This is a genomic window from Amycolatopsis sp. NPDC089917 (assembly GCF_040684635.1).
Lineage (GTDB): Bacteria > Actinomycetota > Actinomycetes > Mycobacteriales > Pseudonocardiaceae > Amycolatopsis.
Genome location: NZ_JBFBGL010000055.1, coordinates 1 through 56,073, shown reverse-complemented (window position 1 = coordinate 56,073; position 56,073 = coordinate 1). Strand labels below are relative to the sequence as shown.

Sequence of the window (56,073 nt, the reverse complement as noted above, 5' to 3'; positions counted from 1 at the left end):
TTGAGGGGTAAGGCAAAGGTGTCCCTGCCCGGGTGTCAAGTCCGTGAAGGCCTCCTTGAGGGACCCAGGGTCCCTCAAGGAGGCCTTCACGGAACGTCAACGACCGCCGAGCCGGGGCAGGGTCAAGGTGGTCACCGCCGTGGTGACCCAGCCCAGCAGGTCGCCGAGCGGGATGGTGGACAGCTTCTCCGGCCATTCCTCCGCCAGCGCGTGCAGGACCAGGTGACCGTCGTGCGCCTCGACCGCGGTGAGCCGGATCCCTTGGGGGAGTCCGGGCATCGGCAGCACGATCGGCTTGAGCCGCGACGGCGGGCCGAACCGGCGTCGTCCGATGTGGACGGACATCGGCCGGAGCACGACGGCGTCGTCCTCCACAGTGGACTCCAGCGCCAGGTGTCCCCAGCGCGGGCGCTTCTCCCAACGAATGTGGAAATGCCCGTCGTCGCCGGGGGTCACGATGATGCCCGGCCGGACCTCGGCCACGCGTTCCTGCAGGACTTCGGGTGCCACCCGGATCGCCATCTTCACCTGTTCGGGGATGGCCGCCGGGGACGGGAGCGAGCGGAGACGGACGTTCGACGCCAGGACGGTGATGCGCCTCAGCGGGGTTTCCGGCCAGTCGACATCCTCGACGACGATGCGGACGTCGCCGATCCGGCCGGTGGCGGCGAGGCTGAGACTGTCGGCCTGGTAGTCGAGCCCGGTCAGGGTGAGCCCGACGTCGTGGCCGTCCACTCTGGCGGTCAGCCGTCGCCCCACCAGCTGTTCGGTCACGGTCTTCAGCACCGCGGCCGGGGTGACGGGCACGTTGGGCAGCAGCGCCCGCCCGGCGGCGGCCAGGCCGAACAGCTCGGGAAGGGGGTTCAGCTCGAACCATCTGCCTTCGCTCATCCGACCAGTGTCGCCGAACGGGACGCCGGATGCCGCCGCAGGGGGTCAGCGGGCCGCGAAACGGGCGATCACGCCCGCCACGATCACCCAGAACGCGGCGGCCAGGCCGTAGTCGAGGATGACCGCGAGATTCGGATCACTCACCGGGAAAAGCCCCGGCCAGAACAACGCCAGCGGTACGGCCAGCGCCTTGATGAAGATGAAGAAACCGTTGCCCGCGTTGGCTCCCGCGAGCACCATGACCATGTACAGCAACTCGATGAAAGCGAACAGGGCGCCGATGCCGGTGATGACCCGCACGGCGGTGTTGCTCCTACTGGTGGTTCGCCATCTGGACATGGCGGCAAAGTTCCCGGATTCCGCCGTGGCAAACGTTTCAACGGCGAAGTTGCGCCGATTGGCCGTACCCGCGTACTCCTCGTAGGACGTCGGTGACGGTCAGGAACCGCCGGGGTGATGAGCCGTGCTTTCGCGCAGGACGACGTGGCCGCGGACCCGTTCGATCCGCGCCCGGCCGGCGCGTTCCGGCAGCATCGCCAGCTCCAGCACGCGCTCGCCGAGGTCTTCCAGCGGCAGCGCCACTGTGGTCAGTGGCGGGGTCAGGTCGCGGATCGTCGGGATGTCGTCGAATCCGGCGAGCGAGACGTCGCCGGGCACTCCGATGCCGTGGTCGCGCAGCGCCGCGAGCGCGCCCGCGGCCATGACGTCGGTCGAGGCGAAGACGCAGGTGGCGCGCAGGCCGCGGTCGATGAGCTGGTGGGCGGCCTCGTAACCGCCGTCGCGGGTGAAGGGAGCTTCGATGATGTCTTCGCGCTCCACGGCGACTCCGGCGTCGGCGAGAGCGCCGAGGAAGCCGCCGACGCGGTCGACGACCGTCGTGAGCAGCGGGGGACCGGACAGGACGGCGAACCGGCGGTGCCCGAGTCCGAGCAGGGCGCGCGCCAGGTCGGCCGCGCCTTCCCGGTTCTCCGGCAGGACCGCGTCGGCCCGCAGGCCGCGATGCCTGCTGATCACCGCGACCCGTCCGCCGTTCGCGCGGTAGCGGTCCAACTCCTGACGCAGTCCCGCCTGACGCGCCCGGTCCTCGAAGCCGGAGCCGATCAGCAACATCGCGCACACGCGGTGTCCGCGCATCATCGAGGTGTAGGCGACTTCGCGGTCCGGGTCGCGGAACGTGCTGCCGAGGACCACCTGGAGATCGTGGCGGTTCGCCGCGCGCATCACGCCGCGCGCGATGCCGGCGAAGTACGGATCGCCGACGTCGTGGCAGATCACCCCGACCGTGCGGCTGGACGAACGGGCGAGCGCCTGCGCGTGCGCGTTGGGGGAGTAGGCCAGCCTCTCGGCCGCCTGAACCACCCGGTCGCGCAGGGCCGGGCCGACACTCGCGGTGCCGTTGAGCACCCTGGACGCGGTCGCGAGTGAGACCCCGGCCGCCTTCGCGACGTCGCCGAGAGTGCTCTGGGCCCGTTGGACCATTCGTGCTCCTCCCCCTTGACCCCTGTGGCCTGCGGATTCTACGGTACGCCGGAAAGCGCTTTCAGAAAGCGTTTTCACCCTGGGGGTCGGTGCGGGAGGTTCGATGAAGATCACTCGCCGGAACACGGCGGCCGAAGGCCTGCTCGAACGGACATGGCGGCCGGTGGCCCTGCTCGCCGTGCTGGTGCTTCTCTGGCAGCTGGTGACGGACACCACCGGGCTCATCGAGCCGTACCTGGTGCCCTCGCCTGCGGCCACCTTGGACGTCCTGATCGGTCAGTGGCCGTATCTGTGGCAGCACACCTGGGTCACCACCTACGAGACGGTGCTGGGTTTCGTCCTCGCCGCGCTCGTCGGTGTCCTCACCGCGGTGGCGCTGGTGTCGTCGGCCACCGTGGAGCGGACCGTCTATCCGGTCCTGTTGTTCGCGCAGGTCATCCCGAAGATCGCGATCGCGCCGCTGTTCGTGGTGTGGCTCGGGTTCGGGCTGGAACCGAAGATCCTCGTCGCCGTGCTGATCGCGTTCTTCCCGGTGGTGATCTCGATGGTCACCGGGCTGAAATCGGTCGATCCGGAGATGCTGCAGCTCGCGTCGGTGATGGGCGGCGGTCCGCTCAAGACGTTCTGGAAGATCCGGTTCCCCGCCTCGCTGCCGCAGCTTTTCGCGGGTCTCAAGGTCGCCGTGACGCTGGCCGTCACCGGCGCGGTGGTCGGCGAGTTCGTCGGCGCCAACGAGGGGCTCGGCTATCTGATCCTGCAGGCCAACGGAAACCTCGACACACCGATGCTGTTCGCCGGGCTGATCGTGATGTCCGTCGTCGGCGTCGTCCTGTTCGTGCTGCTCGAAATCGCCGAACGCCTCGTGCTCCCGTGGCACGCGAGCCGCCGGGCCGAGGCCGTCACCACCACCATCTAGCAAGGGGTTGCGATGAGGAAACCAGCGATACTCGCCGTCCTGCTCGCCGCGACCCTGGTGATCGCCGGCTGCGGGACAGGTTCGGACACCAAAGCGGTGACCCTGACCCTCAACTGGTACCCGTACGGCGAACACGCGCCGTTCTATTACGGCGTCAAACAAGGGATCTTCGCCAAACACGGGATCGATCTGAAGATCCAAGCGGGACAGGGCTCCGGTAAGACCGTGCAGGCCGCCGCCGCGAACCAGACGGATTTCGGCTGGGCCGACACGTCCGCGCTGGCCGTCGCCGTCGAACAGGGTTTCGCGGTGAAGAGCGTCGGCGTCTTCCTGCAGACGACTCCCGCGTCGGTCCAGTTCTTCCAGGAAAAGAACATCACCAAGCCGCAGGACCTCAAGGGGCGCAAGGTCGCCACCACCGCCGGTGACGCGCTGACGAAGACGTTCCCCGCTTTCCTCAAGCAGAACGGGATGGCCGAGAACGACGTCCAGATCCAGAACATCGATCCGGCGGGCAAGATGGCCGCGGTCCTGTCCGGCCGCGTCGACGTCCTGCTCGGATTCGCTTCCGATCAGGGACCGACGATCCAGGAGAAGGCCGGGAAGCCGGTGTCCTACCTGCGGTTCTCCGAGTTCGGGCTGAACTACTACAGCAACGGCCTGATCACCTCGGGGAGCACGCTCACCAAGGATCCGGACCTGGTGAAGCGCATGGTCGCCGCCACGGCGGAGGCCTGGTCGGCCGCCGAGAAGGAGCCGCAGGCCGCCGTCGACACCATGAAGGGGGCATCGCAGCAGCTGCCGTCGCCCGCTGTGCTGCTGGAGCAGTTCAAGACCACGGTGACGTTGCTGCACACCGACGCGACCAAGGGTTCCGGGCCGGGCGTGAACTCCGCCGCGGACTGGAAGTCGACGATCGACACGTTCCTGCGGACCGGCGTGATCACCGAGGCGCGGGAACCGGGCGCGTACTGGGAAGAAAGCGTGGCACCCAAGGGATGACTGTGACACTCAGGACGGCCGCGGTCGAACTCGACTCCGCCGCCGTGCGCTTCCGGTCCAAGAAAATCGACGTCACGGCGATCAGCGAGGTCTCGCTGTCGATCGAGCCCGGCGAGTTCGTCTCGATCGTGGGGCCGTCCGGCTGCGGGAAGTCGACGCTGCTGAAGCTCGTTTCCGGCCTGCTGAAACCGTCTTCGGGCGCGGTGCGGCTGCTCGGCGAACCGGTCACCGGGCCGCGGCACGACATCGGCTACGTGTTCCAGCGCGCGGCCTTGCTGGAATGGCGTTCGGTCCGGCGCAACATCCTGCTGCAGGCGGAGATGCGCGGGATGGACGCGGCCGAGGCGGCCCGCCGGGCCGGCGAACTCATCGCCATGACCGGACTCGCCGGCTTCGAGGACGCGTTGCCCCACGAACTCTCCGGCGGGATGCAGCAGCGAGTCGCGTTGTGCCGGGCGCTGCTGCACCGGCCGCGGGTGCTGCTGATGGACGAGCCGTTCGGCGCGCTGGACGCGCTCACCCGCGAGCAGATGAACGTCGAACTGCGGCGGATCTGGCGGGAACCGGGCACCACTGTCCTGCTCGTGACGCATTCCATCGCCGAGGCGGTCTACCTGGCCAACCGGGTGGTGGTGATGACCGCGCGGCCGGGAGCGGTGCGCGAACTCATCCCGGTGGAGCTGCCGGAGGAACGGGAGTACTCGGAGACGTTGGCGCGGCCCGAATTCAGCGCGGCCACCGCACACATCCGGCGGTTGCTCGGCTAGCCGGCCGGTCGATCTTCCCAGGGGGCGGCCCGCCATTGCCAGCCAGCACGGGAGGGCCGCCCGGGAAGTCCCGTCCGGTCCGTCGCCCACAGCAACGCCGTCCAAGGGTCGACGTCGTCGGCGTCGACCTCCGGGAACATCCGCGCGAGCACTCGCGAGCAGACGTCGCGCGGCGGATCGAGGGTGACGCCGAGGCCCCTGGCCATGTCCTCGCCGTGGACCAGGGCCTCGACGCAGCCCATACCGGCGAAGCCTTCGAGGTCGGCGTGGCCACTCGGGTGGAACGCGAGGACGTCCGGGGACGTCGTGCGGAGGACGGCGCCCAGGATGCGGCCGCCGACCGTGACGAACTCCAGCAGCTCCGACGGCGTCGCGGTCTTCTCGGCGACGGCTTCGAAGCAGACGAACCGTGACGTCGACGGCCGAGCGATCAGCAACCCGGCGTAGGAAATGAGGCAGTCGCCGAGGTGTTCGGCCGTCCGCCAGGCGTTCAGCTCGCCGGTGGCCGGCGCCTGCGACCAGTCACGTCCCGACGCCTGACTCAGCACGCTGGTCACGCTCAGGATCGCGGTGTCGAGGTCGTCGGGCGTGACTGTCATCGTGGCATCAGCTCAAAGGTGTCGGAAACGCGACCGGACCGCGGCGGCCGTTCTTCCCGACCGCGCGGACACCGAAGAACACGTTGTCCTTCGACAGATCCACTTTAGCCTCGGTCTTGTCGCCGACTCCGATCGAGTGTGTCCAGTCGGCTTCCGTCGTCTCGCGCCAGACGACCTCGTACCCGGCGAGATCCGGGTCGGATCCACGCCGCCACACCAGATCCGTGTCGTTCGTCAGCTGGTTCGTCCGGATCCGGACGTCCTCCGGGGCTCCGGGCGCGGTCGCCAGCGACCACAGCGTGGCGGCGTTCACCCGCGCGACCCGGGCGATGAACGGGAAGTCGCAGAACTCCGGCAGGTCGCCGAACTGCTTGCCGTTCTCCACCCGGACGTCCTGGTGCTGGTGCGCGTAGTCCTCGTGCGGCTCGGTGAACCGCGCTGCCGGATATCCCTGCTCCAGGAACGGGATGTGGTCGCCGCCTCGGAGATAGCGGTCGCGCCGGTAGATCACCCGCACGGACATGCCGGTCGCGTCGTTCTCCGCGACCGAGCGCACGAACCGGGCCAGCTGGCGGGACGGCGAATCGTTCTCACCGCCGACCGAGCGCCGGATCTCCGCCTGTGCCGGGGTTTCCGACGTCGGCACGCCCTCGGCGAACAAGCGGATCGTGCGCGGGTCACGCGTCCCGTCGTCCGCCCGGCTCGATCCGACGATGTCGTTGGTGAACATCGCCTGCACGTTCGTGCCCGCCGTTTTGAACCGCGTGGCCATGTGCCGCGCCCCGAAGAGGCCCTGCTCCTCGCCCGCGACCGCGGCGAACACGATGGTCGCGCCCGGGCGGCGGGTGGCCATCACCCGGGCGAGTTCCATCGCGACGGCCACTCCGGAGGCGTCGTCGTCGGCGCCGGGAGCGTCCTTTGTCGCGTCGAGCGGATCGGAACACCGCGAGTCGTAGTGGCCCGACACGACGTAGACCCGCTCCGGTGTGGTGGAGCCGCGCAAGGTGGCGACGACGTTGGTGATCGTGGTGGCGACGGGGATCCGGGGCGGAGCGGGCTGTTGCACGTACGACTGCAGCTCGATCGTCATCCGGCCGCCCGAACGCTCCGCGGATTCCCTCATCTCCGCGAAGATCCAGTCGCGAGCCGCCCCGATTCCCCGGACGGGGTCGGTCTGCGAGGACAACGTGTGTCGCGTCCCGAAGGCCGCGAGCCTGCGTACGGTCGCCTCGATTCGGTGTTCGTCGATTTCCCGGAGAATCGCGCGCAGCTCCGCGTCAGGCCGTTGTGGCGAGAGGGTTTCGCCGGGACCTCGATCACCTGGTTGCCGGGCGCCCGCCGGGACTCCGGTGAGGGCGGTGGATCCGAGAGCGACTGCCGAGAGGGCAGCCGAAGACAGTACAGCCGACGTGGACAGGAAAACTCTTCTGGACCTTTCCTCAGCCATTCTTCGTTCCTACGCGTCCGGTCTTCGGGCGTCTACCCGCGAAAAGGATGAGCGCGATGGGTGGTGGATCAGGGAGTATCACCGGGTGATCTTCGGGAAAAGGACCTCCGTGGCCGACGCACTCCAGGAAACGCTGGAGAGCCGGGGCAGTCGTGCCGATGTGCTCGTCGAGGTGCTTCTGCGCGTCGACAAATCCGGCGACGCCACCGAGATCGCGGCCGCGTTCGAAGTGATCACCGAAAACGCGGCGCTCGTCGCGACCCTTGACGAGTACTGGCGTCATCAGCGGGTTCTGGGTGACGCCGCCCGGCGGCTGAAGGCAGGTAAGGCCGGGCCGCTGGCGATCGTCCTCGCCGCTTCGCACGGCGATGGCCGGATCCGAGAGCTCGCGGTCACGGCGCTGGTGGAGAAACCTGATCCGACGATCCTTCCTTTCTTGCTCCTGCGCATGACGGATTGGGTGTCGCCGGTCAGCGACCTCGCTCGCATGGGTGTCGTCCGGCTTCTGCACGACGCCCCGGCGACCTACTTGCAGGCGGCCGCCGAAACGATGCTCCACCTCGGGCGTCGCTACCGCGGCGGCTTCGGGGTGCAACAGTTGTACGCGGCCGCTTACGACGCTCCCGCACGGGTGCTCGACCAGTTGCTCCAATCCGTGAACCTCGCTGTGCGCAGGTTCGTGTTCGAGGTGCGGACCCGGAGGGGCGACTTCAAACTCGACGAACTCACCCGGCTCGCTTTGAGGAACTTCGACAAGAGCCTCCGTGCGCGCGCTGGTGGAGCCGCGGCCCGCGAGGCCGTTTGGACCGGTCGCGTGGACGTCTTGCGCAAGCTGGCGGCCTGCCGGCACGACGAGGTACGGATCAGCGCGTTGACCGGGCTCGCCCGGCTCGGGCACCTGGAGGAGATCGTCACGCTGCTCGACGATCGCTCTTCGCTGATCCGCGCGCTGGCCAGGGATGCCGCTCGTCGTACGGGTACGGACGCCGTCGCTTGGTACCGGTCCGCGGTCGCCGGTGGGCAGCCTTCGCTCGGTGCCATCGCCGGGCTCGCGGAGTCGGGGCGGGCCGAGGACGGACCGTCGCTGCATCCGCTGCTGAAGCATCCGCTGGCTCGCATTCGGGCTCAAGCCGTTGGGGCGCTTCGGATTCTGGACGCCGTCCCGGTCGAGCTGGTGGAGCCCATGGTCGAGGATCCCTCGCGACGGGTGGTTCGAGCTGCTTTGAAGGCCTTGAAGACGCGGAAATGATGGCGACACGGGCGAGTTCGTCGGGATCGCACTTGCGGGCGGCGGCAGCGGTGCTCAAGGCGAAGGTGTGTCCTCCTCGGGCTCCGTGCGAGGTTCGTGGAGCGGCTCCGGCGACGTCTCGTAGGTGTGGCCACTCGGCGTGGTGATGATCATGCCGCCGTTGCCGGTGGGTTCGGCCGACCAGCCGGGTTCCTCGCGAAGCAGGTTGTGTCCCTTGCAGTGCAGGTGGCAGTTGTGATGGTTGGTCTCGCCGTCGCGGGCCCAGGAGACGATGTGGTCGATTTCGCAGAACTGTCCGGGCCGGTGGCAGCCCGGCTGGGTGCACTCGCGATCCCTCGCCATGATCAGCCGTGCCAACGAGGCGGGTGACCGATATTTGCCGGGGCCCGCTTCGAGTACCTGGCCGTTGGCGGGATTGGTGATCAGCCGCGACCAGGTCGACTCGGGGTCGGAAGCGATCTCGCGGACCAGCCAGTCGGGGACGGGGCCGTAGCCCGCGAGGATCGCGGGGTCCTTGCGGGCGCCGATGAGGGTCAAGAAGTCGACATAGACCTGGATGTGCGCCCGCGGTTTGCCGTGGCCGTCCTCGGCCAAGAGCCGTTCGGCGAACACGTCCGCGCGATGCTGGTCGAGAGTGCGGGACTTGTCCTTGTTCCGCCGGGCTTTCGCGGCCCGGCTCATCGACGCGTAGATGGAACTTGCCAGTTCGGTGGGAAGGTAGCCGGACAGGGTGGACATGGTTTCGTCCTTGTGCTCCAACGAGATGTGCCGTTGGGCGCGTTTCCTGGTGGCTCGTTCGTGATAGCCGGCATAGTCGAACTTCTGGACGGCGTAGCTCACCGAACTCCGGATCGCGGCGGGATCACGGCCGGCGAGACGTCCGGCCATCCAGGCGTCCACCTGGGCGGCGATCTCGTCCGGCACCTCGCGGGTCAGTTGGCTGACCTTCGAGGCCTTGTACAGGTCGATGTCGCCGCGCTCCAGCGCCGCCAGCGTGTTCGGCAGGCGGGCCACCAGGGCGCAGGACGTTTCGACGAGCAGGTGGGCGTGATTGCGGGTGACCGAGAAGCGCAAGGCGACCTCCTCGGTCACCGATCTTCGCGAACCGGCGAGAGCGGCGAAGTCGGCTAACGCTCGCACCTGACGGCTTTGTGTCCGACGAAGCGAAATCTCTTCGTCGAACGCGGTGTCAAGAAAGCGAGCGGCTTTCGGGTTGTAAACGAGAGATGTGGTCATGCCCATGATCATACTCGAACGCACGTTCGAACTCGACCAAGAATTTAAGCGGAGAGTGAACGGTCCGGTGATGAAAGTGAGCAACGCTGAGTCGGGTCTTGAAGGCTCCCGCTCAAGCGAGGCAACGACGATGCGGTCAGCTGGGTTGGCTGAGCGAAGTGTGAGTCAGCAGGATGCCGCCGTTGACGATGTTGTGATCGCGCCCGCCGTCGAGTGAGGCGAAGGCGTTCCTCTGTCTCGTGTAAGCCTGGAACCGAGCTGTTCGCCGGGCACGTGACAAGGATGCCGCGTAAGCGGTTCGAGCAAAGTGTCAAGGCTCGGGAATCCTGCCTGTCCGCAGTGGGCGCGGCGGGGTGAGATGAGGCCCCGCCGCGGCGTGATCGTCGAGATTCAGTGCGCGTCAGAGGGGCGACGGCCGAGGCGGATCGCCGAGACGAGAAAGAACAACCCGCCAAGAGCGGCGTATCCGGCCAGATTGACCAGCGACGCGCTCGGCTGCGTGGCTTGCAGGATGAAGGATGTCCCGGCGACTGTGGAAATGGCGCCGCTGGCGATCATCGCGCCTTGACCGCCCAGCTTGCGGCGGCTGATACCGACGGCGAGCTGGACTAGACCCGAGACGATCGCCCAGGCTCCCCATATGCGCAGGACCGCCGGGATGCCGGAGCCGGCGGCGAGCGCGAGACCGATGCCCGCGATCCCGCTGGTCGCGATGTTCACGTACAGGCCCGGCGTGTTCCCTGATGAGCGAAGGTCGATGAAGGCGGCGACAACGTCGAACAGCGGGTACAGCACGAGCAGCGCGACACTGATCGGCCCGAGCTTCGACGCGCTGGTGAACAACAGGCCGGCCCAAACGAGGGCGAAGCCGAAGCGAACGAAGTACAGGCGTCGCAGAGTGGGCGCGAGGGTGGGCGCGGCGACGGCTTGGCTGCTCACGAGAGCTCCTTGGATTGTGGAGAGGAGAACGTTCGGTCTACTTGGACACTGGCAGGTCGCCGTCGCCGCGTCAAGACCGAACGTTCTATCCCGTAAGATGCTGGTAATGACGAACGTCCGCGGCCAAGCCTCCGAAGCGCGGTCCAAGCTGCTCGCCACGGCGACCAGGCTCTTCTACACGGAGGGCATCCACTCCGTCGGCATCGACCGGATCGTGGTCGAGGCGAAGGTGACCCGCGCGACCCTGTACCGGCACTTCCCCGGCAAGGACGACCTGATCGTCTACTACCTGCAGGAAGCCGATCATGCCTTCCGCGGTCAGGTGGACGCCATCCTGGCCCGGAAGGCGGCGGCGCTCGACACCCTCCGGGCGATCGCCGAAGCCATCGCGGAGGGCATCCGGTCGCCCGGCTTCCGCGGCTGCGCCTTCCTCAACGCCGCCGCCGAGTACCCGGACCCGGCCCACCCCGTGCACAAAGCGGTCCTCGCGCACCGCGAATGGTTCTCGCGCGTGATCACCGAAGTGCTGGCCCAGGCCGGAGGGACACCGGCCGAACCCGCCGCCCGGTGTTTCGTCCTGATGCGGGACGGAGCGATGGCCACCGGCTGCCTGTCCGACCCTGAACCGATCTGCGAAACCTTCCTTCAGGGCGTCGAAGACCTGCTACAGTTTCACGTCACTGTCAGCCGACGAGGGCCTCGATGATTTGCCGGGTGGTCTGCGCGGCGACGCGCGGATTGACGGCGGCGTAGGAAACATAGGCGTTCAAGCCTGTCGCCAGTGCCCAGCCGCGCCCGCGAGTCCAGGTGGCGTCGTCCACCCCGAGTGCGGCACGGAAGGTGGCCCGGGTTTCCGCCGACATGAGGGTGAAGGCGATGACCAGGTCACAAGCCGGGCCGGAACGAGCAGGCGCAGCGGCGACGCGGCCCACCGCGGGAACTGTGTGTCGACCAGACGCCTCGCCAGCGCGGCGTCGATCACCGGGGTTTTCTCGATGGTCAAGAGCAGCTCCCATGAATAGGCGGCATCAGGGTTCCATGGCCCCGGAACCTGATCAACCGGGTATTTCGCTGGCGGATCAAGGCCGCGCCGGGGTCCAATCAGGGCGTGAACGGCGACTTCGCGCCACCCTCGGACCTGGCTGACCGCGTCAGCCGGGTGTGGCGACGTGAGGGGGAACTGCCGCCCGCCCTGCCGCAACCGGCCGTGGACCTGCTGGTGTTCGCGGACGGTTCGCTGTGGTTGACCGGACCGGAGACCGAGGCCAGGACCGGGAACCTGACCGAACCCTTGACGGGCGTGCGGTTGCGGCCGGGGACGTGTGCCTCGGTACTGGGGATCGCCGCGGACGAGGTGCCCGTGGCCGGGATGCCGTTCCCCGGTGACGGGTTCGACGCCGGATTGCGGGCGTTGCGAGCGTCGGCCCGTCCGCCCGATCCGGCAGTGAAGCAGGTGCTCCAAGCCATGCGCGCGAACCCCGGGGCGCCGGTGTACCGGCACGCGGCGGCCGCCGGGTTGTCCGAGCGGCAGTTGCGGCGGCGGTTCCTGGTGACGGTCGGGTTGAGCCCCAAGGCGTACGCGCGCGTGGTGCGGTTGCACCGGGCGATGGCCCTGGCGCGGTCGTCTTCGGTGCCGGATTGGGCGGAAATCGCCGTCCGCAGCGGCTTTTACGACCAGCCGCACATGCTCGCGGAGTTCCGGCGCGCGGTCGGATCGTCGTGTGTCCGTTTCTTCCAAGCCGCGAGCGTCGGCGGGTAGCACACTGCAGCGTATGTCCGTCGAGGAGATTTTCGCTTTCCACGAGCAAGAAGCGGGCCCGGTGCGGTTCGTCGAGTCGTTCGGCGGCTGGGTGGTCACCCGGTATTCCGAAGTGGACAGAGTGCTCACCGAGCACGCGGTGTTCTCCTCCGACGAGCTGCGTTACAGCGACCGGCCGATCCCGCACGGCTCGAACCCGTTGCTGCGGGGCCTCCAGGCGATGGATCCGCCCCGGCATCACGTCCTGCGCAGGATCGTCAGCCAGGTCTTCACGCCCCGCGCCGTGTCGTCGCTGGAGCCGTCGATCACGGAGAAGGTCCACACACTGCTCGCCTCGGCGGGGGAGACTTTCGACCTGATCGGGGAAGTGGCGTACCCGCTGTCGGTGCACACGATCGCCTCGCTCCTCGGCGTGCAGCCGTCGCGATGGCCGGATTTCGTCCGCTGGACGGAGGCCATCACGTCGTTCTTCGGCACGTTCACCGCGGATGAGGCGCGCCGGATCGCCTTCGACCAGGCGGTCGAAGAAATGGGCGACTACTTCCGCGAGGAGTTCGAACGACCGGCAGGCGTCATCGCGACGCTGATGGCGTCAGAGCTCACCGAGGACGAGCTGATCGACTTCTGCGCGCTGCTGCTGATCAACGGCCACGAGACGACCAAGACCCTGCTCGTGAACGCCGTCCTTTGCCTTGTCGCCCGACCGAAACCGGCCGACCTGCGCCTCGCCGTCGAGGAGGTCTTGCGCTACCTGCCACCCACGGGCGGCACGGATCGGTTCGTCACCCGGCCCACCACGCTCGGCGGTCAGGAACTCCGGCCAGGCCAGCGGGTCGTCGCGATGATCACGGCGGCCAACCGGGACCCCGAGGTCTTCCCCGATCCGCAGACCTTCGACCCGGACCGGACGCCCAACCCGCATCTGTCCTTCGGGCACGGCATCCACTTCTGCCTGGGCGCACACCTCGCCCGGCTGGAAGCCCGCATCACGCTCGCCGCTCTGCTCGCCCGGCCTTGGCGGATCGCGGATCTGGACACCCATCGGACCCCGGTCGGGATCGACGTCCTGAAAGCCACTCTGGTGACCCGGTGATCGTCAGCCCTCGGGAAGCAGTTCCCGCAGCATGGCCAGCAGCTCCCGCCGGTCACCGGCGCCGAGCTTCCCCCGGATCCGGGCCATGTGGTGCTCCACGGTCTTCCCCGAGATGAACAGTTTGCCGCCGGCCTGCTTGTACGTCAGCCCGTCGACGACCAGCCGGGCGACCTCCAGTTCCCGTTCGCTCAGCGCGCTCAACCCGGTGGCCGCCACGGGTTCCGGAGCGCGCCCCTGGAACTGCCGGGCCGCTTCGAGCAGCTGGACCATCGCCTTCCGGTCCGAGGTCCGGATCGCCGCCTGCCCGGCCAGCCGGGAAGCGTCCCAGCAGAGCCCGAGTTCGTGCAGTTCCGACGCGGCCGCGGTGATCGCCTCGGGATCGAAGGTCCCGGTCAACACCGCGAGCCAGCAGGTCGCGGCGTCGGCGAGCGCAGCCGAATAGCGTCCACACGGCGCGAAAGCGTTCAGCGCGGCCAGATGTTCGCCCGCCGAAGCATGATCTTCGATGGTGATGGCGGCGTGCAGTTCGTGCCAGCGCAGCGTCGCCGTCCACAGTGGAGGGTTGCCGAGGTCGTCGAGCACGGCGTGCGCACGCTCCAGCTGACCGGCCAGTTTGGCGCTCGCGCCACCCCTGGCGGCCGCGATCGCGAGCTCGCCCAGCGGCAGCAGCGAATACAGGTCCGGCTGCTGGCGCATCGACGCCTGATACGCCCGGTCCCAGGAACGCTGCAGGCCGGGAAGGTCGCTCGCCCGCCGCGCCAGGCCCAAGTGCAGGGTGGCGGCGAAGAGTTCGTCGCGCGCTTCGAGACCGTCCGGCGGCATCAAGGACTCGGCGGCCGTCTTGAGATCGCCCGCGGTCATCGCGACCCAGCCGAGCAGCAATCGGTGTCGTTTCGCGAGCAGGTCCCCGCCGATCCGCCCGGCCACCGCGCGGCTCAATACCGATTCGGCCAGCGCGAGTTCGCCGGAGTGCAGGCCCACCAACGCCGCGAGCGCGGCCGGGCTGTCCGGGAGCGGTGCGGGCGCTCCCGCCGATTCCAGCATCGACGCCGCGCCCAGCAGGGCCGACAGCGTTTCGGCGCCGCAGCCCGACACCGAGCCGGTGATCGCGCGCGCCGTCCGTGAAGCGGCGCCCGCGAACAGGGTCGGGACCTCGGGAGTCTCCAGTACGCCCCGCGCGGCTTCGAGTTTTCCGGTGCCCAGCAATGCGATCGCGGCGAACGCCTTCGATCCGGCCCGGCCCGACCATTGGTACAGCTCGGCGCTGTGCGCCAGTTCGCCGCGATGCGCCAGCACGGTCGCGGCCACTTCGGCGCCCGCGGCCCTGGCGTCGGCGACATCAGGGTCGTCGGCGCCGCCGAGCATCCCGTCACCGAGCCGGAGCGCGGTGTCGAGGTCCCCGGCCAGCGCCGCGGCGTGCGCCCAGCCGACGGTGAGCGCCGCGCCGCGCCCACCGGCCTCGGACGCGGCTTCGTAGAACCGCGCCGCGAGTTTCGTGTCGTCGGCCATCGCCTCACGCGCGGCCGCCTCGAAGGCCGCCGCCGCGCTCGCGCCCGAACTTCCCGTTCCCAGCAGGGATCGGGCGAGGTCGAGGACCGGAAGTCCGTCCCGCAGCTGGAGTTCCACCAGCCGTTGCAGCACCGTCAGCCGCCGCCCCGGCGAACCCCAGGCCCGGACGGCTTCGGCGGCGATCGGCAGCAGGACGTCGTCCTCGCCGAGAAGGCCGGTCGCCCTGGCGCTGTCGAAAACCTCGGGCAGGCCTTCGCGGTCGCGGTTGAGCAGCGCGGCCAGGAGATCGAGATTCCGGCCCGCACCCGCTTCCGCCGCGATCAGGTAGCGGTGCACGTCGTCGTCCAGTTGTTCCAGCTCGCCGCGGAAGTCCGCCAGGCGGCCGGTGACCGCGCGCAGCACGAGCCCCGGCACGCCACCGGTTCTGACGTGGACGTCTTCCGCCGTGGCCGCGTCGCCGCCGGCGTGTTCGACGAGCCGCCGGACGTCGTCGACGCCGAACGCGCCCAAAGCCACCGACCTGCCGAAGGAATCGGCGAGCGCGCGCAAGGTGGTCGTCCGCGCGGTCGGCCGGAAGGCCAGGACGACGGGCGACGTCGTTTCCTCCGCCAGCGCTTTGATCTTCGCGATCTCGTCGTCGCCGAGCTGGTCGGCGTCGTCGACCAGCATCGCTTCGACCCCGGCACCCGCGTAGTGGCGTTCGAGCAGGCCGAGCAGATGGGTCTTCCCGTGCCCGCCGGGGGCGACGACGGTGACCCGCACCGGGAGTTCCGGGGCGGCGGTCACCTCGTCGAGCAGGGGCCGGGCACCCGGATGGATGATGCCGGGCTTGTCGAGCAGTGCGTTCAACAGCGACCTTCGGGGGATGTGGGCGCGACGCCGGGGGAGGACGGCGCGCACGAGCTCGAGGTGGCGGGAGGGGCTTCGGGACCCTTGTCCGCGGTGGCTTCCCGCGTGGTCAGGGTGAGGAACAGTGTGGTCGCGGCCAGCACCACGACCGCGGCTCCGGCGACGATGGGCTTGCGTCGGCTGAGCAGTTTCGCCGCCCCGGTGCGTTCTGGCAAGGGGAACGGGGTGATGTCGACCGGTGGCCGTTCGGGCCGCTCGGTGAGTTCTTCGAGTGCGTCGACCCGGGGGAGAAGGGTGGTTTCGACGGTTTCCACCGCGGTCGACCGGGGGCCGCCGGGTCGAGGAACGTCACGTCGCGCGGCGATGTTGGCCGCGCCGGTCGCCACCGTGAGAACCGGGTCGCTCGAAGCGAAGACGGGGCACGGCGTGCGACCGGCGACCGGGGGCGCCTCGCCGCAGAGCACGATGCCCGCAAGCGCTTGCGGCGGGATCCCGGCGCCGTGCGCGAGTTCGAAGACCTTGCCGACGGCCTCGCCGGGGTCGACCCCTTCCACCGTTTTGACCGGCTGCCAGCCGTTGACGCCGGCGGCGGCGATCGTGACGACCGCGCCGTCCGGGCCGAATTCGCAGACCCCGGCGGTGACGTCGCCTCGCGGGGCGAGGTACGCGTGCAGGGCGGCGACGGGTGCCGGAACCAGTGCGGCACGGGGGAATCCGGCTTCGGCCAGCGCCCGGCGCAGCAGGTCACGGCGGTACGAGCCCCAGCCGACCGGATGCGTGAGCACCACGCGCCGCGGTTTCTCACCGAAGCGTTCGGCCGCTTGATCCACCGCGGCGTCCACGAGGACCGCGCTGAGGGATTCGGCCGGGAACCGCTCGCCGTCCACGATCACGGGCACGTCGTCGCCGACCCGTTCGTGGAACCCGGTCAGCAGCCGCGCGGGCGCGGACAGACCCGCTTCGACGGCGGCGTCCCCGGTGAGCAGGTAACCGTCGTCGTCGAGGAACACCGCGGACGCCGCCGACGGGCCGCGCGCGCCGAGCCACGACGGCTCGGGCACGCCCCAGCCGTCGCCGGAGTTGACGCAGGTGGCGGCGGTGGTGCGGGTCGAGGCGATATCGATGCCGAGGACGTAGGGCAACGAGCATCCTCCTTCGCTTGACCAGCCCCTAAGGACCAAATAGGGCCACTCACCTGAACGGATTGACCCATCCGGGTGAGGGTTGGCATTAAACCGAACGGGATGCGTCTCGGTTAAGCCCCTAACGCCCTAACGATGTCATACCGATCCCCTATTGGCTGAGTGAGAGACGACCAGGAGTGATCCCCGATGTGCCCAGAGGCGTCACCTCACTAACTTCGGTGACCTGCGCTCAGCCGTGCCCTCCGGCCGCTGGGCAGGCCCCGCCGACCTAGACCCCCAGGAGAGTCCTTTCATGGGTTCCGTCCAGACCCTGCACGACTTCACGCTGAACCTGCTGAACGACACCGCGGCCCGCGCGGCGTTCGCCAACGACCCGCAGCAGATCCTGGCCGACGCCGGCCTCGGTGACATCAACGCCGCCGACGTGCACGAGGTCGTCCCGCTGGTGCTCGACTTCGTCCCGGTCGGCACCGCCACCGACATCACCGGAAACGCCGCGGCCACCGCCGACAACCTGGCGGGCTTCGGCGGCGTCACGAACGCCGTCAACGGCACCGACGGCGAGTGCGCCGACGGCGTCCAGGGCGCGATCGACCAGCTCACCGCGCTGACCGCCGGCCTCCCGGTCGCGGTCCCCGGCGTCGACGGGCTCCCCACCGTCCCGAGCCTCCCCGGCGCGGGCGCCGGCCTCCCGGGCGTCCCGGGCCTGCCGGAGCTGGGCGACCTGCCCGCCGTGCCCGCCGTCGGCGACCTGCCGGTCGACCTCCCGGGTGTGCCCGCAGTCCCGGCCGTCTCCGACGTGACCGACGTGTCGAACGCCGCCGCCGGCGTGACCGCCCTGGCGCAGAACACCGTCGGCAGCTTCGGCCTGACCGACGACCTTTCGCGCGGCCTCGACGCCGGTTCGGTCGCCCAGGCCGGTGACGTCGCCACCGGCGCCGTCGACACCGCGACCGACCTCGCCCACGCCGTCCCGGCCGTGGACACCGCCGGGCTCCCGGCCGTCGACTCGGTTCCGGCCGTCGGCGACCTGAACAGCGACCTGCCGCGCGCCGACGGCGTCGCGGGCGGTGCCCCGGACTTCCTGTCGACGGTCGGTGACCTGACCAGCGTCATCGGCCAGACCGGTGTCGCCGACGTCACCACCAAGGTGCACGACGTCGCGGGCAAGGCGGCGCACGACATCGGCAACGCCAACATCGCGAACGACGTGACCGACAACGTCGCGACCGACGTCACCGACAACGTCGTGAACGACGTCGCGAACCACGCGGGCGTCAGCGACGTGCACGACGTCGTCTCCGGTGTGGCCAACAACATCGGCCAGGTCGGCGACATCCACGTCGGCGACATCGCGTCGGGCAACGACATCCACATCGGCTGATCTGAATATCTTTCATTTCTTGCCGTGTGTACGGGCCCCGCGATCGCACCAGGTCGCGGGGCCCTCGTGGCATGTTGGGCCATGCCACATTGATTCCGCGCTTGGTTAAGGGAACACTGCATCCCCGTGACAGCCCCCGCCTGGCTCGACGTGCTCAACGAGACCTTGGACGCCTGCGCCGCCCACGGACGCGCCGACCTGGCCGAACGCCTGCGGCGCAGACGGGATCGGCAGCCACCGGGCACCCGGATCGCGGTGGTCGGTTTTCCCAAGCAAGGCAAGGGATACCTGCTCAACGCGCTGCTGAACGCCCCGATCTGCGCGGTCGGGGACGCGAGCACCCCCGCCGTCCCCACGGAGATCGGGTACGCCGCCGATCCCGCCGCCACCCTGGTCGGCCACGGCCGGGAGAGCGTGCCGGTCGGTGACCTGGCCAAAGAACTCGAAGTCCGGCCGCCCGGTTCGCTGCGACGCGTCGAAGTCGGCCTGCCGCGCGAACTGCTCGGCACCGGACTGGTGCTGGTGGACACCCCGGCGATAGGGGATCCCCGGTCCCCGCGCACGGCGGCCACTCTCGATGTCCTCGCCGACGCGCACGCGGTGATCCTCGTCTCCGACGCGACGCAGGAACTCCAGCCCGCCGAACTCGCGCTGGCCCGCCACATCCGGACCTGGTGCCCGGCCTTGGTGCTGGCGCTGACCAAGATCGACGTCAGCCCGGACTGGCGGGAACTCGCCGCCCGCAACCGCGCCGCGCTGTCCGAGACCGGTGTCGTCGCCGACGTCTTCCCCGTGTCCGCGACGGTGCGACAGGCCGCCGCGAAGGCGGGCGACGCCGTCCTCAACGGGCATTCCGGATTCCCGGAACTCCTGAACTGGGTGGGGGAACAGGCCGCGCGCCCGATCGAACGCACCCGGGCGCTCGCCGCCGCGGTGAGTGTCCGGGCGGCCGCGGTCGAACTGGTCGAAACGTTGCAGACCCGGCTCGACGCCGTCTCGCGGGACGACGGGATCGACCAGGTCACCCTGCTGCACCAGGCGCAACGGCGCGCCGAGGAACTGCGGCGGCAGAACGTCCGCTGGCAGAACATGCTGTCGGACGAGATCACCGACCTGGTCTCCGACGCCGAATACGACCTGCGCGAGCGGACCCGGGTGATCGTGCGGCACATCGACCGCGCCTTCGACGAAGGCGACCCGGTGCAGATCTGGCCGGATTTCCAGACCTGGCTGGAAGAAAACCTCGCCGAGGCCGTCGAAACGAACTACGACTGGGTGTCGGACCGGTCGACCTGGATCGCGCACGCCGTCGCCACGAACTTCGGCCCGCACTACGGCCAGGCCCCCGACCTGCCGCTCACCGGATCCGGCGTGGACTCGATCCCCGAGGTCGGCACCCCCAAGATCGAGCGCTTCAAGATCGGGCAGAAACTCTTCACCGGACTCCGCGGTTCCTACGGTGGCGTGCTGATGTTCGGCCTGGTCACCAGTCTCGCCGGGCTGCCGCTGATCAACCCGGTGTCGCTCGGCGCCGGTGTCGCGTTCGCCACCAAGAGCGTGCGCGACGAAGGCGGGATGCGGCTGCAGCGACGCCAAGCGCTCGCGAAGGCCGCGGCGCAGCGCCACGTCGACGACGTGTTCATCCGGTTCAGCAAGGAGATCAAGGACGAGGTCCGCCAGGTCCAGCGGCGCCTGCGCGATCACTTCACCGCGGTGTCGGACCAGCTCGCCGAAGACCTGACCCGGCAACGGGAGTTGATCATCGCCGGTTCCGCCGAACGCGACCGGCGCACCCAGCGGGTGAAGAAGGAGATCGACCGGCTCGCCGCTCTGCACCGGAAGGCGGGGGCGCTCGGCAGCGGCGCCGCGCCGCGCCGGGAGCTCTCCGCGTGACCGGCCTGGACGTCCATGAGCTGCTGAACGAGGCCGCGGCGCACTACCGCGACCGTCCGCACGCGGTGGCGATGCTGCGGGAATGCCTGGAGCGACTGGAAGAACCGCTACGGGTCGGCTTCGTCGGCACGCCGGGGACCGGAAAGTCCACTTTGGTCTCCGCGCTGTCGGAATGGCCGACGCGAGCCTTGCGGGAGATCGATCTCTTCGACACCCCGGCGCCCGCCGAACACGTCGACGCGACCGTGCGCCTGGTACGCCACCTCGAACCGGACGAGCTGGCCGGTACACGCCAGGTCGGCGGTTCGGCGTTCGCGCGGCAGACCGCGGTGAACACGGTGCTGGTGCTCGGCCGGGCCGACGAGGTGGGCGCGGGCCGGATCGACGCTCTGCTCACCGCGAAGCAGCTGGCCCGGCGGGCTTGGCGTGAGGACCCGGATTGCGCGGGATTCCAAGGAGTCATCGCGGTCGCCGGGCAGCTCGGTTACGGCGGACGCGCGCTGCGGGACGACGAATTCGAGGTGCTGCGCGCGCTGGCGTCGGTCCCCCGTCCGGAGCTGGAGCGCCATCTCCTGTCCGTGGATTCCTTTGTGGACGATCCGTTCCCGATCCGGGTTTCGCCGGAATCGCGGAAACATCTGGTGTCGCGGTTCGGGCTCTACGGCGTCCGGCTGGCGATCACCCTGATCCGCACCGGCAGCGAGAGCAGGCTCAAGCTGTCGGCGGAACTCGTGCACCGCAGTGGTCTCGGCGATCTTCGGGACACGCTCGCCGGATGTTTCGCCGCCAGGGCGGAAGCACTGAAGGCGCGCACGGCGGTGCTGCGGCTGGAAGGACTGCTCGCCGCCGAACCGCTGCAGCACGGCGACCGCCTGGCCGCACGCGTCGAGCGCTTCGCCGCGGCCGCGCACGACTTCCGGGAACTGCGGCTCATCGCCGGCATCCGCGGTGGCCGCACGGCGTTGTCCGGGGAGATCGCCGAGGAGGCCGTCCGGTTGCTCGGCGCGCAGGGCCTCGCGCCGACCGAGCGGCTCGGCCTCGAACCCGACGCGGATCCGGCCGAGATCCACGCGGGCGCCGAAAGCGCGCTCGTCCGGTGGCGGCACGAGGCGGAACGGCCCGACGCCGCGCACGCCGAACGCGCCGCCGCGCGGGTGATCGTGCGCTCGGTGGAAGGCCTGCTCAGCCTTTTCGTGGCGTGATGCCTAGGCGTTCCCGAGGACCCGGCTGACGGCGATCTCGATGACGACGCGCTCCGGGTTCGGCTTGGGCTGCCGGTAGCGCGCCGCGTAGCGATTCTCGGCGTCGCGCACCGACTCCGGGTCTTCGCGCAGCACCGCGCGTCCCTCCAAAGTGGACCAGCGCGGTCCGTCGATCTGGCAGGCGGCGACCGGAATGCCCTTTTCGCCCGCTTCCTTGATCATCCGGGCCTTCTTGGACGAACGGAACGTGATCACGCGGGCGATCCCGGCCTCGAAGTCCACCGTGACCCCGACCGCGACCACGTGCGGGGTCCCGTCGGGGCGGACGGTGGTCAGGGTGGCGAGGTGGCGCTCGGTCCAGAAGTCCCGGAAGGACTCGTCGCGCGCACTCAAGTCGATCTTCATGGTGTCAACGCTAGGGCACTGTTCACGAAAGCGTCATTTGAGGTAATAGTAAGGAAACTTTCTTAACTCTCTTGTTTTTGGCCGATCCGGCTGTCACTCTCGAAACGCGCCGCCGCCACCAACGACGTTTCCGGAGGAGCCATGAGAAAGACCGTTCGGACAGTGCTGGCCGCGGCCGCGCTGACCGCCGGGCTGGTCGCCACGACCGCCCCCGCCACCGCGGCCACCGCTCAAGGAACCCCTTACCTGCCGGGCGTTCTGCGCCCGTCGGTCTCGCAGGCGACGCAGGACGCGGCGCTCGCCAAGTACTACGACTTCTGGAAGAAGAACTTCCTGACCACCAAGTGCGGCACGGGCACTTACGCGGTCAAGGCGCCGGACGCCGACCACGCCTTCGTGGCCGAGGGTCAGGGCTACGGCATGACCATCGCGGCCATGATGGGCGACAAGGACTCGCAGGCCCGCACCATCTTCGACGGCATCCTGAAGTTCGTGAAGGCGCACCCGTCGTCGATCGACAAGGACCTGCACGCGGCCGAACAGGACTCGAGCTGCAAGAGCGTCAACGGCGTCGACTCGGCGACCGACGGAGACCTCGAAATCGCCTACGGCCTGCTCATCGCCGACAAGGTCTGGGGCAGCTCCGGTGCGGTGAACTACAAGTCCGAGGCGCTGCGGATCATCAAGGCGATCAAGCGCAGCGAGGTCAACTCCAGCACCAAGTTCATGCGCCTCGCGGACTGGGCGGACGACGGCAAGTACACGAACAGCTCGCGCTCGTCCGACTGGATGCCGGGTCACCTGCGCGCGTTCGAGAAGGCCACCGGGGACTCGTTCTGGGGACAGGTCCGTACCCGCCAGGAGCAGGCCGTCACCCAGCTCCAGCAGCAGTACTCCCCGAAGACCGGGCTGATCCCGGACTTCGTCGTCAACACCAACTCCACGCCGAAGCCGGCTCCGGACGCCTTCCTCGAAGAGCACGACCCGCACTACTCGTGGAACGCCTGCCGTGACCCGTGGCGGCTCGGCGTCGACGCCATCACAGTCTCCGGCAGCCCGGCGCAGGGCCAGGTGCGCAAGATGAACACCTGGATCCAGCAGTCGACCGGCGGCGACGCGGCCAAGATCACCACCGGCTACACGCTTTCGGGTTCCAAGCTCTCGGGTGAATCGGGCCAGCACCCCTGCTTCACCGCGTCGTTCGCCGTCGCGGCGATGAACGACCCGGGCAGCCAGGCCTGGCTGGACAAGCTGTGGACCCGCGTCACCACCTGGACGCCTAACGCCACCGACTACTACGGCACCGGCATCACCGTGCAGGTCCTGCTGATCCTCTCGGGGAACTACGTGGCGGTCTGATCCGGCGGCGACAGCCGCTCACTGAAGTGTCATGAAAGGGTCGTTCAGGACAAATTTTGTCCTGAACGACCCTTTCATGACATCCACCGGACAAGATTTCAACTGGCTGTTGACCTCTTCAACAGCCAGTTGTAGCGTCGGCGACCACCCAAGGCACCGTGGAGGTCCCCTCATGCCGTCGACGCCGCACACCCTGACCCGAACCTGGCGCTTGGCCGTGCTCACCGGCCTGGCCGCGCTCGTCACCGCGGCCTGCGGAGGCGGGCCCGACGGGGCAGGCGGCCAGGAACCCGCCGCGTCGGGGGCGCCGTCCGCGATCCCGGACACGACCGCGCTGATCGAGGCCGTCCAGAAGGACGCCGCCGTCGCCGGCACGCTGCCCGCGAAGTACACGCAGGCCGGGATGCTGCACCTGGCGTCGAACCTGCAGTCCGCGCCCAACAACTTCTACGCCGCCGACGGCAAGACCCCGATCGGCTACGAGGTCGACCTCGCCAAGGCCATCGGCAAGAAGCTGGGCGTCACCGTGCACCACCAGGACATGGCGTTCGGCTCGCTGATCACGAGCCTCCAGTCCGGCCGCGTCGACCTCACGATGGCCGCGATGAACGACACCAAGACCCGCCAGGCGCAGATCGACTTCGTCGACTACTTCTCCTCCGGCATCACGATCATGGTCCGCAAGGGCAACCCCGACCAGATCTCCGGTCCGGACACGTTGTGCGGCAAGAACGTCGCGGTCGTGCAGGGTACGAGCCACCAGAAATTCGCCGAAGAGCAGAACGGCAAATGCGCTCAGGCGGGCAAGCCGGCGCTGACCGTGACGGCGACCGATTCCGACACGCAGAACCAGAACCAGCTCCGCACCGGCCGGGTCGCCGCCATCCTCAACGACCTGCCCAGTGCGGTCTACATCTCCCGCACCGCGGGCGAGGGCAAGTTCTTCGAGGTCGTCCCGGGCGAGCCGATCAACGGCGGACCGTACGGGATCGGCGTCACCAAGGAGAACAAGCCGCTCGCCGAGTCGATCCAAAAGGCGTTGCAATCCCTGATCGCCGACGGCGGCTACGGCAAGATCCTGCAGGCCTGGGGCGTCGAGCAGGGCGCGCTCAAGGAGGCGAAGCTCAATGGCGGAAGCTGACCCGCTGCCGATCGTCCGGCTGAAGCACTGGGGCCGCTGGGTCAGCGCCGCGATCATCCTGGTGCTGCTGGTCCTGCTCGGGATCGCGCTCGGGAACGCGCAGATCCAGTGGGACTCGGTCCCGGAGTTCCTGTGGTACCGGGTGATGGCGGTCGGCCTGCTCAACACCGTGCTGCTCGCGGTGATCGCGCAGGGTTCGGCGATCGTCATCGGGATCGTGATCGCCCTGATGCGCCGTTCGGCGAATCCGGTGGCACGCTGGTTCGCGGCGGGCTACATCTGGCTGTTCCGCGGGCTTCCGGTGCTGCTGCAGATCCTCATCTGGTACAACCTCGCGCTGGTCTTCGAGTTCATCTCGATCCCGCTGCCCTTCGGCGGCCACCTGCTGCATGAGCAGACCAACGTGCTGATCACCGCGTTCACCGCCGCGCTGCTCGGCCTCGCGCTCAACGAAAGCGCGTACATGGCGGAGATCGTCCGCGCCGGGCTGAACAGTGTCGACAGTGGACAGACCGAGGCGGCGAAGTCGATCGGCATGTCGCCGGGCGCGACGCTGCGCCGGGTGGTGCTGCCGCAGGCGATGCGGGTGATCATCCCGCCGACCGGCAACGACTTCATCAACATGCTCAAGGGGACGTCGATGGCTTCGGTGATCGGCGTGACCGAACTGATCCACGCCGCCAACAACATCTCGTCCAACAACCTGCTGGTGATGGAGACGCTGCTGGCCGCCGCCGTCTGGTACATGGTCGTGGTGACCGTCGCCGGGGTCGGGCAGCACTATCTGGAGCGCGCCTTCGATTCCGAAGACCGGTCGCGAAGTCCGTTCTCCCGTGCCGCCAAGGCTTTGCGCGCGGCACCGCTGGTGAGGAGTGAACGTGGCTGAGGCACTGCTGAAGGCCGTCGGCGTCCGCAAGAGCTACGGCCACACCGAGGTGTTGAGCGGGATCGACCTCGAAGTCCACAAAGGACAGGTGGTTTGCCTGCTCGGCCCGTCCGGGGCGGGGAAGAGCACCTTCCTGCGCTGCGTCAACCACCTGGAGACGATCGACGCCGGACAGGTCTGGGTCGACGGCGAGCCGATCGGGTTCCGGCTGCGGGGCGGCAAGCTGTACGAACTGAAGGAACGCGAGGTCGCGCGGCAGCGGCGCGACATCGGCATGGTGTTCCAGCGGTTCAACCTGTTCGGGCACCGGACGGCGTTGCAGAACGTCGTCGAGGGGCCGGTGCGGGTGCTCGGCGTCCCGCTCGACGAAGCCCGGGAGCAGGCGCTCGAACTGCTCGACAGGGTCGGCCTCGCGCACCGGGCCGACGCCTATCCGGCGCAGCTTTCGGGCGGGCAGCAGCAGCGGGTCGCGATCGCCCGGTCGCTCGCGATGAAACCCAAGCTGATGCTGTTCGACGAGCCGACGTCGGCGCTCGACCCGGAACTCGTGGGCGAGGTGCTGGCGGTGATGGGTACGTTGGCCGCGGAGGGGATGACGATGGTCGTGGTGACGCACGAGATGGGGTTCGCGGCCGAGGCCGCGGACGAGGTGGTGTTCATGGCCGACGGCGCGGTCGTCGAGACCGGTCCGCCGGGGGAGATCCTGAGCTCGCCGAAGCACGAGCGGACCAAGCAGTTCCTGGCGCGGGTCCTCGCATGACGCGGATCTACCCGCGGTACCTGCTGCAGTTCGCCGAACCGGCCGGGTACCTCGACTTCGCCCGGTTCGGCCCGCCGTCGCACGCCGTGCTCGACACGACGGCGGGCCTGCTCGACGCCTCGACCAAGGCGGGACCGTCCACTGTGGACGATCTGATGCGGCAGGAGACCCGCGCCAAGGCGGCCGCCGCGCGGCTTTCCGGCAGCGACACCGACCACACGGTGTTGCTGCCGCACACCAGCCTCGGGCTGTTCCAGGCCGCGTTCAACGCTCCCGGCGGTGAGGCGCTGGTGTCGGCGGCGGAGTTCCCGGCCAACACCTACCCGTGGGCGCGGGCCGAGCAGGCGGGCAGGCTGACCGTGCGGCGGCTGCCGCTCGGGAACGTCACGGCGGACGCGGTCAAAGCGGCGCTGACGCCGGAGACGTCGCTGGTCAGCGTGAGCGCGGTCGACTTCCGCACCGGGTACCGCGCCGATCTGGCGGCGATCCGCGAGGTGGTGGGGGACAGGCTGCTCGTCGTCGACGGCATCCAGGGCTTCGGCGTGACCGAGGCGCCGTGGGAGGTCGCGGACGTGCTCGTCGTCGGCGGTCAGAAGTGGCTGCGGGCGGGCTGGGGCACCGGGTTCGCCGTGCTGTCCGACCGGGCGCTGGAGCGGATGGAACCGATCCTCTCCGGCTGGACCGGCGCCCGTGACCCGGGCCTGTTCGACGACGAGATCCATCCGGCCGACGACACCGCGGCCGCGTGGTCGATCTCGAACCTGAGCCCGATCACCTCGGGCGCGTTCGCGGCCGCGCTGGAACTGGTCGAAGAGGCGGGTGTCGCGGCCATCGCCGGACGGATCGCCGAACGCGTCGGAGAGCTCGAAGAAGTCGTGAAGTCCCTGGGGGGAGAGGTGGTTTCGGCCGTCGTGCGACGGGCCGGGATCCTCGCCTTCACCGTGGCGGGGCACGCCGCCGAACAGGTGGGGTCCGCGCTGGCGGACGCCGGGATCGCCGCGACCGTGCGGCCGGAACACGTCCGGCTGTCCCCGCACGCGTCGACCCCGGCGAGCACGGCGGAACTGGTGCGCTCGGCGCTGGGCCGCTTGACGAAACCGGTCACCGTGATTCCCGCCGGCGTTCCCGCGGCCGGAGTCGCGTCGAATGACCTGCTCACGGCGCTCGTCCCCGCTGTGCACGCGCTCGCGGCGATGCTGGGGCCGGGCAACGAGGTCCTGCTGCACGATCTGAGCAGGCTGCCGGACTCGATCGTCGCCATCGCGGGCGACCTCACCGGCCGGACGGTCGGCGGGCCGATGACGGATCTCCTGCTGGGCCTGGTCCGCCGCGGCACCACGCAGGACCTGACGAACTACGAGACCCACGGTCCCGACGGGCGCGCGATCCGTTCGTCGACGCTGTTCCTGCGGGACGCCGACGGTGTCGCGATCGGCTGCCTGTGCGTGAACCGGCTGACCGACGGCGCGCCCAAGGCCAACGGGCACGAACCCGAGACGTTCCCGCCGGACGTCGACAGCCTGCAACGGTTCCTGATCGGGCGAGCGGTGACGAAGGCCGGTATCCCGGTCGACCTGATGAAGAAGCGGCACAAGGCGGCCGTGGTCCGGGAACTGGACGAGGCGGGGTTCTTCCTCATCAAGGATTCCGTGGACCACCTCGCCGGGGAACTCGACGTCACGCGGTACACGATCTACAACTACCTGAACGAGATCCGGGGCACCTGAGCGCGTGGCCCGGTGGGTCGTGAGCGGCGATTCGGGTTCTAACCCGAATCGCCACTCACGAGGCTCACGCGAGGAAGGACTCCACGGCATCGGCCGCCCGGTCGACCCCGCCGTTCCCCCGCGTCTCCGCCCGGACCTCGGCGAGCCGCGCGGCCACCGAAGGCGATCCGGCGACCCGTTCGACAGCCGCCCGCAACGTCGAAGCCGTCACGTCCGAGGCCGCGAGCTCCTCGCCGACGCCCAGTTCCGCCAGCTTCGCGGCGTTGCCGAAACCGTCGGTGGCCAGCGGGATCGCGACGGTCGGCACGCCGTACCACAGCGATTCCGTGCTGCCGCCCATGCCGGCGTGCGTGATGAACGCCGACGCGGCTTCCAGCACCGCGAGCTGCGGGACGAACCGGTGCACCTCGATGTTCCCGGGCAGCGGCCCGAGGTCGGCCGCGTCGGTCTGCCCGATCGAGATGACCACGTGCCAGTCGGAGTCGCGGAACCCGTCCACGCACGCGCGGAACAGGTCGAGCTGGTCGGTGAACGCCGTGCCGAGCGACATCAGCAGGACCTTCCGTCCGTTCGCGGGCGGGGTCCAGCTCCGGTCGGCGAGGCGTTCGGGATCCAGCGCCGGGCCGACGAACCGGACCGACGACGGCACCCGCTCGACGTTGGGCTGCATCGCCCTGGGCAGCAGCGCGAGCACCTGCTCCGGATGGGAGATCCAGTCCCAGGCGTCGGCCTCGATCCCGTTTTCGTTCAGCCACCGCGTGAAAGTGGCGAAATAGTCCTTTCCGGACGGTGAGGACCTGATCGAGGTCAGGATCTCCGCCATGTCCTCTTCGTAGCCCTCCCAGGCGACATACGTCGGGGAGAGCTGCACCGCCGGAACGCCGTAGCGCCTGGCGAGCAGCGGCGCCGGGAGCCCGCCGATGTCGTACAGCAGCAGATCCGGGCGGTTGCCGTCGTAGAACTCCGTCAGCACCGGCATCGCCTGGATGCCCTCGTCGAGGAAGACCCGCATCTGCGACGCCGGATCCTCCGGCCACGCCGACTGGTCGCCGAGCGGGAGGATCGAGGGGTGCGGGACGACCTCGGCCCCGGTCGGCGCGATCAGCCCGGTGAGCGGCTCGCCCACGACGTAGCTGACGCGATGCCCGCGAGCGACCAGCTCACGGATGATCGCCAGCGAAGGGTAGATGTGACTCGGCGCGGTGCAGCCGATCATGGCGATGTGCTTCTGCATGATGTCCTGTCCGTATCCGTGAAGGGACGTCAGACGGCGCGCAGAAAGAGGGGCCTCCCGATCGCGGGGGCCCTGCGGTCACGCCGCCTCAGGCGGTGCGGATGCGGACGTAATAGATCATGATCGAGATCCTAACCGGCCGGCTCCGGCGTCCCAACCGATTAACCGGCTGCCCGGTTTGCCGCGATCGGGACCCGCCGTTGGTAGGGATCTTCGCGAGAGGGCTTTCGCAGGTCACGCACGTGGATAGGGTTTCGGGGCTTTCACCTTTGGAGGGAAAGGGAAATACCTTGAGACGTGTTCTCAGCACCGCGCTGGCCTTGGCCACGCTCGCCTCGGTCGCGGTGACCGCGCCCGCCGGCGCGGTCGAAGCGGCGCAACCCGCCGAGACGATCGCCTGGGGAGCGTGCACCGACCCGGCGTTGATCACCGCCGGCGCCGAGTGTGGCTACCTGCCGGTCCCGCTGGACTACTCGCGGCCGCGCGGCGAGAAGATCCAGCTCGCGCTCAGCCGCGTCAAGCACAAGACGCCCGAGGCGCAGTACCAGGGCGTCATGCTCACGAACCCGGGCGGCCCCGGCGGTTCCGGGCTGCTGCTCGCGACCCGCGGGCCGCGCGTGCCGAACCACGCCGGCGACGCCTACGACTGGGTCGGCTTCGACCCGCGCGGCGTCGGCTCCAGCAAGCCCGCGCTTTCGTGCATCCCGGACTACATGGACTACAACCGGCCTGAATACGTGCCGACGACGCGGAAGCTGGAGAAGACCTGGCTGCAGCGCTCGAAGTCCTACGCCGACGCGTGCGCGGAGAAGAACAGCCGCGCGCTGCTGGAGAACATCAAGACGACCGACACGGTCCAGGACATGGACAGCATCCGCAAGGCGCTCGGCGCGGAGCGGCTGAACTTCTACGGCTACTCCTACGGCACCTATCTCGGTCAGGTCTACGGGACGCTGTTCCCGCAGCACGTCCGGCGGATGGTCCTCGATTCCACTGTGGACCCCCGCAACGTCTGGTACCAGGCCAACCTGAACCAGGACCTCGCCTACGACGTCAACCTCAACATCTGGTTCGGCTGGGTCGCGTCGCACGACGACGTCTACCACCTCGGCAAGACCCAGGCCGCGGTGAAGCAGGTCTTCGACGAGCAGCTGAAGAAGCTGCGCGCGGTCCCGGCGGGCGGCTACATCGGCCCGGACGAGTTGCTCGACGTCTTCAACCAGGCCTCCTACTACCAGTTGCGCTGGACGCTGCTCGGTGACGCGCTCGCGAAGTTCGTCAACAAGGGCGACTGGCAGACGATGAAGGGGCTCTTCGAGAGCTTCGGCGGACGCGGTGACGACAACGGTTACGCCGTCTACCTCGCCGTCCAGTGCACCGACGTGAAGTGGCCGCAGAGCTGGCAGCAGTGGAAGCACGACAACTGGCGGACCTACCAGAAGGCGCCGTACTTCACCTGGCAGAACGCCTGGTACAACGGGCCCTGCCTGTACTGGCCCGCGAAGCCCGGCAAGCCGGTCAAGGTCGACGGCACGAAGGTGCCGAGCGTGCTGATGATCGGCGAGACGCTCGACGCGGCGACGCCGTACGAAGGCAGCCTCGAAGTGCGTAGCCGCTTCCCCGGCGCTCGCCTGATCGGGGAGCCGGGCGGCACGAGCCACGCCATCACCCCGCGCGGCAACGCGTGCGTCGACAACCGGATCGCCGACTACCTGGCGACCGGGGCGCTGCCCGACCGCAAACCGGGGCGGACGGCCGACGTCGAATGCGCGCCGCTGCCTCTGCCGGTGCCGCCGCCCACCCCACCCGCGGCCGCCGCACTCTCCCGGGTGCCCGCCTAGCGCAAGTCCGTGAAGGCCTCCTTGAGGGACCCAGAGTCCCTCAAGGAGGCCTTCACGGACCGGGGCTCACGACCCGGTCAGGCTCACGACCCGGTCAGGGTTGCGGGGTCCGCGACGCCTGGAGCGTGCCGCCCGGCAGCCGGTTCGCGCCCCAGCTGCGTTCGATGTAGTCGATGATCCGCGTGACGTCCTCGGCCGGCACCTTCTCCGGTTCCCCGTGTTCGAGCGGGTCGGTGTGGAAGATGTAGAGCCGCGACGCGAACTGGTCGAACGGCAGCGAAGCTTCGCCGAACCGCTCGCCGTTGCCCGCGGTCGACACCACGACGCCGTCGCCCCAGTCCTGTCCGCTGTCGTTGTTCGGGTTGTAGAAGTACACCCGCGTGACGTCCTGCGGGTCGGGGGCGACGCGCAGGATGGTGATCGCGTGCCAGCCGACGTACCGGGCGGCACTGTCGGTGACGGCGACCCCGGCGGGCTGCGGGTGGATCAGCGGCTGCCCGCCGTTGTAGTCCGGGTGGTAGCTCACGTGGAACTGCCGCAGGAAGGTGTCGAGCTCGATCAGGTTCCCGGTCTCGACGTCGACGTTGATCCGGAACCCGCGCGCGGCCCACCAGCCGTGGAACTCGGGGTTGACCCAGCGGTGGGGATCACCGGGCCTGCCGATGCAGCGGCGGCCCATCTCGGCGTAGATCCGGTCCAGATGCGGCACGACGAGCAACGAGACCGGATCCAGATCCGTCTGCGGCGTGCTCGCGAGTCCCTCGGCGCTGTCCTTCGACGAGATCGGCTGGCCTTCGAAGTGCATGACGATCTCGTCGTCCCTGGCCGCCCAGACCACGATCTGCAGCAGGTAGTCCGGGTCGTTGTAGGCCCACATCGACAGCGCGCGGGCCGACTGGCAGGTCGGGTTGTCGCCCTGACCGACGCCCAGCGGCAGGCCCAGCATCGACAGCACGCCCGCGATCAGCCTCGCCTCGGGGCCCGGCTCGTCGCCGTACACCGTCGTCAGCCGCTCGCGAGCGGTTTCGGACAGTTCCAGTCCCAGCTGACGCCACAGCGCGGGCACCATCGGCGGCGCGTGGAGGATGCCGCGGTCCAGCAGCAGCGCCAGTCCGTAGATGCACTGGGCGGTCTGCGTGTGCACCGCCACCTCGATCAGCCGGTGGATCAGGTCGCGGTGGCGCAGCAGGCAGTTGCGGCCGGTGTCGGACAGGCCGAGCGCCTCCCCGAGCAGGTAGTCGCTCTTGTGCCGCAGGAACCGCAGCAGTTCGGCGTGATAGGGCGAGACCAGCCCGGTGTCGTGCATCGCCCTGGCGAACCCGGTGGCCTCGTACTGCAGGCCGCCGTCGTCCATCGCCTCCAGCCGGGCCCGGAAGACCTCGGTGCCCGGATCCTCCCGGCACGCCTCCGTGGTGCCGAACAGGGCGGTGATCAGCCTGTCGATGCCCTGACCGGGGGCGTTGCCGAGATCGACCTCCGGATCGCCGCGGTAGACCGCGATCCGCGTGATCAGCGACTGCACCTGGTCGACCTGGATCGGCCGCTGGCGCAGGATCCGCCAGATCTCCTCGACCAGCTTGTCCAGCACGCTCTCGTAGCCGATCTCGTCGGCCACGTGCCGGAACAGGTCCCTGATCAGCTGCGCCGTCCGGCCCTGCTGGGTCCGCTCCGCCTCGGTGGGCGGGGTGAACAGCAGCTCCAGGTTCAGCGCGAGCACCTGGGACAGGAACTCCCGGGCGTCCTCGGCGGACAGCGTCGGGTGCGCGTAGTCACCGCGAGCGACGGCGAGAGTGCGCAGCTCGCTGCACGCCTCCATCACCACGGTGTCCGCGTCCCCGGCGTGGAGACCCGGCCCGACCAGCGCCGGGATCAGGATCTCCGGGCTGGCCCAGTCGGTCTCCAGGAACAGGCCGGCCTCCTCCAGCGCCCGTGCCCTGGCCTGGACCGCCGCGGCGCCGCCCGGCTGCACCAGGACCCGCCGCAACGCCTCCAGCATCCTTCGCAGTTTGGTGTGCTTGCCGAAGTCGCGGGTTTCGGCCATCGCCCTGACGGCGTCGTCGAGCGAGGCCACGCGTTTGTCCAGCGTGGCGGACGCGCCGGGTACATCGGCAGTCGGTTTCAAAGGCATCCCTCGGGTCGGTCTCCTGCGCGGGGCTGCCCCTCAGACGTAGAAGTCGATCTCTTCCTGGTGCTTCAGCAGGTCACGCATCCGGTAGGAGTCGTCGCCGAAGAAGTACAGCAGACCCCAGTGTGTACCGAACGCGGTCCGTTTGGTGACCGTCTCCTCCAACGGCGCCGAAAGATCGTGTGACTCGTAGTAGTCGTGGTCCTCGGTTTCCGCCGGGATCCGCAGCTCACTGACCACGCGGCGGCGCGGGTAGACCCCGAAGCAGCCCGCGACCCCGGTGGCGTCTTCGACCTCCTTCGGGAAGAACGCGTCGATCTCCTCCTCGGTCGTCTTCGGGTCGAAGGCCAGCGCCAGCCCCTGGTAGGCGTTGAACCCGTAGGCCCGTTCGAGCAGCTCGAACACCTTGAAACCCGGCGGCCGGTAGGCGACCTCGCCGAAGTACATCTCGCCGTCGTTGGTGACGAAGTACTCCGGGTGCACGAAGCCGAACTCGATGTCGAAGGTCTTGATCAGCTTCTCGATCTGCGCGGTGATCTGCGGCCGGTACCGCTCCAGCTCCGGGGTGGCGGGCACGAACACCGAATAGCCCAGCGTGACGTACTCGGAGATGTTCAGGAACTTGATCTTCCCCTGGTGGATCCACGCCTCGACGGCGAACTCCCAGCCGTCGAGATGCGACTCCATCAGGACCGGGAACTCTTCTTCCGGGATCGCGTCGACGTCGTCGGGCGTACGGACGACACGGTGTCCGAGGCAACCCGCCTTGTCGAAGGCCTTGAGATGGATCGGGTCGTTCGGGTCGCCGTCCAGTTTGAGCAGAGTCTGGTTGACACGCTTGAGAAAACGGATCACGTCGTCCCGGTCGTGGGCCTCTTCGAAGATCCCGACCCGGATCCCGCCGAGCTGCGCCCGGCGCTTCATCAGCGACTTGTCCCGCAGCAGCATGGCCTGGCCGAACAGGCGCGGGTTGTCCAGCAGGACGGCGTTGATCGCCCCCGCCCACTCCACGGTTTCCTCGAACAACGGGATCGCGACGTCGACGCCCGCACGTTGCAGCGTCTCGGCGATCTCCAGCGAGCGGTCGTTGAGCCGCTCGAAATTCCATGGCAGATAAGGAATGTCGTGTTCCACGCAATACTTCTCGGCCCAGTCCGGCGCCACGACGACGTAGCGCCGATCGAACCGGTCCAAGGCCTCGACAGCGTTGAGGCTCCACCCTAGAAGAGCTACATACCCTTTGTTCGGATCCTTCGTGGCCGCGTCGAGCCGCGTCATAGACCGTTCCTCCGTGTCGGCGTCGTCAGCTCCTCACCCAGTTGAAGGGAAGCTGTCTTCAACGCTAAGCGACAACGGGGTGGTCCGCAGAACGCACGATCGACCACGAAGGTGTCACCGCGACGGCGGGGACACGCCGTCGGGGGTGACTTCGCGCTCAGTGCGGTCCAGGCGCGCGACGTCGGGCGGGTAAACCAGGCGAAGCAAGGTCCCCGTCATCGCGGTGGTCACCAACGCCATGACCACCATGAGGGAGTACAGATTCGCGTCCAGCACGCCGATCCGCATCCCGACGTTCAGCAGGATCAGTTCGGTGAGACCGCGGGTGTTGAGCAGAATGGCCATCACCGCCGAATGCCGCCGCCGGGCCCCGCAGATCCGTGCGCCGGCGTAACCGCCGATTCCCTTGCCACCGACGGCGGCGAGCAGGATCAGCCCGAACTCGCCCACTCCCCGGATGTCCACAGTGGACAAATCGACACCGATCCCGGCGCTGGCGAAGAAGACCGGGATGAGCAGCGTCTCGGTGCCCCGCTCCACCTTCGGCAGCACGCGCTCGCGCAGGAACGCCGCGCCGCCCTCCGGCATGGCGACGCCGAACACGAACGCGCCGAAGATCAGGTGCAGGCCCATCCACTCGGTGGCCAGCGAACACGCCGTCGCACCGGCCGCCAGGAACACGAACAAGAGGCATCCGGACGCCGCCCCGTCCAAGGGATACCGCCGCAGCCATCGCGTCGCCAGCGGGCGCACGACGGTCAGGAGCACGACGACCAGCGGCACCACGAGCAGGACCCGCGTGGGATCGGTGCCCGCGCCGGCGATCGCCGCCACCACCGCCAGCAGCGCCCAGATCAGGACGTCGTCGAGCGCCGCGCAGGCCAGGGCGAGGCCGCCGATCGGCGTGTCGAGCAGGTCCCGGTCGCGCAGGATCCGGGCCAGCACGGGAAAAGCCGTGCAGGCGATCGCGGCCCCCATGAACAGCGTGAACACCAGCCCGCCGCCGTCGGCGTGACGGTCGGCGAGCAGCAACGCCAGCAGCACCCCGGAGACGAACGGCAGCGCGACGGCGCTGACGGAGACGGTCGACATCATCCGGCCGTGCCCGCGCAGCAGGCGGCGGTCGACGTGCAGGCCGACGAAGACCATGAACACGCAGATGCCCACGTCGGCCAGCGCCGTCATCGCCGGACGCACTTCGAGCGGGAACAACGCCCTGGTCACCGCGCCGCCGGCCAGGGTCGGACCGAGCAGGATCCCGCCGAGGATCTCCCCGATCACCGGTGGCTGGCCGAGCCGCCGGGCGAGCGCTCCGAGCAGCCGCGCGGTCACCAAGATCGTCACGAGCGCGATGACCAGCTGCGCGAAACCCGATGCGGTCACCGTTCCCCGCCCGGCCCCCGGACACCGCCCCGAGCGTCACGCACCGGCGCTCCACCGGTCGGTGAGCGCGAGGATCCGGTCCACCAGCTCCGCGGGTGTCGACCGGTGCGGCCGGAGGGTGAGCTCGGGATCGGCTGGTGCCTCGTAGGGCGCGTCGATCCCGGTGAACCCGACGATCTCCCGTGCCCGCGCCCGGGCGTAGAGCCCTTTCGGGTCACGCTGTTCGCACACCCACAGCGGGGTGTCCAGGAAGACTTCGGCGAACGGCAGCCCGTCGGCCTCGTGCAGCCGCCGGGCCCGGTCCCGGTCGGCCTGGTACGGGCTGATCAGGGAGACGATGGCGACGAGGCCGGCGTCGGCGAACAACCGCGCGACCTCGGCGACCCGGCGGACGTTCTCGGTCCGGTCGACGGCGCCGAACCCGAGATCCGAGGTGAGACCGTGGCGCAGGTTGTCGCCGTCGAGACGGTAGGCGGCCTGTCCCCGGGTGACGAGCCGCCGTTCCAGTTCGGCGGCGACGGTCGACTTCCCGGAGGCGGACAGGCCGGTCAGCCACACCGTTCCGCCGGTGCCCGCCCGGTCGTCCCGGCTCACCGTCGAGGGATGCCAGCGGATGTCCGTCGTCGTGCCGCCGCCCTCCCGGATCATCCCGGCGGCGACGGTGTTGCCGCTGGTCTCGTCGACGAGGATGAAGCTGCCGGTGTCGCGGTTGCGCCGGTACGCGTCGAAGTCCAGCGGCTTCTGCGTCCGGAGGGAGACCTGGCCGATGTCGTTGAGCGCGAGGCCGGTCGCGGTGGTGTCCCGGTCCAGCGTGTCGATGTCCAGCCGGTGGTCCACCGCGCGTACCTCGGCGCGGACCGAACGGGTCGTGTGCCGCAGCAGGTAGCGCGATCCCGGGGTCAGCTCGCCGTCGTCGGTCAGCCAGCAGACGAGCGCGTCGAGATCGTGCCCGGTCGCCGGCCGGTCGCGCGGCCCGCACAGGAGATCACCGCGGCCGACGTCCAGTTCGCCCGCCAGGCGCACGGCGACGGCCTGCGGCGGGAAGGCGGCGGTCAGCTCGGTCCCGCCGGGGCCGTGGAGCGTCTCGACGGTGGTGCTCAGTCCGGAGGACTGGACGACGATCTCGTCGCCGGGGCGCAGGACTCCCCCGGCCATCGTCCCCGTGTAGCTGCGGCGCCCGTCCGCCTCCCGGATCACGTACTGCACGGGCAGGCGCACGTCGGCCAGGTTGCGGTCGGCCGCGACCCGCACCTCCTCCAGGTGCTGCAGCAGCGGCACGCCCTCGTACCACGGCATCTCCGTGCCGCGGTGGACGACGTTGTCCCCGCGCAGGGCCGAGACGGGGATGACGGTCAGGTCCGGGATTTCGAGCCGCTCGGCCAGGCGCAGGAACTCGTCGCGGACCTCCTCGAAGCGCTTCCGGGACCAGTCGACGAGGTCCATCTTGTTCACGCACAGCACCAGGTGGCCGACGCCGAGCAGGCCGGCGATCAGCGCGTGCCGCCGGGATTGCGCGAGCACCCCGTGCCGCGCGTCGACCAGGGTCAGCGCCAGGTCCGCCGTCGAGGTGCCGGTCACCATGTTGCGGGTGTACTGCACGTGCCCGGGGGTGTCCGCGATGATGAACTTGCGTTTGTCCGTGACGAAGTACCGGTAGGCGACGTCGATCGTGATGCCCTGCTCGCGTTCGGCGCGCAGGCCGTCGGTGAGCGCGGCGAGATCCGGTCCCGTGTCCGTCTCGATCGCGGCGAGCTGATCCTCCTGGACCGCCTTCGAGTCCAGGAGAAGCCTGCCGATCAAGGTCGACTTCCCGTCGTCGACACTGCCCGCGGTGGCGATCCTCAGTAAGGGAGCCATCAGAAGTACCCCTCCCGTTTGCGGTCTTCCATGCCCGCCGCCGATATCCGGTCGTCCGCGCGGGTGGCCCCGCGTTCGGTCACGGTGCTGGCCGCCACTTCGGCGACGACTTCCGCCGGGGTCGCGGCCAGCGACCCGACGCAACCGGTGCAGGTCGCGTCGCCGATGGTGCGGAACCGGACGGACGCCTCGAACGGCTCCTCGCCCGGCAGCGGGCGCACGAATTCGTTGCGCGCCATCAACATGCCGTCGCGTTCGAGCACGCTGCGCCGGTGCGCGTAGTACAGGCCGGGCAAGGCGATCCGCTGTTGTTCGATGTACTGCCAGATGTCGAGTTCGGTCCAGTTGGACAGCGGGAAGATCCGGATGTGCTCGCCGGGGCGGTGCAGCCCGTTGTACTGGCGCCACAGTTCGGGGCGCTGGGCGCGCGGATCCCATTGGCCGTAACGGTCCCTGACGCTGAACACCCGTTCCTTCGCACGGGACTTCTCCTCGTCCCGGCGCGCTCCGCCGAACACCGCGTCGAAGCGGTGCCCGGTGATCGCGCGAAGCAGGGTGACCGTCTGAAGGCGATTCCTGCTCGCCCGCGGCCCGGTGTCCTCCACGACCCGGCCCGCGTCGATGTCGTCCTGCACCCGCGCGATCAGGAGGCGCACCCCGAACCGTTCGACCGTCCGGTCGCGGAAGGCGAGGACCTCGCCGAAGTTGTGGCCGGTGTCGACGTGCAGCACCGGGAACGGGACCGGCCCGGGCCAGAAGGCGCGGGCGGCGAGATGCAGCAGGACCACCGAGTCCTTGCCGCCGGAGAACAGCAGCACCGGGCGTTCGAGGGTCGCCACCACCTCACGGATGATGTGCACGGACTCGGCTTCGAGGTGCTGCAGGTAGGTCAGCTCGTAGGTTTCGGACGTCACAGAGACCCCTCCGGTGCTCGCTCGATCGCGTCGGCGCGGTGGTTTCGCCGTCGCCGTCAGGTACGGGGCAGCAGCGCACCACCGTTGACGTGCACGACCTGTCCGGTGATGAACCCCGCTTCGGGGGCGGCGAGATGGCAGACCGTCGCCGCGACCTCGTCGGGGCTCGCCCCGCGGCGCATCGGTGACTGCCGCGCCCGGCCGTCGTGGAACTCCGGCGACATCCGCTCGCCGTAGAATTCCGTGTCCGTCACGTATCCCGGGGCGACGACGTTGACGGTGACCTGGTCGACGGCCAGCCGGGCGGCGAGTTCGGTCGACCACGGATACAGCGCGGCCTTCGCCCCGCCGTAGGTGGCCGGTCCCCGCTCCGCCGCCACCGACCCGACCGTGACGATCCGGCCGCCGGGCCTGCGCAGCGAGGGAAGCAGCGCCTGGGTGAGCAGGACGACGGGGAGCACGTTGGCGCGCAGGTTCGCTTGCCAGGCTTCGGGAAGCGCGTCCAGCTCCTGTACCCGGTGCGGATCGGCGTTGCCCCCGGCGTTGTTGACCAGGACCTGGACGGCGCGGCCGTCGACCGCGGCCAGTACCGCGCGGGCGCCTTCCGGCTCGCTCAGGTCGGCCGCCACCGGGACGACGTGCGGCCCCAGCCGTTCCGCGACGGCCGCGAGCCGGTCCGCGCGGCGCCCGACGATGACGACCTCCCCGACGCCGCCGTGTTCGCCGATCCGCGCGGCGACGGCGCGGCCGATCCCGGTCGCCGCACCGGAAACGACCGCGACGCCGTCCTTCCCCGCGCTCGTCACGAGAGGACGGCCCGCGCGCGTTCCACGACCCGCATCGTCAGCTCGGGTGACTCCCCGAGGTAGCTCGCCGGCTCGAACAGGCGCTCCTGCTCGGCGTCGGTGAACCGTTCGGTGATCGCCGGATCCTCGGCCGCGAGCTTGCGGACCGGGATCCCGTCGGTGTGCGCCCGCTGGGTGAGCTGGTAGACGTACTCGTGCGCCTGCTGCTTGCCGATGTGCTCACCGAGGGCGAACATGAGCCGTTCCGACATCACCTGACCGGTCACCGTCTCCACGTTGGCGCCGAGCCGGTCGGGATGCACGATCAGCCCGGTGACGATCTCGGTCGCGATCTCCGCCGCGGCGAGGCAGTAGTGCGAGACGTCCGGGACGCACGCCCACTCCAGCCGCAGCGAGCGCGCGTCGCGCTCGTGATCGCCCACCATCGCGGTCAGCGCGAGCCCGGCCTGCGCCGCGGCGAGCCTGGCCAGGACCACGATCTGTTCGCATCGCTCGGGATTGCGCTTGTGCGGCATGGTGCTGCTGCCTACCTTGCCGTCCCGCCACGCTTCCTCGACCTCGCCGAACTCCGGCCGGGACAACGTGCGGATCTCGTCGGCGATCCGGGCCAGTGTGCCGGTGATCATCGCCAGGGTGCTGACGAACTCGGTCACCCGGTCGCGGGCGACGTGCCACCCGAGTTCGGGGACGACGAGCCCCAGCCGCTCGGCGAACCGTTCCAGCGTGGCCCGGCCGAGCCCGTCGAAGCTCGCCATCGTCCCGGCGCCGCCGAACAGCTGCGCGGTCGGGGTGTGCGCGCGGAGGTGGGTGAGCCGGTCACGCTGGCGCAGGAGTTCGTCGAGCCAGCCCGCCACCTTCAGCCCGAAGGACATCGGCAAGGCGGGCTGCGCGTGCGTGCGGGCGAGCCCGATCGTCCTGGCGTGCAGTTCGGCGGTGTCGGTCAGGCTGCGGATGATCCGGTCGAGCGCGGGCGCCAGGGCGTCCAGCACGTCGCGGGCTTCCAGCGACTGACCGGTGTCCTGGATGTCCTGGGTCGTCGCTCCGTAGTGGATGAACTGTCCCGCCTTCTCCCCGCACGCGGTCTCCAGCGCGCGGAGCAGGCCGATGAGCGAGTGCCCGGAGCGCGCGGTCTCGACCTGGACCTGTTCGAGGTCGATGTGGTCGAGATCGGCGACGGCGGCGATCCGCTCGGCGACGTCCTTCGGGATCACCCCGAGTTCGGCCTGGCTCAGCGCCAACGCCGCCTCGATGTCGAGCCAGCGTTGCTTGCGGCAGACGTCGCAGAAGATCTCCCTGCTGGCCGCGGTGGCGTAACGGTCACCGTAGAACCGCGAGTCCGTGATGTGGCCGCGTTCGTGACGGCAGTCTTCTGACATGGCAAACCTCCGGTTCAGCGAGCGGTGGGCACGAAGTCCCGCAGATAAGGACAGCCGCCGTACGGCGGCGCGTCCGGGTCGGCGGTGCCTGCTGCGGCGAGCCGCGACGCGGCGGCACGGGAACCGACCTTCCCGCGGCGCGATTCCTCGGCGATGTCCGCCAGGAGATCGCTCATCAGGCGGGCGAGCGCGTCGAGCACCTGTCTCGGCGACGGGCACTCGCGCGGACCGAACAGCGCTTCCATCGACGCGGACCCGCCGATCCCGCCGATGAAGTCCGGGACGACCACCACACCCCGCCGTTCCAGGTCCCGCTCGACGCGTTCGGTGAGCCCGCAGTTCGCGCCCACCGTCACCGCCGGGACAGCGACCCGGGCGGCTTGCGCGGGGCTCATGGCGTCCGCTGGTCCGGCGAGGACGAGCACGTCGGCGGGGACGGCGAACAACTCGGCGGGGCGGCCGCCGGACGGCAGGGCGGGAACGGGCGTCCCGGCGGGACGGCCGAGCATGGCCGGGACGTCGAGACCGGCGGACGAGGCGACGGCGCCGTGTTCGTCGCCGATCGCCACGACGCGGGCGCCGTATTCGTGCAGCGCGCAGGCCGCGCCGCGAGCGAGGTTCCCGAATCCCTGCAGCGCCACGGAAAGCGTTCCTGCGCACCGGGCGGCCCTGGCCGCGCCGATCCCGGCGTACGCCAGGGCATGTCCCGCCCGGCGCGCGGAGACCGGGAGCCCGTCGACGGGCTCTTCGAGCACCGCCATCCGGTGGGCGAACTGCTCGGCGTCGAGCCGCTGGGCGGTCTTGATGGCGTATTTGATCGACGGCAGGCCGATCGCCCCGGCGTGCCGGTTGAGCTCCGCCCAGCCGGTCCCCATGTCCGGGCCCATGCTGTAGCGGGTGGCCAGTTCGTCGCGGAGGAACACGAAGAACCGGCCCAGTATCGCGTCCTTGGCCGGCGAGGCGGGGTCGAGCGCGAGCCCGCATTTGGCGCCGCCGACGTTGAGGCCGAGGACCCGTTGTTTGACCGCCATCCGTTCGGCCAGCGTGCCCAGGGTCCGCGCGTCGATACCGGCCCGCACCCGGCAGCCGCCCGCCGCGAGCCGGTGCCTGCCGCCCCGGTAGGCGAGATATCCCTTGGTGCCGTGGACCGGGTCCACGAACTCGATCACGTCCTGCGTCACAACGCGCTCCCTGTCCGCTCGTGGTCCGGTGCGAGTGCGCCCGCGACGTCGGCCGCGGTGAGGATCGCCGCGGGGACACCGTCTCTCAGCACCACGCACGCGCCGTGCTCGGCGATGACGGCGGCCGCGGTGTCGAGTTCCTGTCCCCAGCCGACCTTCGGCAGCGAAGTGACGGTGACGTGGTCGCCGACCGGGGCGTCCCAGCGCGCCCGTCCGGACGCGATCCGCACCGCGACGTCGTGTTCGGCGACGAACCCCGAGATCTCCGGGAGCCGCACCGGCGCGGTGGCGGAAGCGACCGCCAGATAGCCGATCCGAGCGTCCCGCATGCGCTGCCAGGCGGTCGCCAGGCTGTCCCCCGGGGCGATCACGGGGAGGTCGGAGCCGAGGACCGCGGCGGCCACCGGCACGCCCTCGGCGGGAGAGGTGAACCCGTGCGAGGCCAGCCAGTCCTCGTCGAAGATCGAGTTCAGGTACCCGCGGCCCGAATCGGGGATCAGGACGACGATGACCGCGTCGGGACCCGAGCGCTCGGCGATCCGCAGCGCCGCGGCGACCGCCATCCCGCCGGAGCCGCCGGTCAGGATCCCTTCCTCCTTGGCGAGGCGCCGGGTCAGCGCGATGGCCTCCGCGTCCCCGACGGTGACGATCTCGTCCGGGACGGCCGGGTCGAAGGCCGCGGGGAGACTCGGCTGGCCGACGCCTTCGAGGTAGTACGGGCGCAGTTCGTCGCCGTTGTACACCGAACCTTCCGGGTCGACGCCGACGACCCGGACCGCGCCGCCGGACACCTCGTGCAGGTACCGGCCGGTCCCGGTGACCGTGCCGCCGGTACCGAGCCCGGCGACGAAATGCGTGACCCGGCCCGTCGTCTGGTCCCAGATCTCCGGACCGGTCGCGGTGTGGTGGGCCTCCGGGTTGGCGGGGTTGTTGTACTGGTCGACGCAGCAGGCGCCGGGCGTCTCCTCGGCGAGCCTCGCGGCCACGTTCCGGTAGAAACGGGGGTCGGTCATGGGCACGGCCGCCGGGCACACCACCACCTCGGCCCCGTAGGCCCGCAGCGCGGCGATCTTGCTGGGCGAGACCTTGTCCGGGCAGGTGAACACGCACCGGTAACCGCGCTGCGCGGCGACGATGGCCAGCCCGATCCCGGTGTTGCCGGAGGTCGGCTCGACGATGGTGCCGCCGGGCCGCAGCGAACCGTCGCGTTCGGCCGCGGTGATCATGCCGACCGCGATCCGGTCCTTCGCCGAGCCGCCGGGATTGAACTGTTCCAGCTTCGCCAGCACCAGCGGACCGGAACGGGCGGCGACCGCTCTCAGTCGTACCAGGGGTGTCGATCCGATCAGGTCGAGCATCGAGTCGTGGAATCGCATGGCTGCCTTCTCCGAGGGTTCGGGTCGAGGTCGGCTCGGGGAATCGGTCATCGCGGAACGGTCGCCGGGGTCAGGTACTCGCGGCTGGTGCGCACCGCGACGAGCGAAGGTCCCGGGTGTTCGAGCGCCTTCGCCAGGCAGGTGCGCACTTCGGCGGGGGTTTCGGCGGAGAGCCCGAGGGCGCCGTGCGCCTGGGCGAGCAGGCGGAAGTCGGGGTTGGCCAGATCCGTGGCGATCCCCCGGTCCGGGTAGCGCCGCTGCTGGTGAAGCCGGATGGTGCCGAGCGAACCGTTGTCCGACACGACGAACACCACCGGGAGGCGACGCTCGCAGAGTGTCGCGAGCTCTCCGCCGTTCATCCCGAACCCGCCGTCCCCGATGACGACGACGGTGGGCACCGACGGCTCCCGCGCCGCCACCGCCAGGGCCGCCCCGGGGCCGAAACCCATGGAGCTGGAATCGATGCCCACGAGCCTGCCCTCACCGGAGAACCGCAGATAGCGGTACGTCCAGCTGGTGAAGGTGCCGGAGTCGACGACGACCGTGACGGCGCCCGCGGTCAGCTCGTCGAGCGCCGCGGCGATGTCCCCGACCGTGACCACGTCCGGATGGGGCGGCGGGATCCAGCGCGCCCTCTCCTCCTCGATCCGGTGCAACCGAAGGCACCATTCGTCGCGGGACGGATGCGGGACGGCGGTTTCGGCGAACTGGGCGAGGAAATCCGCCGGGTCCATCGCGAACCCGGCGGTGACCTGATGGAATCCGCCGATCCGGGCCGCGTCCGGATGCACGTGGATCAGCGGCTGTCCGGGTTCCGGGCCGCGCGGGAACCGTGACTGCCTGGTCGTCGTCTGGCCGAGCCGGGTCCCGATCGCGAGCACGAGGTCGGCGCGGTCGAACTCGGCGAGTTGCCCCGGTCCGGTGGCGTTGTGCAGATGCCCGGCGTAGCAGGGATGCCGGTTGTCCAGCAGGTGCTGGTTCTTGTTGCTGGTGACCACCGCGACCCCGTGCCGCCGGGCGAACCCGTGAAGCAGGGCACGGCCCCGAGGAGTGTCCAATGTGGACCCGGCCAGGAGCAGCGGGCGGTGTGCCGAGCCGAGCAGGCCGCGTACCGTGTCGAGCTCGCGATCGCCGGGCACCACGCGTCCCGGTTCGACCCGCGTCGAGGGAGGGTCCGCGCCGTCCCCGTCGAACACATCCTCCGGCACGAACACCACGACCGGCCCCGGCGTCCCGGACTCCGCGACCCGGAACGCCCGTCGCACGGTGTCGCCGGTCGAGGCGGGATCGTGCAGTGTCCACACCGCTTTCGCGCGATCGCCGAGGGGACGGCCGGACTGGAACGTCTCGCGATCGAGTTCCCGCGAGGGGACGTCGCCGACGAAGACCACGAGCGGCGTGGCGTCCTCGGCGGCGGCGTGCACCGCGATCGCCGCGTTCGCCGCGCCGGGCGCGCGGCTGACCAGGCACACCCCCGCCCGGCGGGTGATCTTGGCGTCCGCCAGCGCGGCGAACCCGGCGGAACCCTCGTGCCGGCAGCCCACCACGTCGATCTCGGCGCAGTCGTACAGCGCGTCGAGCAGCGGGAGATAACTCTCCCCCGCCACGCAGAAGACGCGGTCGACGTCGTGGCCGAGGAAGCTGCGCAGCATGGTGTCGGCGACGGCGGGCATCAGACGGTGTCCAGGGCGGCCGAAGGCAGGTACTCCGCGGTCGCCTTCTCCGGCGGGTAGATGATCGCCGACTCGTCGAACCCCTGGTCGCGCTTCTGGTATTGCAGCAGCACCAGTTCCGGGCAGGTGTGATGCCAGTGGGCGGGCCCGCGCTCGTACCGGATCGGTCCCCGCCAGGTGGGGAACTCCATCGCTTCCAGCGCGTCGATGAGGTCCTCCCGTCCGTCGGACCGCGCCGCGCGGCTCGCGGCCGCGACGACGGTGACGTCGGTGAAATGGGTCAGCGCGGTGTCGGGCGGGAAGTCGCCGTACCGCTCCCGGTACCGCTCGGTGAACCACCGTCCGATGTCGGTCATCCCCGGCCACGACGGGCGGTACTGCATCGCCGGCCAGATCGTGCCGACCCCGCCTTCCCCGGTGAGACGCCAGAAGTCGTTGGACCGCAAGGGATAGCTGAACGGCACCATCACCGGCGTGCCGGGCAGGAGGCCCGCTTCCACGGCCGCCTCGAAGATCCGGTAGTTGGTCCGGATGACGCCGCCGTTGATCAGCAGATCCGGTCCGTAGTCCCGGATCTTCCCGAGCATGCCCGGGTAGTCCGGTGTGCCGTCCTGTTCGAAGTCGAACCTGAGGAACTCCATGCCGTGTTTCGCGCTGCCGTAGCGTTCCAGGGTGTCGCCCGTGTGCAGCCCGAACGCGGTGTCCGCGCACACCATCCCCACTTTGCGGATGCCCAACCCCGCCGCGAAGTCCAGCATCAGCGGCACCCGGTCCTGCACGCTGAAGTAGTGCCGGAAGACGTTGCGCCGCTTCTGCGCGGTGATCTCGCTGTACCCGTTCTCGACGAAGATCGGGACGTCGTACTTCGTGGCGATGTCGACCACCCAGGGCGTGGTCCGCAGATGCCACTGCCCCATCACGGCCACCACTTCGTCCACCAGCGCGAGCTTGGCCATCTGCCCGGCCGCGGAACGGAACATGCCTTCGGTCCGGGCGGTCGCCTGGTCGTCGTAGAGGACCAGCTCGATCTGACGGTTGTCCCGCGCGCCACCGTGTTCACGCACGTACTCGGCCCCGAGACAGGCGCCGCGGGTCACCAGTTCCCCGGCCGTCGCGTCGCCGGGCTCGCTCAGCGGTGTGATGATGCCGATCTTCAGCGGATCCGTGCCCGCGTCCTTGTTCACGTCACGCACGAGCGCTTGTGCGCGTTCCAGGTGGCTCAGCTCCGACACGCTGTTGCTCCCCTTCTGTCAGGCTTCCTTCGGGACGGCGAATTCCTCGATGTAGCCGGAGAACCGTCCGGCCAGCGCGGTGGCCGACAACCCGAACCGCTCGGCGCGGTAGGCGTGCCCGCCCGGGGCGCGGTTCGCGGCCAGATGGCGGTCCATGCGCTCACGCACGTCTTCGGTGAGCGGGAGATCCGCCGCCTCGCAGACGCGGGTGACGACCTTCATCGGATCGCCGACCAGGTCCGCGTAGCGCACGTCGAGCAGCGGCTGCCGGAACGGCCCGTCCTCCCGGTGGAGACCGTCCAGGACGGACGCGGCCCGGTTCAGCCAGTAGTCCCCGATCTCCCGGTCGTCCACGGCCGCCGAGCTGGCTCCCCGGACGACGGACGTCAGGCTGCAGACACTCGGCACCGCCACCGCCGGGGACCGGTGCAGGCGGATGACCAGCGCGTCCGGGTACACCTCGGCGAGATCGTCCAGGTACCACAGATGGGACGGTCCTTTGAGGAGGATCCGGCCGCCGGGGATCCGGTCCAGCAGCACCGAAAGCTGCGTGCGGTGATACCGGTAGGCCGGGACCATGGACCGGCCGTCCAGCCATTCCGAGTACCGGGGGACGTGGTATCTCAGCGCGAAGATCGGATCGTGGAACGTGGTGGCCGTCAACCGGTGACACTCTTCGGGAAGCTCGGCGCGCAACGGATGGATGTTCTTGAACTCCGGCGCCAGCCGGTCGTACTCGGCGACATAGGCCTCGCAGTGCGCGATCAGGTCCTCGGGCGGATCGCGGCGGGCGGGCGCCATCAGCTCCCACAACGCCGGCGCGCGAAGCCCGGGGTGCTGCGCGAGCAGGTGCTGCAGAAAAGTCGTCCCGGTGCGCAGGAGCCCGGTGACGACGACCGGCCTGATCCGTCTGCGTCCCAGGTCCGGTTTCTCCGCGACCCGGCGGGTGGTCTCGATCTGCTCGACGAGCGAGCGTACAAGCGACTTCCTCGCCCTGCGTTGTCCCGCGGGGCTCAGCCGCCCTTCTTCATCGAGCGAAAACGCGAGCTGTTCCAATGCCGTCGAATGCCGGAGTTCGTCGTCTCGCGCACCGGAGAGACTCCGCGCGGAATCCACCAGCCCTCGTGGATCCAGCGATTCCCGCCCGGTCGAGACGTCCTGATTCGGCCTCACGCAACCTCCTCGCCCACGGTACGAAGAAATGACGACAGTGCCCGCCATTTCGACTGCGAAACAATTCAGCCGACTACGATGCTTCGGTCGTTCGAAGAGGGTTCAACGGTACACTTCCCGGCGCCGATCGCTCCACCGAGAAGGCATGAAACAATCATTCATTCCAACGAAGTCCGAAACCCCCCATGAGATCCATTGCACGTGAGTGTAGCAGACAGACTCCCTATTTCGTGAAATTCTGACGCCCGCACACCTTGGGCCGATCGGGCAAGATCAAAGTGACGATTTCGTAGTCGTGACACCCGGTGGCCGGTGATTCTATTGCATTCCAGACCGGGCTTTCCATAACGGGAAAACCCTGATCGCAATCAGTCAGAATTCCCGCTCCGGCCATTCGCAAAAAGGTGAACCAGACGAACGCGAATCCGCTGACGAACACGCTCGGCTATCGGATTTATTTCACCAGACCATACGAAATGTCCACCGCGCGAAGGCCGTCACGACCGGACACTCACCATGGTAAGCGGAAGTGACGGAAGAATGCCCGTGACAAAGACTCGGACACAGCGGGGAGAACGTCAAAGAGACGGTTTCGGGCTCATCGCCCGCGCAGTTCGAACGCGACCGCGCCGAGCACCAGCGCCCCACCCACGAAAGCACCGACCCAAAGCGGCTCGTCGAGCACGGTCGCGCCGATCGCGGCGCCGACGAGCGGCGTGATGTAGGCATAGGTACTGACCAGCGGCGCCGGGGCGGTCTCCAGAAGGCGCGTGTAAAGCATGAAACCGACAAGCGAATCGAAAACGAGCAGAAAGACCGCCGCCGCGGCCGAGGTCCAGCTGACGTCCGCCCATTGGCCGGGGTCGAATTGGCCCAGCGCCAGCGCGACCAGCACCAGCACCGTTCCCCCCGCGATCAATTGCACCGCGCTGGCGACCACGCGATCGAGCGGACGGTCGACGTTCGCCGTCAGAAGACTTCCCGCCGCCCACAGGATCGGCGCGACGCAGAACGCCGCGACCGCCCAGGGCGCGCCGCCGATGGCGCTGCCCGGCGCCGTCAGCACGACGATCACGATGCCGCCGAAGCCCGCCACGAGGCGGATCCACGACGCCGCCGACGACTTCACCCCGGTCAGGCCGCTGAGCAGCACCACCCACAGCGGGATCGCCGCGGCGAGGATCGCGCCGAGGCTGGCGGTCACCGCGGTCAGCGCCACCGTGGCGAGCCCTTGCCCGCCCACCAGCAGCAACACCCCGGCGATCGTCAGCGTCCGCACCTGACGGCGCGTCGGCCGCGGGCGCCGTCGCGCCACGCCGGCGAGCACGATCCCGGCCAGCAGGAAGACCAGCGCCGCCCCGCCGACCGGCGGGATCGTGTCGACCATCAGCTTCATCGCCGGGATCGCCGAACCCCAGCACGCGTAGAGCGCGAGCAGCAGAAGGACCGTGCGGTCGGCGGGCACGGCGGCCGCACGCTCGCCGTCCGGGCGCCGTGTCGTCCTGCCGGTGATCATCGCGAAGATCCTCACACTCTCTCGATCCGCATCGCCCGCTTGCGCGAGTGACGTCAGGTCATCTCCACCAGCAGAAGCGCGTATTTCACCGACGGTTCTTCGTACGATTCCAGGATACGCATTCCCACCGCGTCCAGCAGTTCGTCGAGCTCGTCGGCCTTGAACTTGTGCGAGGTGTCGACGGTGACGCGCTCGTCCGCCTTGACGACTCCGCGCAGATTCAGGTCGGCGAGATGGAACGCGACGTCGGCCTTCGGCCAGATCTGCGCCTCCATGCGGCAGGCGTCCGTGTTGTAGCTCAGCCTGCTTTCGAAGGCCGACGGGTCGAAATCGCCACCGAACAGGCGGTTCAGGCAGGCCAGCCTGTTGGTGAGGAAGTTGTGCCACAGGTCGTAGCCGGGCGGGTCGTTGTACGCGGTTTCGAGAGCCGCCCGCGATTTGTCGAAATCGACGCCGATCATCAGGACGTCGCCCCGGCTGCCCGCCGACCTTATCCCGGTCAGCAGTTCGTGCCGCTTCTGTTCGCTCATGTTGCCCAGCGAACTGCCCATGAACATGAACAACCGGGATGCTTCCGGTCGCTGCTCGACGACTTTCAAACCGCTGTGATAGTCGCCCGCGACCGGCCAGACCTCGAGACCGTCGATGGAACCGGCGAGCCGGGCCGACGTCCTCATGAGCATTTCTTCCGAAACGTCGATCGGCACGTACCGCGACGACCCGCCCGGAGTCGCGGACATCCGGTTCAGCAGCAATTCGGATTTCGTCGCCGTCCCACAACCCAGTTCGACGATCTCGTCCCGTTTCACGAGGCCGCAGATCGAGTCGATGTTCCGCGACAGCAGCTCCCACTCGGTGCGATACGGGTAGTAGGTTTCCAGGTCGCAGATCCGCGCGTACAGATCCGATCCCCGTTCGTCGTATCCGTACACGGTGGGGATCAGGCGTGGAGTTTCCGAAAGGCCCGCTATCAGATCCTGTATTTCGCTCGTGGCATCGTCGACACGCACGTCGATCAGATCGTTCACCGCACCCATTCCCGCCATCCAATACATAGATTTTCAAGAACGGACAAAGCCTTGTCACTCACACAGGGGGGCACCACGGCGACAAGCGGGCCCGCGGTGCTCGCGTCACCGGGCCGAGGCCAGACCCGCGGCCGCTATGTGCGCGTTTTCGATCGCTCGGCGACCTGTCGCCGAGGCCGCTCGTGCCTGCTCGACCCAGAGCAGCATCGTGGCCAGAGCCTGTTCGGGTTCTCCGGCGAAGGGTCCGTCGGCGACTTCGAGCGCACCAGACTCGACTCGCCGTCGCAGTTCGCCGAGGACGACCTCCACCATTCCGTCGAGGGCGCCGAGAGTGTGCCCCAGAAGCCCCAGTTCCTCGACGAGCACCGCGGTGTCGACAGTGGTCACCGGCAGCGCGGCGGCCCGGCGCGTCGCGGCACGGGCCGTCCTGAGCAGATCACCGTGGTTGTGCTGACGCAGAGATTCAGTGCGAAACGGCATAGTCGCGGCTCGGCCCGGAATCGGCAGGCACCTGACCTGTTCACCTCCCTACGACAGTATACTGTCATCGGTGACAACATGCTGTCAACGCGACGACCAAGGGACGTGACGGTGAGCGGAGCAGTGGAGGCGTACCGGCTGCTGATCGCCGACGTGTACGAACTGGCGGGCCTGAGCCGCCGGATCGGGGAGCGCGAGGCCGTCGGCGAAGGAACCACGGTCGCACGCTGGCACGTCCTGAGCGCGGTGTCGGAGACACCGGCCGCGGTGCCGGAGATCGCGCGACGGCTCGGGCAGGTGCGTCAAGGCGTGCAGCGTGTCGTCGACGATCTCGTCGAGTCGGGTGACCTGATCCGGCATCCGAACCCGAGCAACTCCCGATCGCCCAAGGTCGGCGTCACCCCGGCGGGCCGCGCTTTGCTCGACCGGCTTTGGGAAGTCAGCGAGAACTCACGTCAGGTGGTCACCTCGGCCGCCGAGCTCGACGAGTACACGCTGCAGGAGGCGCGCAGCACCCTGCGCCGGTTGACGCTTTCCCTGCGGGAACTCGAAAGCCGTCAGAACGACGACCGGACCGCCTGACCGGTTGTGGTCAAGGCAGCCGGACGGGTCAGCGGGTGCGGGCCACTCCGGCCAGGCCGCGCGAACGGGAGGCTTCGTCGACGAAGTCCCCGGCGCCGGGCCGCCATTGCGGCAGCCACACCAGACCGGGGTCGACCAGCTCCAGCTCCCCGAAGAACTCGGCGACCTGCTCGCGCGACCGCATGATCGCGGCGTGGTTGGTCCGGCGCCCGTACTCCGCCGCCACCTGCTCGCCCGCGTTCTGTGTCTCGACGTCCTCGGGCGCGACGTGGATGTGCGACACCGCCAGGAAGCTGCCGGGCGGGAGCATCGTGCGGTGGAACCCGAGTGTGGCGTGTGGGTTCCGCTCGTCGGGCATGAAGTGCAGCAGGGCCACCAGCAGCAGTCCGATGGGCTGGGTCCGGTCGATCAGGCCGGTGTCCAGCACGCGCTCCCACAGCCGGCCCTGGTCGAAGAAATCGGCGTCCAGGGCGGCGTGCCGGTTCGGGTCCGCGGTCTGTTCGAGCAGGATCTGCGCGTGCGCGCGGGCGATCGGTTCGTTGTCGATGTAGACGACCCGGCATTCGCCCGGGGCCACCTCGTCGGCCACCTCGTGGACGTTGCCCTGCGTCGGCAGGCCGGAGCCGATGTCCACGAACTGCCGGATCCCCTGGTCGACCATGAACCGGACGGCGCGGCCGAGGAACGCCCGGTTCGCCCGGGCGAAGTCGCGGATCTCCGGGAGCACGGCGAGCTGTTTCTCGGCGAAGGCCTGGTCCACGGCGTAGTTGTGCGTCCCGCCGAGCAGGTAGTCGTACACCCGCCCCACCGAGACCTTGTCCACCGCCGCGCTCAAACGCGCGGCCTCGTCCATGCTCATCTCGACCCCAAGATCTTCGCCGGCGGCAAATCAGGAACCCGTACCTTACCGGTCCGCCAGCTGTTCGAGGCGTGCCATCTCCACGTCCAGGGAGGTCTGCGCGCGGCCCAGCGCCTCCGAGCTGTAGCGGCCGCTCGACCGGGCCCGCTGGAGACGTTCGGACTGCTCGGTGAGGACCCGCAACCGCAGCCGCAGGTACTGGTAGACGTTCTCGGAGTGTTCGGGCGCCGGCTGCTTCGCCGACGCTCCGGCCGGGACACGGGCGTCGGCACGCACCCGGTCCACGACCCGCTCACTGAACGGCCCGTTGCCCGGGTCTTCCAAGGCCGGGTCGTCCAAAAGGGACTTCGCCGCGTCGGTCAGCTCGGTCATGAGGCTGACGTACTCGCGGCGCAACTTGCCCGGGTCCTCCTCGGGCACGCGCGCCGCGCGGATGACCGCCGGTAGCGTCAGCCCCTGGACCAGCAACGTCGTGGTCGCCACCACGTAGGCGATCAGGACCAGCAGGCCGCGGTCCGGCGTGTCCTGAGGCAACGTCTGCGCCGCCGCCAGGGTGATCGCCCCGCGCATCCCCGCCCAGCCGAGCACCACTCCGCCACGCCAGCCGAGGGTCTCGGTGAGCCGGAACTCGACGTCGGCGGCGGCGCGGTCGATCCGTTTCCGGAAATGCGCCACCCGCCGCGGTGACGCCTTGTCCAGTCGCTCGGTGACGGCGGGATCGGACTCGTCGCCCCGCAGCACCGCCCGCGTCGTTTCCAGGCGCGGTTTGAAGCGCGCGGCCCTGCGTTGTTCGCGGTACAGACCCGCGACGAGCGGTCCGACGAAGACGATGCGCGCGAGGATGACGAGCACCGAAGCCGCCAGTCCGATGGAGAGCGCCTGCCAGGCGCTCGAACCGTCCTTGTGCACCTCGTCGACGAGGGTTTTGACGCTGAGTCCCATGAGCAGGAACATCCCGCTCTCCAGCAGGAAGGCCACGGTGCGCCAGTTGACCGTCTCGGCGAGACGGTCCGTCGCGCGCAGGTGGCGCGGGGCGAGGTGGCCGGTCACCAGGCCGGCGACGACGACGGACAGGACACCCGAGGCGCCTGCCTCTTCGGCGGGCAGGAACGCGATGAACGGGACCACGAACGAGATGGCGGTGTTGAGCACGGCGTTGCCCAGCAACGCGCGCACCCGGACGTTGACGTAGCCGACCAGGATCCCGATCGCCACCGCCACCACGACCGCGAACACGAACTCCCCGACGATCCCCCAGACGGACACGGACCCGGCGACCGCGGCGACGGCGGACCGCAGCAGCACGAGCGCGGAGGCGTCGTTGACGAGCCCTTCGCCTTCGAGCACGGTCAGCAGCCGGGGAGGCAGGCCGAGCCGCCGTCCCACGGACGTCGCCGCGACGGCGTCGGTGGGGCTGATGACCGCGCCGAGCGCGAACGCGGCGGGCCAGCCGATGTCCGGCACCAGCCAGTGGAACAGCCAGCCCGCGCCCAGGGTCGACCCCACCACGAGCAGGACCGCGAGACCGGTGATCGGCCGGATGTTCCGCCGGAAGTCGACCATCGGCATGTTCACCGCCGCCGAATACAGCAGCGGGGGCAGCACCCCGGCGAGGATCAGTTCGGGTTCGACCTCCGGATGCGGGACACCCGGAAGGAAGCTCAGGCCGATGCCGACCAGCACGAGACTCAGTGGCGCGGCGAGGTTGAGCCGCTCGGAGAACGCGGCCACGAGCACGATGCTGACGACACCGAGCACGACGACGAGGGTCAGGTCCACGGATGACATGACATCACCGGACCGGCGACTCGGCATCCGGAACCGAATTCGGTGGACCGCCGCCGGGCGGGTGTGGTCCTGTGTGGCCGTGAGCTTGAGTGTGCACGTGTTCGTCCTCGACGACGGCAAGATGCGGCTGCTGGACACCCCGGCGTGCTGCGAGGAACTCGCGGGGTTCGAGAGCTGGCGCACCACGGTGTGGGGCTCGGCGGCCGCTCGCGCGCTGGACGCCCGGTTCTTCCCGGTCCTGGACGGCGGCGACCTCACGGTCATGCCCGAGCAGGTGCCCGATTTCGTCGTGGAGACCAAGATCCTCCGGGCCAATCTGGACAAGCTGGCCCCCGAGGCGGACCCGAGCCTCAGCCATCAGTCGTTCGTGGAGGCGATTTCGTGGCGCCTGGCGAACATCCAGATCGCGGCCGGGCGCGCGCTGGGCGTCGGCGGCGGGGTCCTCATCTGGTAGCCGTCGCTTTCACGGCGTGAAGACGGCGGCGGTGAAACGCCCGATCACGGCCGAGGCCTCGGCCGGGCCGATGTCGCGCCGCGCCAGCTGGAGCAGGAGCCCTTCGACGAGGGAGAGCAAACCGCGCGCGTCGCGCAGCGTGTCGTCGAGGGGACGGCGAGGCGCGCTCAGGCGGATGGCCGCGGCGATCGCTTCGGCCAGCCGCCCGGAACCGGCGGACAGGCGCGCGGACATCTCCGGGATCTGCACGGCCTTGGCCACGACGGTCAGCCAGGCCATCACCTGCGTCTGCCACACGGTGTCCGGAACCGGCTCGGCCGACGGATCTTCGACGACGCCGGGGATCATGCTCCGCAGGACCCGGAGCACGGTCTCGTGGGCGTGCCGCGGATCGTCGAGCGTGGCGAGCTGGTCGGCGAGCCGTTCGTCGAGCGCGTCGAGCACGCCGCCGACGGCAAAGTCGAGCAGATCGTCCATCCCGGCGAAGTAATGCTGGACCGAGCCGAGCGACAATCCCGCCTCCGCGGCCACCTTGCGCAGGCTCACCGCGCCCCAGCCTTCGCGGTACGCCAGACGCCACAGCGCGGCGGCCACCTCGTCACGCCGCTGACGGCGATCGACGATCTTCGGCATCGGTCCTCCTTTTTGGTACAGTGACCTATAATAGCCGATGTCCTAGGGGGTCACTGGTGGATGTGGTCGTCCGCGCCGAATGCGGTGCCGTACGAGGGATGGCGAAAGCGGATCACTCGGTCTTCCTCGGCATTCCCTATGCCGCACCACCGCACGGCGCCCGTCGTTTCCGGGCGCCGGCCCCGGCTGCGCGCTGGGACGGCGTGCGCGACGCGCGGGCTTTCGGTTCCTCGGTCCCGCAGGCGACGCCGGCCTGGCGTCCCGGCGACGATCCGGAGAGCCTCACCGTCAACGTGTGGACTCCCGACGTCACGACCTCCGGGCTGCCGGTGCTGGTGTGGATCCATGGCGGCGCCTGCCTCGGCGGCACCGCCGCCACCGCCGACTTCGACGGCGCGGCCTTCGCCGCCGCGGGGATCGTGCTGGTGACGCTGAACTATCGGGTGGGCTACGAGGGTTTCGGCTGGGTCGACGACGCTCCGGTCAACCGCGGCGTGCTCGATCAGCTCGCCGCGCTCCGCTGGGTGCGCGAGAACATCGCCTCCTTCGGCGGCGACCCGGACGCGGTCACCCTGATCGGACAGTCCGCCGGGGCCTCGTCGATCGCGGGCCTGATCGCCGCCGGTTCCGCGCCGGACCTCTTCCGGCGCGGGATCGCGCAGAGCCCCGGGAAGATCTTCGTTCCCGCCGAAGAAACCCGGGCGGTGTCGGCGATGATCACGTCGCGGCTCGGCGTCCGCCCGACGGCCGAGGCCCTGGCGGAGATCCCGCCCGAAACGATCCACGCGGCACAGATGGCGCCGCTGGCGATCATGGCGGGTGAACCGGGCCGGTGGACGCATCCCCACGCGCCGTACGCGCTGACCGTCGACGGCGAAGTGTTCGACGCTCCCCCGTGGACGCCGCGGCGAAGGTCCGGCCCGGACCGGGAGATCGTCTGCGGCTTCACCACGGACGAGGCCCGGATGTTCACCGTGGACACGGATCTGTCGGCGGCCGATCCCGTCGACACCGCCCGCTCCTGCGGTCTGGACGCGAACGCCGTCCGGGATTACCGGACCGGGAATCCCGGGATCACCGACGACGACCTCCACGCGCTGATCCTGTCCGACGCCCTGTTCCGTATTCCCTCCCTGCGGTGCGCCGAGGCCGCCGCCGATGCCGGCAGAAGCACCTATCTGTACGAATTCGCGTGGCGGAGCCCGGCACGCGAAGGCGTACTGCGTGCCTGCCACGGACTCGACGTCCCGTTCACCTTCGACACCCCCGGCGGTCCGCTCGCCGCCGCCCTCGTCGGCCCGGACGTCCCGTCCGGCTTTTCCCCGCTGTCCTCGGCGATGCGCGCCGCGTTCACCGAGTTCGCCATCACGGGCGACCCCGGCTGGCCGGAATTCGACCGCGCGCGAAGGATCCACCGTATCTGGGCGACACCTCCCACACTGGGAAACGATCCACTGGCTGCTTCCCGCCGGATCTGGCACGGCGAGAAATCTGCCCGATAGGGCGTATTTCAGGGAAACCTTTCGCTCGCCCGAAATCACATGTTGAGTATTATTGAGGGGTAAGGCAAAGGTGTCCCTGCCCGGGTGTCAAGTCCGTGAAGGCCTCCTTGAGGGACCCAGGGTCCCTCAAGGAGGCCTTCACGGA

Annotated in this window: 49 protein-coding genes and 1 pseudogene; 20 read left to right on the top strand and 30 right to left on the bottom strand. The window is 69.4% G+C overall.

What is annotated here, in order from left to right:
* Positions 1-96 precede the first annotated feature (96 nt).
* From AB0N89_RS31325 to AB0N89_RS31315, 3 genes are all read right to left on the bottom strand, one after another.
* Positions 97-891: an LmeA family phospholipid-binding protein gene (locus tag AB0N89_RS31325; protein WP_364211908.1), complete on the bottom strand. Its 795-nt coding sequence runs from the start codon at positions 889-891 to the stop codon at positions 97-99.
* Positions 892-936: 45 nt separating this feature from the next.
* The gene (locus tag AB0N89_RS31320) at positions 937-1,191 is read right to left on the bottom strand and encodes a hypothetical protein (RefSeq protein ID WP_364211914.1); all 255 of its coding nucleotides are present in this window, start codon (positions 1,189-1,191) and stop codon (positions 937-939) included.
* Between the two features lie 138 nt (positions 1,192-1,329).
* Positions 1,330-2,370: a LacI family DNA-binding transcriptional regulator gene (locus tag AB0N89_RS31315; protein ID WP_364211905.1), complete on the bottom strand. Its 1,041-nt coding sequence runs from the start codon at positions 2,368-2,370 to the stop codon at positions 1,330-1,332.
* 103 nt (positions 2,371-2,473) lie between these two features.
* Here AB0N89_RS31315 and AB0N89_RS31310 point away from each other — a divergent pair, with 103 nt between their 5' ends.
* Genes AB0N89_RS31310 through AB0N89_RS31300 form a run of 3 tightly spaced genes read left to right on the top strand, consistent with a single transcriptional unit; the run spans position 2,474 to position 5,055 of the window.
* Positions 2,474-3,286 (top strand): ABC transporter permease, encoded by an 813-nt coding sequence (locus AB0N89_RS31310; RefSeq protein ID WP_364211902.1) that lies wholly within the window; start codon positions 2,474-2,476, stop codon positions 3,284-3,286.
* Positions 3,287-3,298: 12 nt separating this feature from the next.
* Positions 3,299-4,288 carry an ABC transporter substrate-binding protein gene (locus tag AB0N89_RS31305; protein ID WP_364211899.1) on the top strand — a complete coding sequence of 330 codons (990 nt, stop codon included), beginning with the start codon at positions 3,299-3,301 and terminating at the stop codon, positions 4,286-4,288.
* A gap of 2 nt (positions 4,289-4,290) precedes the next feature.
* Positions 4,291-5,055, top strand: coding sequence for an ABC transporter ATP-binding protein (locus tag AB0N89_RS31300; RefSeq protein ID WP_364211896.1), 765 nt, complete (start codon positions 4,291-4,293; stop codon positions 5,053-5,055).
* Here the strand turns inward: AB0N89_RS31300 and AB0N89_RS31295 are convergent.
* Entirely contained in the window at positions 5,052-5,654 is a 603-nt protein-coding gene (locus AB0N89_RS31295; RefSeq protein ID WP_364211893.1) for a hypothetical protein, read from the bottom strand. The genes AB0N89_RS31300 and AB0N89_RS31295 overlap by 4 nt on opposite strands.
* A gap of 7 nt (positions 5,655-5,661) precedes the next feature.
* Complete coding sequence (locus AB0N89_RS31290; protein WP_364211890.1) at positions 5,662-6,777, bottom strand: M28 family metallopeptidase; 1,116 nt, start codon at positions 6,775-6,777, stop codon at positions 5,662-5,664.
* 235 nt (positions 6,778-7,012) lie between these two features.
* On the opposite strand from AB0N89_RS31290, the gene AB0N89_RS31285 reads away from it, so the two are divergent.
* Complete coding sequence (locus AB0N89_RS31285; protein ID WP_364211887.1) at positions 7,013-8,350, top strand: hypothetical protein; 1,338 nt, start codon at positions 7,013-7,015, stop codon at positions 8,348-8,350.
* 54 nt (positions 8,351-8,404) lie between these two features.
* On the opposite strand, the gene AB0N89_RS31280 is transcribed toward AB0N89_RS31285, so the two are convergent.
* On the bottom strand, positions 8,405-9,490 hold the full coding sequence (locus AB0N89_RS31280) for a DUF222 domain-containing protein (RefSeq protein WP_364211884.1): 1,086 nt from the start codon (positions 9,488-9,490) through the stop codon (positions 8,405-8,407).
* A 100-nt stretch (positions 9,491-9,590) separates the two neighbouring features.
* Here AB0N89_RS31280 and AB0N89_RS31275 point away from each other — a divergent pair, with 100 nt between their 5' ends.
* On the top strand, positions 9,591-9,803 hold the full coding sequence (locus tag AB0N89_RS31275) for a hypothetical protein (RefSeq protein WP_364211881.1): 213 nt from the start codon (positions 9,591-9,593) through the stop codon (positions 9,801-9,803).
* A gap of 173 nt (positions 9,804-9,976) precedes the next feature.
* Here AB0N89_RS31275 and AB0N89_RS31270 read toward each other — a convergent pair whose 3' ends face one another.
* Entirely contained in the window at positions 9,977-10,525 is a 549-nt protein-coding gene (locus AB0N89_RS31270) for a hypothetical protein (protein WP_364211878.1), read from the bottom strand.
* Positions 10,526-10,631: 106 nt separating this feature from the next.
* On the opposite strand from AB0N89_RS31270, the gene AB0N89_RS31265 reads away from it, so the two are divergent.
* Positions 10,632-11,231 (top strand): TetR/AcrR family transcriptional regulator, encoded by a 600-nt coding sequence (locus AB0N89_RS31265; protein ID WP_364211875.1) that lies wholly within the window; start codon positions 10,632-10,634, stop codon positions 11,229-11,231.
* Here the strand turns inward: AB0N89_RS31265 and AB0N89_RS31260 are convergent.
* Positions 11,209-11,421: pseudogene (locus AB0N89_RS31260) on the bottom strand (phosphotransferase); the annotation flags it as partial. The gene AB0N89_RS31265 and the pseudogene AB0N89_RS31260 sit on opposite strands and share 23 nt — an antisense overlap.
* A gap of 212 nt (positions 11,422-11,633) precedes the next feature.
* Here AB0N89_RS31260 and AB0N89_RS31255 point away from each other — a divergent pair.
* Positions 11,634-12,284, top strand: a complete 651-nt coding sequence (locus tag AB0N89_RS31255; RefSeq protein WP_364211872.1) for an AraC family transcriptional regulator — start codon at positions 11,634-11,636, stop codon at positions 12,282-12,284.
* Positions 12,285-12,297: 13 nt separating this feature from the next.
* Positions 12,298-13,377, top strand: coding sequence for a cytochrome P450 (locus AB0N89_RS31250; protein ID WP_364211869.1), 1,080 nt, complete (start codon positions 12,298-12,300; stop codon positions 13,375-13,377).
* Positions 13,378-13,380: 3 nt separating this feature from the next.
* On the opposite strand, the gene AB0N89_RS31245 is transcribed toward AB0N89_RS31250, so the two are convergent.
* Together AB0N89_RS31245 and AB0N89_RS31240 are read right to left on the bottom strand one after the other, a co-directional pair.
* On the bottom strand, positions 13,381-15,735 hold the full coding sequence (locus AB0N89_RS31245) for a LuxR C-terminal-related transcriptional regulator (protein ID WP_364211866.1): 2,355 nt from the start codon (positions 15,733-15,735) through the stop codon (positions 13,381-13,383).
* The gene (locus AB0N89_RS31240; RefSeq protein WP_364211863.1) at positions 15,732-16,877 is read right to left on the bottom strand and encodes a molecular chaperone DnaK; all 1,146 of its coding nucleotides are present in this window, start codon (positions 16,875-16,877) and stop codon (positions 15,732-15,734) included. The genes AB0N89_RS31245 and AB0N89_RS31240 overlap by 4 nt, the downstream gene beginning before the upstream one ends.
* A 295-nt stretch (positions 16,878-17,172) precedes the next feature.
* Between AB0N89_RS31240 and AB0N89_RS31235 the strand changes: the two genes are divergently transcribed.
* The 3 genes from AB0N89_RS31235 (at position 17,173) to AB0N89_RS31225 (ending at position 21,359) form a co-directional block, all read left to right on the top strand.
* Positions 17,173-18,264, top strand: a complete 1,092-nt coding sequence (locus AB0N89_RS31235) for an IniB N-terminal domain-containing protein (RefSeq protein WP_364211860.1) — start codon at positions 17,173-17,175, stop codon at positions 18,262-18,264.
* A gap of 126 nt (positions 18,265-18,390) precedes the next feature.
* The gene (locus tag AB0N89_RS31230) at positions 18,391-20,157 is read left to right on the top strand and encodes a dynamin family protein (protein ID WP_364211857.1); all 1,767 of its coding nucleotides are present in this window, start codon (positions 18,391-18,393) and stop codon (positions 20,155-20,157) included.
* Positions 20,154-21,359, top strand: coding sequence for a GTPase (locus AB0N89_RS31225; protein WP_364211854.1), 1,206 nt, complete (start codon positions 20,154-20,156; stop codon positions 21,357-21,359). The genes AB0N89_RS31230 and AB0N89_RS31225 overlap by 4 nt, the downstream gene beginning before the upstream one ends.
* 3 nt (positions 21,360-21,362) lie before the next feature.
* Here the strand turns inward: AB0N89_RS31225 and AB0N89_RS31220 are convergent, their stop codons facing one another.
* The gene (locus AB0N89_RS31220) at positions 21,363-21,764 is read right to left on the bottom strand and encodes a PPOX class F420-dependent oxidoreductase (RefSeq protein ID WP_364211851.1); all 402 of its coding nucleotides are present in this window, start codon (positions 21,762-21,764) and stop codon (positions 21,363-21,365) included.
* 141 nt (positions 21,765-21,905) lie between these two features.
* On the opposite strand from AB0N89_RS31220, the gene AB0N89_RS31215 reads away from it, so the two are divergent.
* The 5 genes from AB0N89_RS31215 (at position 21,906) to AB0N89_RS31195 (ending at position 27,637) form a co-directional block, all read left to right on the top strand.
* The gene (locus tag AB0N89_RS31215; RefSeq protein WP_364211848.1) at positions 21,906-23,123 is read left to right on the top strand and encodes a glycosyl hydrolase family 8; all 1,218 of its coding nucleotides are present in this window, start codon (positions 21,906-21,908) and stop codon (positions 23,121-23,123) included.
* A gap of 172 nt (positions 23,124-23,295) precedes the next feature.
* Positions 23,296-24,264, top strand: a complete 969-nt coding sequence (locus AB0N89_RS31210; RefSeq protein WP_364211845.1) for an ABC transporter substrate-binding protein — start codon at positions 23,296-23,298, stop codon at positions 24,262-24,264.
* Positions 24,251-25,150: an amino acid ABC transporter permease gene (locus AB0N89_RS31205; RefSeq protein WP_364211842.1), complete on the top strand. Its 900-nt coding sequence runs from the start codon at positions 24,251-24,253 to the stop codon at positions 25,148-25,150. Before AB0N89_RS31210 ends, AB0N89_RS31205 begins: the two co-directional genes overlap by 14 nt.
* Positions 25,143-25,910, top strand: coding sequence for an amino acid ABC transporter ATP-binding protein (locus AB0N89_RS31200; protein ID WP_364211839.1), 768 nt, complete (start codon positions 25,143-25,145; stop codon positions 25,908-25,910). Before AB0N89_RS31205 ends, AB0N89_RS31200 begins: the two co-directional genes overlap by 8 nt.
* On the top strand, positions 25,907-27,637 hold the full coding sequence (locus AB0N89_RS31195; RefSeq protein WP_364211836.1) for an aminotransferase class V-fold PLP-dependent enzyme: 1,731 nt from the start codon (positions 25,907-25,909) through the stop codon (positions 27,635-27,637). The genes AB0N89_RS31200 and AB0N89_RS31195 overlap by 4 nt, the downstream gene beginning before the upstream one ends.
* A gap of 64 nt (positions 27,638-27,701) precedes the next feature.
* On the opposite strand, the gene AB0N89_RS31190 is transcribed toward AB0N89_RS31195, so the two are convergent.
* Complete coding sequence (locus AB0N89_RS31190) at positions 27,702-28,871, bottom strand: macrolide family glycosyltransferase (RefSeq protein ID WP_364211833.1); 1,170 nt, start codon at positions 28,869-28,871, stop codon at positions 27,702-27,704.
* Between the two features lie 290 nt (positions 28,872-29,161).
* Here AB0N89_RS31190 and AB0N89_RS31185 point away from each other — a divergent pair, with 290 nt between their 5' ends.
* Positions 29,162-30,712: an alpha/beta hydrolase gene (locus AB0N89_RS31185; RefSeq protein WP_364211830.1), complete on the top strand. Its 1,551-nt coding sequence runs from the start codon at positions 29,162-29,164 to the stop codon at positions 30,710-30,712.
* A gap of 94 nt (positions 30,713-30,806) precedes the next feature.
* On the opposite strand, the gene AB0N89_RS31180 is transcribed toward AB0N89_RS31185, so the two are convergent.
* From AB0N89_RS31180 to AB0N89_RS31110, 15 genes are all read right to left on the bottom strand, one after another.
* Positions 30,807-32,840 (bottom strand): hypothetical protein, encoded by a 2,034-nt coding sequence (locus tag AB0N89_RS31180; RefSeq protein WP_364211828.1) that lies wholly within the window; start codon positions 32,838-32,840, stop codon positions 30,807-30,809.
* A 33-nt stretch (positions 32,841-32,873) separates the two neighbouring features.
* On the bottom strand, positions 32,874-34,115 hold the full coding sequence (locus tag AB0N89_RS31175; RefSeq protein WP_364211825.1) for a carboxylate--amine ligase: 1,242 nt from the start codon (positions 34,113-34,115) through the stop codon (positions 32,874-32,876).
* Positions 34,116-34,229: 114 nt separating this feature from the next.
* Positions 34,230-35,498 (bottom strand): cation:proton antiporter, encoded by a 1,269-nt coding sequence (locus AB0N89_RS31170; RefSeq protein WP_364211822.1) that lies wholly within the window; start codon positions 35,496-35,498, stop codon positions 34,230-34,232.
* A gap of 36 nt (positions 35,499-35,534) precedes the next feature.
* Positions 35,535-37,355, bottom strand: a complete 1,821-nt coding sequence (cysC, locus tag AB0N89_RS31165) for an adenylyl-sulfate kinase (protein WP_364211819.1) — start codon at positions 37,353-37,355, stop codon at positions 35,535-35,537.
* The gene (gene cysD / locus AB0N89_RS31160) at positions 37,355-38,269 is read right to left on the bottom strand and encodes a sulfate adenylyltransferase subunit CysD (RefSeq protein WP_364211816.1); all 915 of its coding nucleotides are present in this window, start codon (positions 38,267-38,269) and stop codon (positions 37,355-37,357) included. Before cysD ends, cysC begins: the two co-directional genes overlap by 1 nt.
* Before the next feature lie 56 nt (positions 38,270-38,325).
* A complete protein-coding gene (locus AB0N89_RS31155; protein WP_364211813.1) occupies positions 38,326-39,075 on the bottom strand; it encodes an SDR family oxidoreductase in 750 nt (249 codons plus the stop codon).
* Positions 39,072-40,451: an adenylosuccinate lyase family protein gene (locus tag AB0N89_RS31150; protein ID WP_364211810.1), complete on the bottom strand. Its 1,380-nt coding sequence runs from the start codon at positions 40,449-40,451 to the stop codon at positions 39,072-39,074. Before AB0N89_RS31150 ends, AB0N89_RS31155 begins: the two co-directional genes overlap by 4 nt.
* A 14-nt stretch (positions 40,452-40,465) precedes the next feature.
* The gene (locus tag AB0N89_RS31145) at positions 40,466-41,632 is read right to left on the bottom strand and encodes a Glu/Leu/Phe/Val dehydrogenase dimerization domain-containing protein (RefSeq protein WP_364211807.1); all 1,167 of its coding nucleotides are present in this window, start codon (positions 41,630-41,632) and stop codon (positions 40,466-40,468) included.
* Positions 41,629-43,008, bottom strand: a complete 1,380-nt coding sequence (locus AB0N89_RS31140; RefSeq protein WP_364211804.1) for a pyridoxal-phosphate dependent enzyme — start codon at positions 43,006-43,008, stop codon at positions 41,629-41,631. The genes AB0N89_RS31145 and AB0N89_RS31140 overlap by 4 nt, the downstream gene beginning before the upstream one ends.
* A gap of 47 nt (positions 43,009-43,055) precedes the next feature.
* The gene (locus AB0N89_RS31135; protein ID WP_364211802.1) at positions 43,056-44,681 is read right to left on the bottom strand and encodes a thiamine pyrophosphate-dependent enzyme; all 1,626 of its coding nucleotides are present in this window, start codon (positions 44,679-44,681) and stop codon (positions 43,056-43,058) included.
* The gene (locus tag AB0N89_RS31130) at positions 44,681-45,913 is read right to left on the bottom strand and encodes an ABC transporter substrate-binding protein (RefSeq protein WP_364211800.1); all 1,233 of its coding nucleotides are present in this window, start codon (positions 45,911-45,913) and stop codon (positions 44,681-44,683) included. The genes AB0N89_RS31135 and AB0N89_RS31130 overlap by 1 nt, the downstream gene beginning before the upstream one ends.
* A gap of 18 nt (positions 45,914-45,931) precedes the next feature.
* Positions 45,932-47,086: a sulfotransferase gene (locus tag AB0N89_RS31125; RefSeq protein WP_364211798.1), complete on the bottom strand. Its 1,155-nt coding sequence runs from the start codon at positions 47,084-47,086 to the stop codon at positions 45,932-45,934.
* Between the two features lie 598 nt (positions 47,087-47,684).
* Complete coding sequence (locus AB0N89_RS31120; protein WP_364211795.1) at positions 47,685-48,602, bottom strand: EamA family transporter; 918 nt, start codon at positions 48,600-48,602, stop codon at positions 47,685-47,687.
* Between the two features lie 53 nt (positions 48,603-48,655).
* Positions 48,656-49,639: an L-histidine N(alpha)-methyltransferase gene (locus AB0N89_RS31115; protein WP_364211792.1), complete on the bottom strand. Its 984-nt coding sequence runs from the start codon at positions 49,637-49,639 to the stop codon at positions 48,656-48,658.
* A gap of 96 nt (positions 49,640-49,735) precedes the next feature.
* The gene (locus AB0N89_RS31110; protein ID WP_364211789.1) at positions 49,736-50,110 is read right to left on the bottom strand and encodes a hypothetical protein; all 375 of its coding nucleotides are present in this window, start codon (positions 50,108-50,110) and stop codon (positions 49,736-49,738) included.
* A 111-nt stretch (positions 50,111-50,221) separates the two neighbouring features.
* Here AB0N89_RS31110 and AB0N89_RS31105 point away from each other — a divergent pair, with 111 nt between their 5' ends.
* Complete coding sequence (locus AB0N89_RS31105; protein WP_364211786.1) at positions 50,222-50,692, top strand: MarR family winged helix-turn-helix transcriptional regulator; 471 nt, start codon at positions 50,222-50,224, stop codon at positions 50,690-50,692.
* A 28-nt stretch (positions 50,693-50,720) separates the two neighbouring features.
* Here the strand turns inward: AB0N89_RS31105 and AB0N89_RS31100 are convergent, their stop codons facing one another.
* Both AB0N89_RS31100 and AB0N89_RS31095 read right to left on the bottom strand, forming a co-directional pair.
* Complete coding sequence (locus AB0N89_RS31100; protein WP_364211911.1) at positions 50,721-51,545, bottom strand: SAM-dependent methyltransferase; 825 nt, start codon at positions 51,543-51,545, stop codon at positions 50,721-50,723.
* A gap of 51 nt (positions 51,546-51,596) precedes the next feature.
* Positions 51,597-53,339: a sodium:proton antiporter gene (locus AB0N89_RS31095; RefSeq protein WP_364211783.1), complete on the bottom strand. Its 1,743-nt coding sequence runs from the start codon at positions 53,337-53,339 to the stop codon at positions 51,597-51,599.
* Between the two features lie 79 nt (positions 53,340-53,418).
* Between AB0N89_RS31095 and AB0N89_RS31090 the strand changes: the two genes are divergently transcribed.
* The gene (locus AB0N89_RS31090; protein ID WP_364211780.1) at positions 53,419-53,793 is read left to right on the top strand and encodes a hypothetical protein; all 375 of its coding nucleotides are present in this window, start codon (positions 53,419-53,421) and stop codon (positions 53,791-53,793) included.
* Between the two features lie 9 nt (positions 53,794-53,802).
* Here AB0N89_RS31090 and AB0N89_RS31085 read toward each other — a convergent pair whose 3' ends face one another.
* Entirely contained in the window at positions 53,803-54,426 is a 624-nt protein-coding gene (locus AB0N89_RS31085) for a TetR family transcriptional regulator (protein WP_364211777.1), read from the bottom strand.
* Positions 54,427-54,446: 20 nt separating this feature from the next.
* Between AB0N89_RS31085 and AB0N89_RS31080 the strand changes: the two genes are divergently transcribed.
* The gene (locus AB0N89_RS31080) at positions 54,447-55,928 is read left to right on the top strand and encodes a carboxylesterase family protein (RefSeq protein WP_364211775.1); all 1,482 of its coding nucleotides are present in this window, start codon (positions 54,447-54,449) and stop codon (positions 55,926-55,928) included.
* The last annotated feature ends 145 nt before the right edge of the window (positions 55,929-56,073 follow it).

What these genes read in the sequence shown, in the direction of transcription:
- AB0N89_RS31220 (WP_364211851.1), bottom strand. Translation starts at nt 21,764, where the DNA reads ATGAAGATCGACTTGAGTGCGCGCGACGAGTCCTTCCGGGACTTCTGG.
- AB0N89_RS31195 (WP_364211836.1), top strand. Translation starts at nt 25,907, where the DNA reads ATGACGCGGATCTACCCGCGGTACCTGCTGCAGTTCGCCGAACCGGCC.
- AB0N89_RS31150 (WP_364211810.1), bottom strand. Translation starts at nt 40,451, where the DNA reads ATGTCAGAAGACTGCCGTCACGAACGCGGCCACATCACGGACTCGCGG.
- AB0N89_RS31175 (WP_364211825.1), bottom strand. Translation starts at nt 34,115, where the DNA reads ATGACGCGGCTCGACGCGGCCACGAAGGATCCGAACAAAGGGTATGTA.
- AB0N89_RS31310 (WP_364211902.1), top strand. Translation starts at nt 2,474, where the DNA reads ATGAAGATCACTCGCCGGAACACGGCGGCCGAAGGCCTGCTCGAACGG.
- AB0N89_RS31325 (WP_364211908.1), bottom strand. Translation starts at nt 891, where the DNA reads ATGAGCGAAGGCAGATGGTTCGAGCTGAACCCCCTTCCCGAGCTGTTC.
- AB0N89_RS31290 (WP_364211890.1), bottom strand. Translation starts at nt 6,777, where the DNA reads ATGAGGGAATCCGCGGAGCGTTCGGGCGGCCGGATGACGATCGAGCTG.
- cysC (WP_364211819.1), bottom strand. Translation starts at nt 37,355, where the DNA reads ATGGCTCCCTTACTGAGGATCGCCACCGCGGGCAGTGTCGACGACGGG.
- AB0N89_RS31205 (WP_364211842.1), top strand. Translation starts at nt 24,251, where the DNA reads ATGGCGGAAGCTGACCCGCTGCCGATCGTCCGGCTGAAGCACTGGGGC.
- AB0N89_RS31120 (WP_364211795.1), bottom strand. Translation starts at nt 48,602, where the DNA reads ATGATCACCGGCAGGACGACACGGCGCCCGGACGGCGAGCGTGCGGCC.
- AB0N89_RS31265 (WP_364211875.1), top strand. Translation starts at nt 10,632, where the DNA reads ATGACGAACGTCCGCGGCCAAGCCTCCGAAGCGCGGTCCAAGCTGCTC.
- AB0N89_RS31180 (WP_364211828.1), bottom strand. Translation starts at nt 32,840, where the DNA reads ATGCCTTTGAAACCGACTGCCGATGTACCCGGCGCGTCCGCCACGCTG.
- AB0N89_RS31100 (WP_364211911.1), bottom strand. Translation starts at nt 51,545, where the DNA reads ATGGACGAGGCCGCGCGTTTGAGCGCGGCGGTGGACAAGGTCTCGGTG.
- AB0N89_RS31275 (WP_364211881.1), top strand. Translation starts at nt 9,591, where the DNA reads ATGATCATACTCGAACGCACGTTCGAACTCGACCAAGAATTTAAGCGG.
- AB0N89_RS31110 (WP_364211789.1), bottom strand. Translation starts at nt 50,110, where the DNA reads ATGCCGTTTCGCACTGAATCTCTGCGTCAGCACAACCACGGTGATCTG.
- AB0N89_RS31190 (WP_364211833.1), bottom strand. Translation starts at nt 28,871, where the DNA reads ATGCAGAAGCACATCGCCATGATCGGCTGCACCGCGCCGAGTCACATC.
- AB0N89_RS31295 (WP_364211893.1), bottom strand. Translation starts at nt 5,654, where the DNA reads ATGACAGTCACGCCCGACGACCTCGACACCGCGATCCTGAGCGTGACC.
- AB0N89_RS31085 (WP_364211777.1), bottom strand. Translation starts at nt 54,426, where the DNA reads ATGCCGAAGATCGTCGATCGCCGTCAGCGGCGTGACGAGGTGGCCGCC.
- AB0N89_RS31095 (WP_364211783.1), bottom strand. Translation starts at nt 53,339, where the DNA reads ATGTCATCCGTGGACCTGACCCTCGTCGTCGTGCTCGGTGTCGTCAGC.
- AB0N89_RS31210 (WP_364211845.1), top strand. Translation starts at nt 23,296, where the DNA reads ATGCCGTCGACGCCGCACACCCTGACCCGAACCTGGCGCTTGGCCGTG.
- AB0N89_RS31235 (WP_364211860.1), top strand. Translation starts at nt 17,173, where the DNA reads ATGGGTTCCGTCCAGACCCTGCACGACTTCACGCTGAACCTGCTGAAC.
- AB0N89_RS31305 (WP_364211899.1), top strand. Translation starts at nt 3,299, where the DNA reads ATGAGGAAACCAGCGATACTCGCCGTCCTGCTCGCCGCGACCCTGGTG.
- AB0N89_RS31115 (WP_364211792.1), bottom strand. Translation starts at nt 49,639, where the DNA reads ATGGGTGCGGTGAACGATCTGATCGACGTGCGTGTCGACGATGCCACG.
- AB0N89_RS31250 (WP_364211869.1), top strand. Translation starts at nt 12,298, where the DNA reads ATGTCCGTCGAGGAGATTTTCGCTTTCCACGAGCAAGAAGCGGGCCCG.
- AB0N89_RS31315 (WP_364211905.1), bottom strand. Translation starts at nt 2,370, where the DNA reads ATGGTCCAACGGGCCCAGAGCACTCTCGGCGACGTCGCGAAGGCGGCC.
- AB0N89_RS31215 (WP_364211848.1), top strand. Translation starts at nt 21,906, where the DNA reads ATGAGAAAGACCGTTCGGACAGTGCTGGCCGCGGCCGCGCTGACCGCC.
- AB0N89_RS31135 (WP_364211802.1), bottom strand. Translation starts at nt 44,681, where the DNA reads ATGCCCGCCGTCGCCGACACCATGCTGCGCAGCTTCCTCGGCCACGAC.
- AB0N89_RS31140 (WP_364211804.1), bottom strand. Translation starts at nt 43,008, where the DNA reads ATGCGATTCCACGACTCGATGCTCGACCTGATCGGATCGACACCCCTG.